Annotated in this window: 53 protein-coding genes and 1 riboswitch (1 of these 54 cut by a window edge); of the genes, 20 read left to right on the forward strand and 33 right to left on the reverse strand. The window is 61.1% G+C overall.

Going from position 1 to position 56,839, the window contains the following annotated elements:
* On the forward strand, positions 1–195 hold a 195-nt coding region (locus AU074_RS10780), incomplete at its 5' end, for an integrase core domain-containing protein (protein WP_143503574.1).
* Positions 196–265: 70 nt separating this feature from the next.
* Here the strand turns inward: AU074_RS10780 and prpD are convergent.
* The 6 genes from prpD to AU074_RS10810 form a co-directional block, all read right to left on the reverse strand.
* The gene (gene prpD, locus AU074_RS10785) at positions 266–1,750 is read right to left on the reverse strand and encodes a 2-methylcitrate dehydratase (protein ID WP_076014717.1); all 1,485 of its coding nucleotides are present in this window, start codon (positions 1,748–1,750) and stop codon (positions 266–268) included.
* A gap of 94 nt (positions 1,751–1,844) precedes the next feature.
* Positions 1,845–3,035, reverse strand: a complete 1,191-nt coding sequence (gene prpF, locus AU074_RS10790) for a 2-methylaconitate cis-trans isomerase PrpF (RefSeq protein ID WP_076014718.1) — start codon at positions 3,033–3,035, stop codon at positions 1,845–1,847.
* Between the two features lie 42 nt (positions 3,036–3,077).
* Complete coding sequence (acnD, locus tag AU074_RS10795) at positions 3,078–5,672, reverse strand: Fe/S-dependent 2-methylisocitrate dehydratase AcnD (RefSeq protein ID WP_076014719.1); 2,595 nt, start codon at positions 5,670–5,672, stop codon at positions 3,078–3,080.
* 201 nt (positions 5,673–5,873) lie between these two features.
* A complete protein-coding gene (gene prpC / locus AU074_RS10800) occupies positions 5,874–7,001 on the reverse strand; it encodes a 2-methylcitrate synthase (RefSeq protein WP_076014720.1) in 1,128 nt (375 codons plus the stop codon).
* A gap of 201 nt (positions 7,002–7,202) precedes the next feature.
* A complete protein-coding gene (gene prpB / locus AU074_RS10805; RefSeq protein WP_003214976.1) occupies positions 7,203–8,096 on the reverse strand; it encodes a methylisocitrate lyase in 894 nt (297 codons plus the stop codon).
* Positions 8,093–8,806, reverse strand: a complete 714-nt coding sequence (locus AU074_RS10810; protein WP_076014721.1) for a GntR family transcriptional regulator — start codon at positions 8,804–8,806, stop codon at positions 8,093–8,095. Before AU074_RS10810 ends, prpB begins: the two co-directional genes overlap by 4 nt.
* A gap of 270 nt (positions 8,807–9,076) precedes the next feature.
* On the opposite strand from AU074_RS10810, the gene AU074_RS10815 reads away from it, so the two are divergent.
* The 6 genes from AU074_RS10815 (at position 9,077) to AU074_RS10840 (ending at position 14,367) form a co-directional block, all read left to right on the forward strand.
* Positions 9,077–9,610, forward strand: a complete 534-nt coding sequence (locus AU074_RS10815) for an ATP-dependent zinc protease (protein WP_023659091.1) — start codon at positions 9,077–9,079, stop codon at positions 9,608–9,610.
* 5 nt (positions 9,611–9,615) lie between these two features.
* Positions 9,616–11,148 (forward strand): inactive transglutaminase family protein, encoded by a 1,533-nt coding sequence (locus AU074_RS10820; RefSeq protein WP_008432680.1) that lies wholly within the window; start codon positions 9,616–9,618, stop codon positions 11,146–11,148.
* Positions 11,148–12,134 carry an alpha-L-glutamate ligase-like protein gene (locus AU074_RS10825; RefSeq protein WP_003214969.1) on the forward strand — a complete coding sequence of 329 codons (987 nt, stop codon included), beginning with the start codon at positions 11,148–11,150 and terminating at the stop codon, positions 12,132–12,134. The genes AU074_RS10820 and AU074_RS10825 overlap by 1 nt, the downstream gene beginning before the upstream one ends.
* Positions 12,135–12,139: 5 nt before the next feature.
* The gene (gene pabB, locus AU074_RS10830) at positions 12,140–13,480 is read left to right on the forward strand and encodes an aminodeoxychorismate synthase component I (RefSeq protein ID WP_076014722.1); all 1,341 of its coding nucleotides are present in this window, start codon (positions 12,140–12,142) and stop codon (positions 13,478–13,480) included.
* A gap of 228 nt (positions 13,481–13,708) precedes the next feature.
* Entirely contained in the window at positions 13,709–14,011 is a 303-nt protein-coding gene (locus tag AU074_RS10835) for a type II toxin-antitoxin system HigB family toxin (protein ID WP_076014723.1), read from the forward strand.
* Positions 14,011–14,367, forward strand: a complete 357-nt coding sequence (locus AU074_RS10840) for a type II toxin-antitoxin system HigA family antitoxin (RefSeq protein WP_076014724.1) — start codon at positions 14,011–14,013, stop codon at positions 14,365–14,367. The genes AU074_RS10835 and AU074_RS10840 overlap by 1 nt, the downstream gene beginning before the upstream one ends.
* Before the next feature lie 116 nt (positions 14,368–14,483).
* Here the strand turns inward: AU074_RS10840 and thrH are convergent, their stop codons facing one another.
* Positions 14,484–15,101 (reverse strand): bifunctional phosphoserine phosphatase/homoserine phosphotransferase ThrH, encoded by a 618-nt coding sequence (gene thrH / locus AU074_RS10845; protein ID WP_063032398.1) that lies wholly within the window; start codon positions 15,099–15,101, stop codon positions 14,484–14,486.
* Between the two features lie 152 nt (positions 15,102–15,253).
* On the opposite strand from thrH, the gene AU074_RS10850 reads away from it, so the two are divergent.
* The 3 genes from AU074_RS10850 to AU074_RS10860 all read left to right on the forward strand — a co-directional run bounded on the left by AU074_RS10850 (position 15,254) and on the right by AU074_RS10860 (position 18,612).
* On the forward strand, positions 15,254–15,988 hold the full coding sequence (locus AU074_RS10850) for a phosphoadenylyl-sulfate reductase (RefSeq protein WP_076014725.1): 735 nt from the start codon (positions 15,254–15,256) through the stop codon (positions 15,986–15,988).
* Positions 15,989–16,340: 352 nt separating this feature from the next.
* Positions 16,341–17,870 (forward strand): NCS1 family nucleobase:cation symporter-1, encoded by a 1,530-nt coding sequence (locus AU074_RS10855; protein WP_076014726.1) that lies wholly within the window; start codon positions 16,341–16,343, stop codon positions 17,868–17,870.
* 13 nt (positions 17,871–17,883) lie between these two features.
* On the forward strand, positions 17,884–18,612 hold the full coding sequence (locus AU074_RS10860) for an aspartate/glutamate racemase family protein (RefSeq protein ID WP_076014727.1): 729 nt from the start codon (positions 17,884–17,886) through the stop codon (positions 18,610–18,612).
* Between the two features lie 118 nt (positions 18,613–18,730).
* On the opposite strand, the gene AU074_RS10865 is transcribed toward AU074_RS10860, so the two are convergent.
* Positions 18,731–19,654 (reverse strand): LysR family transcriptional regulator, encoded by a 924-nt coding sequence (locus tag AU074_RS10865; protein ID WP_076014728.1) that lies wholly within the window; start codon positions 19,652–19,654, stop codon positions 18,731–18,733.
* Positions 19,655–19,768: 114 nt separating this feature from the next.
* Here AU074_RS10865 and AU074_RS10870 point away from each other — a divergent pair, with 114 nt between their 5' ends.
* Positions 19,769–20,515 (forward strand): 3-oxoacyl-ACP reductase family protein, encoded by a 747-nt coding sequence (locus AU074_RS10870; protein WP_076014729.1) that lies wholly within the window; start codon positions 19,769–19,771, stop codon positions 20,513–20,515.
* A gap of 120 nt (positions 20,516–20,635) precedes the next feature.
* Positions 20,636–24,106 carry a PAS domain-containing hybrid sensor histidine kinase/response regulator gene (locus AU074_RS10875; RefSeq protein ID WP_076014730.1) on the forward strand — a complete coding sequence of 1,157 codons (3,471 nt, stop codon included), beginning with the start codon at positions 20,636–20,638 and terminating at the stop codon, positions 24,104–24,106.
* Positions 24,107–24,208: 102 nt separating this feature from the next.
* Here AU074_RS10875 and rmuC read toward each other — a convergent pair whose 3' ends face one another.
* Together rmuC and AU074_RS10885 are read right to left on the reverse strand one after the other, a co-directional pair.
* Positions 24,209–25,573: a DNA recombination protein RmuC gene (gene rmuC, locus AU074_RS10880; RefSeq protein WP_173860372.1), complete on the reverse strand. Its 1,365-nt coding sequence runs from the start codon at positions 25,571–25,573 to the stop codon at positions 24,209–24,211.
* 175 nt (positions 25,574–25,748) lie between these two features.
* Positions 25,749–26,072, reverse strand: a complete 324-nt coding sequence (locus AU074_RS10885; RefSeq protein WP_076014732.1) for a hypothetical protein — start codon at positions 26,070–26,072, stop codon at positions 25,749–25,751.
* Between the two features lie 845 nt (positions 26,073–26,917).
* Between AU074_RS10885 and AU074_RS10895 the strand changes: the two genes are divergently transcribed.
* From AU074_RS10895 to AU074_RS10905, 3 genes are all read left to right on the forward strand, one after another.
* The gene (locus tag AU074_RS10895) at positions 26,918–27,142 is read left to right on the forward strand and encodes a hypothetical protein (RefSeq protein WP_003214941.1); all 225 of its coding nucleotides are present in this window, start codon (positions 26,918–26,920) and stop codon (positions 27,140–27,142) included.
* A gap of 265 nt (positions 27,143–27,407) precedes the next feature.
* Positions 27,408–27,890 carry a hypothetical protein gene (locus AU074_RS10900; protein WP_076014733.1) on the forward strand — a complete coding sequence of 161 codons (483 nt, stop codon included), beginning with the start codon at positions 27,408–27,410 and terminating at the stop codon, positions 27,888–27,890.
* Between the two features lie 146 nt (positions 27,891–28,036).
* Positions 28,037–29,326 carry an OmpP1/FadL family transporter gene (locus AU074_RS10905; RefSeq protein WP_076014734.1) on the forward strand — a complete coding sequence of 430 codons (1,290 nt, stop codon included), beginning with the start codon at positions 28,037–28,039 and terminating at the stop codon, positions 29,324–29,326.
* Positions 29,327–29,391: 65 nt separating this feature from the next.
* On the opposite strand, the gene AU074_RS10910 is transcribed toward AU074_RS10905, so the two are convergent.
* The 13 genes from AU074_RS10910 to cobO all read right to left on the reverse strand — a co-directional run bounded on the left by AU074_RS10910 (position 29,392) and on the right by cobO (position 41,496).
* The gene (locus AU074_RS10910; protein ID WP_076014735.1) at positions 29,392–29,943 is read right to left on the reverse strand and encodes a glutathione peroxidase; all 552 of its coding nucleotides are present in this window, start codon (positions 29,941–29,943) and stop codon (positions 29,392–29,394) included.
* Positions 29,944–30,093: 150 nt separating this feature from the next.
* Entirely contained in the window at positions 30,094–31,293 is a 1,200-nt protein-coding gene (locus AU074_RS10915) for an MFS transporter (RefSeq protein WP_167663419.1), read from the reverse strand.
* Between the two features lie 62 nt (positions 31,294–31,355).
* Positions 31,356–31,760: a MarR family winged helix-turn-helix transcriptional regulator gene (locus AU074_RS10920; protein WP_076014737.1), complete on the reverse strand. Its 405-nt coding sequence runs from the start codon at positions 31,758–31,760 to the stop codon at positions 31,356–31,358.
* Positions 31,761–31,802: 42 nt separating this feature from the next.
* A complete protein-coding gene (locus tag AU074_RS10925; RefSeq protein WP_076014738.1) occupies positions 31,803–32,531 on the reverse strand; it encodes an adenosylcobinamide-GDP ribazoletransferase in 729 nt (242 codons plus the stop codon).
* Between the two features lie 2 nt (positions 32,532–32,533).
* Complete coding sequence (gene cobC, locus AU074_RS10930; protein ID WP_076014739.1) at positions 32,534–33,109, reverse strand: alpha-ribazole phosphatase family protein; 576 nt, start codon at positions 33,107–33,109, stop codon at positions 32,534–32,536.
* Complete coding sequence (gene cobT / locus AU074_RS10935) at positions 33,106–34,161, reverse strand: nicotinate-nucleotide--dimethylbenzimidazole phosphoribosyltransferase (protein ID WP_076014740.1); 1,056 nt, start codon at positions 34,159–34,161, stop codon at positions 33,106–33,108. Before cobT ends, cobC begins: the two co-directional genes overlap by 4 nt.
* Complete coding sequence (gene cobU, locus AU074_RS10940; protein WP_076014823.1) at positions 34,158–34,679, reverse strand: bifunctional adenosylcobinamide kinase/adenosylcobinamide-phosphate guanylyltransferase; 522 nt, start codon at positions 34,677–34,679, stop codon at positions 34,158–34,160. The genes cobT and cobU overlap by 4 nt, the downstream gene beginning before the upstream one ends.
* A gap of 835 nt (positions 34,680–35,514) precedes the next feature.
* Entirely contained in the window at positions 35,515–36,966 is a 1,452-nt protein-coding gene (locus AU074_RS10950) for a cobyric acid synthase (protein ID WP_076014741.1), read from the reverse strand.
* The gene (gene cobD / locus AU074_RS10955) at positions 36,963–37,952 is read right to left on the reverse strand and encodes a threonine-phosphate decarboxylase CobD (RefSeq protein WP_076014742.1); all 990 of its coding nucleotides are present in this window, start codon (positions 37,950–37,952) and stop codon (positions 36,963–36,965) included. Before cobD ends, AU074_RS10950 begins: the two co-directional genes overlap by 4 nt.
* A complete protein-coding gene (gene cbiB, locus AU074_RS10960; protein WP_076014743.1) occupies positions 37,945–38,853 on the reverse strand; it encodes an adenosylcobinamide-phosphate synthase CbiB in 909 nt (302 codons plus the stop codon). Before cbiB ends, cobD begins: the two co-directional genes overlap by 8 nt.
* Positions 38,850–39,500: a 5,6-dimethylbenzimidazole synthase gene (gene bluB / locus AU074_RS10965; protein WP_076014744.1), complete on the reverse strand. Its 651-nt coding sequence runs from the start codon at positions 39,498–39,500 to the stop codon at positions 38,850–38,852. Before bluB ends, cbiB begins: the two co-directional genes overlap by 4 nt.
* Entirely contained in the window at positions 39,497–40,888 is a 1,392-nt protein-coding gene (locus AU074_RS10970) for a cobyrinate a,c-diamide synthase (RefSeq protein WP_076014745.1), read from the reverse strand. The genes bluB and AU074_RS10970 overlap by 4 nt, the downstream gene beginning before the upstream one ends.
* Complete coding sequence (gene cobO, locus AU074_RS10975) at positions 40,885–41,496, reverse strand: cob(I)yrinic acid a,c-diamide adenosyltransferase (RefSeq protein ID WP_003210751.1); 612 nt, start codon at positions 41,494–41,496, stop codon at positions 40,885–40,887. The genes AU074_RS10970 and cobO overlap by 4 nt, the downstream gene beginning before the upstream one ends.
* Positions 41,497–41,575: 79 nt before the next feature.
* A riboswitch (cobalamin riboswitch) is annotated at positions 41,576–41,813 on the reverse strand.
* Between the two features lie 99 nt (positions 41,814–41,912).
* On the opposite strand from cobO, the gene AU074_RS10980 reads away from it, so the two are divergent.
* A complete protein-coding gene (locus AU074_RS10980) occupies positions 41,913–43,226 on the forward strand; it encodes a sorbosone dehydrogenase family protein (protein WP_076014746.1) in 1,314 nt (437 codons plus the stop codon).
* Positions 43,227–43,359: 133 nt separating this feature from the next.
* Here the strand turns inward: AU074_RS10980 and AU074_RS10985 are convergent, their stop codons facing one another.
* The 5 genes from AU074_RS10985 to AU074_RS11005 form a co-directional block, all read right to left on the reverse strand.
* Entirely contained in the window at positions 43,360–43,902 is a 543-nt protein-coding gene (locus tag AU074_RS10985; RefSeq protein WP_076014747.1) for a C40 family peptidase, read from the reverse strand.
* Positions 43,903–44,046: 144 nt separating this feature from the next.
* On the reverse strand, positions 44,047–44,676 hold the full coding sequence (locus AU074_RS10990; RefSeq protein WP_076014748.1) for a C40 family peptidase: 630 nt from the start codon (positions 44,674–44,676) through the stop codon (positions 44,047–44,049).
* A gap of 214 nt (positions 44,677–44,890) precedes the next feature.
* Positions 44,891–45,595 carry a DnaA regulatory inactivator Hda gene (gene hda / locus AU074_RS10995; protein WP_076014749.1) on the reverse strand — a complete coding sequence of 235 codons (705 nt, stop codon included), beginning with the start codon at positions 45,593–45,595 and terminating at the stop codon, positions 44,891–44,893.
* 217 nt (positions 45,596–45,812) lie between these two features.
* Positions 45,813–46,886 carry an AI-2E family transporter gene (locus AU074_RS11000; protein WP_076014750.1) on the reverse strand — a complete coding sequence of 358 codons (1,074 nt, stop codon included), beginning with the start codon at positions 46,884–46,886 and terminating at the stop codon, positions 45,813–45,815.
* Between the two features lie 53 nt (positions 46,887–46,939).
* On the reverse strand, positions 46,940–47,980 hold the full coding sequence (locus tag AU074_RS11005) for a DUF2066 domain-containing protein (protein ID WP_076014751.1): 1,041 nt from the start codon (positions 47,978–47,980) through the stop codon (positions 46,940–46,942).
* Between the two features lie 359 nt (positions 47,981–48,339).
* Here AU074_RS11005 and purM point away from each other — a divergent pair, with 359 nt between their 5' ends.
* The 4 genes from purM (at position 48,340) to AU074_RS11025 (ending at position 51,212) form a co-directional block, all read left to right on the forward strand.
* Entirely contained in the window at positions 48,340–49,398 is a 1,059-nt protein-coding gene (gene purM / locus AU074_RS11010; RefSeq protein ID WP_063032448.1) for a phosphoribosylformylglycinamidine cyclo-ligase, read from the forward strand.
* A complete protein-coding gene (purN, locus tag AU074_RS11015; protein WP_076014752.1) occupies positions 49,398–50,048 on the forward strand; it encodes a phosphoribosylglycinamide formyltransferase in 651 nt (216 codons plus the stop codon). The genes purM and purN overlap by 1 nt, the downstream gene beginning before the upstream one ends.
* 8 nt (positions 50,049–50,056) lie before the next feature.
* Complete coding sequence (locus tag AU074_RS11020; RefSeq protein WP_003210742.1) at positions 50,057–50,770, forward strand: DUF3108 domain-containing protein; 714 nt, start codon at positions 50,057–50,059, stop codon at positions 50,768–50,770.
* A gap of 253 nt (positions 50,771–51,023) precedes the next feature.
* Positions 51,024–51,212 carry a hypothetical protein gene (locus tag AU074_RS11025; RefSeq protein WP_076014753.1) on the forward strand — a complete coding sequence of 63 codons (189 nt, stop codon included), beginning with the start codon at positions 51,024–51,026 and terminating at the stop codon, positions 51,210–51,212.
* 234 nt (positions 51,213–51,446) lie between these two features.
* On the opposite strand, the gene AU074_RS11030 is transcribed toward AU074_RS11025, so the two are convergent.
* The 5 genes from AU074_RS11030 to cysM all read right to left on the reverse strand — a co-directional run.
* A complete protein-coding gene (locus tag AU074_RS11030; protein WP_076014754.1) occupies positions 51,447–51,992 on the reverse strand; it encodes a DUF2058 domain-containing protein in 546 nt (181 codons plus the stop codon).
* A gap of 25 nt (positions 51,993–52,017) precedes the next feature.
* Positions 52,018–52,851, reverse strand: a complete 834-nt coding sequence (gene mazG, locus AU074_RS11035) for a nucleoside triphosphate pyrophosphohydrolase (protein WP_076014755.1) — start codon at positions 52,849–52,851, stop codon at positions 52,018–52,020.
* Positions 52,852–52,990: 139 nt separating this feature from the next.
* Positions 52,991–55,234, reverse strand: a complete 2,244-nt coding sequence (relA, locus tag AU074_RS11040) for a GTP diphosphokinase (RefSeq protein WP_076014756.1) — start codon at positions 55,232–55,234, stop codon at positions 52,991–52,993.
* Between the two features lie 135 nt (positions 55,235–55,369).
* Entirely contained in the window at positions 55,370–56,722 is a 1,353-nt protein-coding gene (gene rlmD, locus AU074_RS11045; protein WP_076014757.1) for a 23S rRNA (uracil(1939)-C(5))-methyltransferase RlmD, read from the reverse strand.
* Positions 56,722–56,839, reverse strand: partial view of a cysteine synthase CysM gene (gene cysM, locus AU074_RS11050; protein ID WP_076014758.1) — the end only. 785 nt of this gene lie beyond the right edge of the window; only the last 118 of its 903 coding nucleotides appear in the window; its start codon lies off the right edge, out of view; its stop codon occupies positions 56,722–56,724. Before cysM ends, rlmD begins: the two co-directional genes overlap by 1 nt.

Here is a 56,839-nt window from a genome sequence, read left to right on the forward strand (position 1 = left end):
CAGTGCTGGGACAACGCCCCGATGGAACGTTTTTTTGGCAGCTTGAAGTCCGAATGGGTGCCTGAGGGAGGTTATAGCTCTGAGTACGAGGCCCAGGTAGATATCAACCGATATGTGGCGCGATACAACAGCGTAAGGCGCCACAGCTACAACGGTTATCACTCACCGATAGCGGCGGAAAAGCTAGCAGCGTGAGAACCGAAAAGAATGTCCGAAATTACTGGACCAGTTCAAGCCCGCTCCCACATTTGATCAGTGGTGTTTTTTAGATGACGAACAGGTCGACAAACCGGTTCACGGGCGTGGCCTCAAGCTTCGCCTGATCCTTGCACAGCGCAAAAATCTCGGCGCTGCGCTGCGCAGTAAACCGGGTCGTCAGGTTGGCCTTGAACTTGTCTTCCAGCAACGGAATGCCATCCACCCGACGACGACGGTGACCAATCGGGTACTCCACAGCCACCTGTTCGGTACTGGACCCATCCTTGAAGAACACCTGCACCGCATTGGCGATAGAGCGCTTGTCGGCCTCCAGGTACTCGCGGCTGTAGCGCGGGTCTTCGACGATGACCATCTTCTCCCGCAGCTCATCAATGATCGGATGGGCCGCGTGGAACTCACCTTCGTATTGCTCGGCCACCAGGTGGCCAAACGCCAGCGGCACGGCGGTCATGTATTGCAGGCAGTGATCACGGTCGGCCGCATTGGCCAACTGCCCGACCTTGGAAATGATGCGAATCGCCGACTCGTGGGTGGTGATGACAATCCTGTCGATCTCATGCAGGCGATTCTTCACTTGCGGGTGCAAGGTGACCGCCGCTTCACACGCGGTTTGCGCATGGAACTCGGCCGGAAAACTGATCTTGAACAGCACGTTCTCCATCACATAAGTGCCGTAGGGCTGCGACAGGCTGAAGGCGCGCTTGTCTTCGGGCTTGAGCGCCAGGTCCTTGTTGGTGTGGCTGAACAGCACGTCATAAAAGCCCCACTGCGGCGCGCTCAACACACCGGGAATCCCCATCTCGCCACGCATGGCGATGTCGGCCAGACGCACCCCGCGACTCGACGCATCCCCCGCCGCCCACGACTTGCGCGAACCGGCATTCGGCGCATGGCGATAAGTGCGCAATGCCTGGCCGTCGACAAATGCCTGGGACAGTGCCGACAGCAGTTGCTCACGGTTGGCGCCCATCAACTTGGCAGTGACGGCAGTGGAGGCGACTTTCACCAGCAGCACATGGTCCAGGCCGACGCGGTTGAAGGAGTTTTCCAGGGCGATCACGCCCTGGATTTCGTGGGCCATGATCATCGCCTCCAGCACGGCCCGTACGGTCAGCGGCGCCTCGCCGTTGGCCACGCGTTTTTGCGAGAGGTGATCGGCGACCGCGAGGATGCCACCGAGGTTATCCGACGGGTGCCCCCACTCGGCGGCGAGCCAGGTGTCGTTGTAGTCGAGCCAGCGCACGATGCAGCCGATGTCCCACGCGGCCTTGACCGGGTCCAGGCGGAACGAGGTGCCCGGCACCCGTGCGCCGAACGGCACCACCGTGCCTTCCACGATCGGCCCCAGGTGCTTGGTGCATTCCGGGAAACGCAGGGCCAGCAGGCCGCAACCGAGGGTGTCCATCAGGCAGTTGCGGGCGGTGTCCAGGGCATCGCGGGATTCGATCCTGAAGTTCAGGACGTAGTCGGCGATATCCTGCAGGACCTGGTCGTAGTCGGGGCGGTTGTTCTGGTCGACGTTGGCGCTCATGGCAGTACTCCAAAGTGGGTTAGGTGTGGTCCATCCTCAGGGTCAGGGTTGAAGTTTTATAAAAGGCAGGTCTTGGTGCCTGCCTGTTGATTGCTTAAAACGAATCGCCGGGGACGCGCACGAACCCTTCCATCAACACCCGCGCACTGCGGCTCATGATGGCTTTTTTCACGACCCATTCACCGTTGACCTGGCTGGCCTCGGCGCCTACCCGCAGCGTCCCGGACGGATGCCCGAACCGCACGGCATTGCGCTCCACGCCGCCCGCCGCCAGATTCACCAGCGTGCCGGAAATCGCCGCCGCCGTGCCAATCGCCACCGCTGCCGTGCCCATCATTGCGTGGTGCAATTTGCCCATGGACAACGCCCGCACCAACAGGTCGACATCGGCCGCCTTGATCGCCTTGCCGCTGGACGCCACGTAATCCGCAGGCCGTGCCACGAACGCAACTTTCGGTGTGTGCTGCCGCTGGGCCGCTTCGTCCAGATGCTTGATCAAGCCCATGCGCAACGCACCGTGGGCACGAATGGTTTCAAACATCGCCAGGGCCTTGGGGTCGCTATTGATCGCACCCTGCAGCTCGGTGCCGGTGTAGCCCAGGTCCTGGGCGTTGATGAAGATGGTGGGAATCCCGGCATTGATCAGGGTCGCCTTGAACGTGCCGACACCCGGCACTTCCAGGTCATCCACCAGGTTACCGGTAGGGAACATCGAGCCACCGCCGCCCTCTTCTTCCGCCGCCGGGTCCATGAATTCCAGCTGCACTTCGGCGGCCGGGAAGGTCACGCCGTCGAGTTCGAAGTCGCCGGTTTCCTGCACCGCACCGTCGGTGATCGGTACGTGGGCGATGATGGTCTTGCCGATGTTCGCCTGCCACACCCGTACCACGGCCACGCCGTTGTGCGGGACGCGCGCGGCATCCACCAGGCCAGCGCTGATGGCGAACGAACCCACCGCCGCCGACAGGTTGCCGCAGTTGCCGCTCCAGTCCACGAACGGTTTGTCGATGGAAACCTGGCCGAACAGATAGTCCACGTCGTGCTCGGCGCGGGTGCTTTTGGCCAGGATCACGGTTTTGCTGGTGCTGGACGTCGCGCCGCCCATGCCGTCGATTTGCTTGTCGTACGGGTCGGGGCTGCCGATCACCCGCAACAACAGCGCATCCCGCGCCGCGCCCGGCACCTGGGCCGATTCGGGTAAATCCTTGACGCTGAAAAACACGCCTTTACTGGTACCGCCACGCATGTAGGTGGCGGGAATCTTGATCTGCGGTACGTGTGCCATGGTGGTCCTCATGGGCCGGGGCGCGAACCCCGGCCACAGTTGTCAGGCAGTAACAGCCGATTCCAGGAAGTCCTGGGCAAAGCGTTGCAACACGCCGCCCGCCTCGTAGATCGACACTTCTTCAGCCGTGTCCAGGCGGCAGGTCACCGGCACCTCGACACGCTCGCCGTTCTTGCGGTTGATCACCAACGTCAGTTGCGCACGCGGGGTGCGCTCGCCGATCACGTCGTAGGTTTCAGTGCCGTCGATGTTCAGGGTCTTGCGGTCAGTGCCCGGCAGGAACTCCAGGGGCAACACGCCCATGCCCACCAGGTTGGTACGGTGGATACGCTCGAAACCTTCGGCGGCAATCGCTTCCACACCCGCCAGGCGTACGCCCTTGGCGGCCCAGTCCCGGGACGAGCCCTGGCCGTAGTCGGCACCGGCAATGATGATCAGCGGCTGCTTGCGCTCCATGTAGGTTTCGATGGCTTCCCACATGCGCGTGACCTTGCCTTCCGGCTCCAGGCGCGCCAGCGAACCCTGCTTGACCTTGCCGTCTTCGATGACCATTTCATTGAACAGTTTCGGGTTGGCGAAGGTGGCGCGCTGAGCGGTCAAGTGGTCGCCGCGGTGGGTCGCGTAAGAGTTGAAGTCGACTTCCGGCAGGCCCATTTTCGCCAGGTATTCGCCGGCGGCGCTGTCGAGCATGATCGCGTTGGACGGCGACAGGTGATCGGTGGTGATGTTGTCCGGCAGCACCGCCAGCGGACGCATGCCCTTGAGCGGACGCGCGCCGGCCAGGGCGCCTTCCCAGTATGGAGGGCGGCGGATATAGGTGCTCTGCGGGCGCCAGTCGTACAGCGGCGTGACTTTCGGGCCGGTGTCTTCGTGGATCGCGAACATCGGGATGTAGACCTGGCGGAACTGCTCCGGCTTGACCGACGCCTTGACCACCGCGTCGATTTCTTCGTCGCTTGGCCAGATGTCCTTCAGGCGGATTTCCTTGCCATTGGCGTCGAGGCCCAGCACGTCTTTTTCGATGTCGAAACGGATGGTGCCGGCAATCGCATAGGCCACCACCAGCGGCGGCGAAGCGAGGAACGCTTGCTTGGCGTACGGGTGGATACGTCCGTCGAAGTTGCGGTTACCCGACAGCACGGCGGTGGCGTACAGGTCGCGGTCGATGATCTCTTGCTGGATCACCGGGTCGAGTGCGCCGGACATGCCGTTGCAGGTGGTGCAGGCAAACGCCACCACGCCGAAACCCAACTGCTCCAGCTCGGTGGTCAGCCCGGCTTCGTCGAGGTACATGGCGACGGTTTTCGAACCCGGTGCCAGGGACGACTTGACCCACGGCTTGCGCACCAGCCCAAGCTTGTTGGCATTACGCGCCAGCAGGCCGGCGGCAATCACGTTGCGCGGGTTGCTGGTGTTGGTGCAACTGGTGATGGCGGCGATGATCACCGCGCCGTCGGGCATTTGCCCCGGCACGTCATCCCACTGGCCAGAGATGCCCTTGGCCGCCAGATCGCTGGTGGCGACGCGGGCGTGGGGGTTGCTCGGGCCGGCCATGTTGCGCACGACAGAGGACAAATCGAAGCTCAGGCCACGCTCGTATTGCGCGCCCTTGAGGTCGTCCGCCCACAGGCCGGTGTGGCGAGCGTATTGCTCGACCAGGGCGACTTGTTCGTCTTCACGGCCGGTGAGCTTGAGGTAGGCGATGGTCTGTTGGTCGATGTAGAACATCGCCGCGGTGGCACCGTATTCCGGGGCCATGTTGGAGATGGTGGCGCGGTCGCCCAGGGTCAGCGCAGAGGCGCCTTCGCCGAAGAACTCGAGCCACGCACCCACGACCTTTTGCTTGCGCAGGAACTCGGTCAGCGCCAGCACCATGTCGGTGGCGGTGATGCCCGGTTGCAGCTTGCCTGTCAGTTCCACACCGACGCTTTCCGGCAGGCGCATCCACGACGCGCGGCCAAGCATCACGCTTTCCGCTTCGAGGCCGCCAACGCCGATGGCGATCACGCCCAGCGCGTCTACGTGAGGGGTGTGACTGTCGGTGCCGACGCAGGTATCCGGGAAGGCCACACCGTCACGCACCTGGATCACCGGAGACATTTTCTCCAGGTTGATCTGGTGCATGATGCCGTTGCCCGGCGGGATCACGTCGACGTTCTTGAAGGCCTTTTTGGTCCACTCGATAAAGTGGAAACGGTCTTCGTTGCGGCGGTCTTCGATGGCGCGGTTTTTCTCGAACGCCTCCGGGTCAAAGCCACCGGCTTCGACGGCCAGGGAGTGGTCGACGATCAGTTGGGTCGGCACCACCGGGTTGACCTGGGCCGGGTCACCGCCTTGCAGGGCGATTGCATCGCGCAGGCCGGCAAGGTCCACCAAGGCGGTCTGGCCGAGGATGTCGTGGCACACCACACGGGCCGGGAACCACGGGAAATCGAGGTCGCGCTTGCGCTCGATCAGTTGGCTCAGGGATGCATTGAGGGTCGCCGGGTCACAGCGACGCACCAGGTTCTCGGCGAGTACGCGGGAGGTGTACGGCAGTGTGGCGTAGGCGCCGGGGGTGATTGCATCGACCGCCGCACGGGCGTCGTAGAAATCGAGGCGGCTGCCGGGTAGCGGTTTGCGGTGTTCAGTGTTCATCGTCAGGACTCGGTCACGGTAGTTGCAAAAGGAAGAACCGGTGCTGATCCAAGGTGGAATGCGATCAAAATGTGGGAGCGGGCTTGCTCGCGAAGGCGGTGTGTCATTCAACACACATGGCGACTGTCACACCGCCTTCGCGAGCAAGCCCGCTCCCACATTTTTGATCCGGTTTCACCCCGAGATCAGCGGTTTCTCCATTCAGCGACGTTCGATTGGCACGAACTTGCGCTGCTCAACGCCGATGTACTCGGCGCTCGGACGGATGATGCGGTTGTTGGCACGCTGTTCAAATACATGCGCGGCCCAGCCTGTAAGCCGCGAGCAGACGAAAATCGGCGTGAACAGTTTGGTCGGGATGCCCATGAAGTGGTACGCCGAGGCGTGGTAGAAGTCGGCGTTGGGGAACAGTTTCTTCTGCTCCCACATGGTCTTGTCGATGGCTTCGGAAACCGGGAACAACACCGTGTCGCCCACCTCCTCCGCGAGTTTTTTCGACCAACCCTTGATCACCTCGTTACGCGGGTCGCTGTCTTTATAGATCGCGTGGCCAAAGCCCATGATCTTGTCCTTGCGCGCCAGCATGCCGAGGGTGCCTTCCACCGCTTCCTGGGCGGACGAGAAACGTTCGATCATCTCCATCGCCGCTTCGTTGGCGCCGCCGTGCAGCGGGCCGCGCAGGGAGCCGATGGCGGCGGTGACGCAGGAATACAGGTCAGACAGGGTCGACGCACACACGCGGGCGGTGAACGTCGAGGCGTTGAATTCGTGCTCGGCGTAGAGGATCAGCGACACGTTCATCACCTTGACGTGCAAGTCGGTGGGTTTCTTGTCGTGCAGCAGGTGCAGGAAGTGGCCACCGATGGACGGTTCGTCGGTCACGCAATTGATGCGCTGGCCGTCGTGGCTGAAGCGGTACCAGTAGCACATGATCGCCGGGAACGCGGCGAGCAGGCGGTCGGTCACGTCGCGCTGCACGGAGAAGTCTTTCTCCGGCTCGATATTGCCCAGGAACGAGCAACCGGTGCGCATCACGTCCATCGGATGGGCGTCGGCCGGGATGCGTTCCAGCACTTCTTTCAGCGCCTGGGGCAGGTCACGCAGTTTGCCGAGTTTGGCGGTGTAGGCCGCGAGTTCGGCTTTGGTCGGCAGTTCGCCGTAGAGCAGCAGGTAGGCGACTTCTTCAAACTGCGCGTCGGCAGCGAGTTCGCGCACATCGTAGCCGCGATAGGTCAAGCCGGCACCGGCCTGGCCCACGGTGGACAGTGCGGTTTGCCCGGCGACCTGGCCACGCAGGCCGGCTCCACTGAGTACTTTTGCTTCGGCCATGGTTATCTCCAATTTTGTATTTATTAGGGAAGCGTCTCGCTGAAGCTTCACACCACCCCACGAATCGCTAAATCTTCACGCTGCCCCTGTAGGAGCGAGCTTGCTCGCGAAAAACTTCAGGGCGCCGCGTTCATTCAGGCTAAGCGCGTTATCGTTAACGATCTTCGCGAGCAAGCTCGCTCCTACAAGTATCAGGGTCCGTTATTTTTTGGCGGCGAACAGCGCGTCGAGCTTCTGCTCGAAGGTGTGGTAGTCGATGCGATCGTAAAGCTCCATGCGGGTTTGCATGGTGTCGATCACGTTCTGCTGGGTGCCGTCGCGACGGATCGCGGTGTAGACGTTCTCGGCCGCCTTGTTCATCGCGCGGAAGGCCGAGAGCGGGTACAGCACGATGGAAACATCCGCAGATTTCAGTTGATCGACGGTATAGAGAGGCGTTGCGCCGAATTCGGTGATGTTGGCCAGGATCGGCGCTTTCACGCGGGAGGCGAACAGCTTGTACATCTCCAGCTCAGTGATGGCCTCCGGGAACACCATGTCGGCGCCGGCCTCGATGCAGGCGGCGGCACGTTCCAGGGCGGACTCCAGACCTTCCACCGCCAGTGCGTCGGTGCGGGCCATGATCACGAAACTGTCGTCGGTGCGCGCATCCACGGCGGCCTTGATGCGGTCGACCATTTCCTGCTGGGACACGATTTCTTTATTAGGACGGTGACCGCAACGCTTGGCGCCCACCTGGTCTTCGATATGGATCGCCGCCGCGCCGAACTTGATCATCGACTTCACGGTGCGCGCGACGTTGAACGCCGAGGAGCCAAAACCGGTGTCCACGTCCACCAGCAGCGGCAGGTCGCATACGTCGGTGATGCGGCGCACGTCGGTCAGCACGTCATCCAGGCCGGTAATGCCCAGGTCCGGCACACCAAGGGAGCCGGCAGCCACCCCGCCACCCGACAGGTAAATCGCCTTGAACCCGGCACGCTTGGCCAGCAGCGCGTGGTTGGCGTTGATCGCGCCGACCACCTGCAATGGGTGCTCGCTGGCGACGGCGTCACGGAAACGCTGGCCTGGAGTAGTGTTGTTATTGGAACTCATGACTCACCTCGTGATTGGGGAGCGCCGTCCGGGAAGTGACGGGCAATGTTGCGTTTGGAGGCGCCGATATGACGGCGCATCAACAACTCGGCCAGTTCACCGTCGCGATCGGCAATCGCGTCAAGAATGCGGTGATGCTCGGCAAAGGCCTGGCGTGGACGATTGGGGGTGGCGGAGAACTGGATGCGGTACATGCGCACCAACTGATACAGCTCGCCGCACAGCATTTGGGTCAGGGTGCGGTTACCGGCGCCTTGAATTATCCGGTAATGAAAATCGAAGTCGCCTTCCTGCTGGTAGTAGCCGACACCGGCCTGGAAGGCCGCATCGCGCTCGTGGGTGTGCAACACCTGGCGCAATTCTTCGATCTCGGCGTCGGTCATGCGCTCGGCGGCCAGGCGACAGGCCATGCCTTCCAGGGATTCGCGGATTTCGTAGAGTTCGATCAGCTCTTCATGGCTCAAGGACACCACTCGCGCGCCCACATGGGGGATGCGCACCAGCAGGCGCTGACCTTCCAAACGGTGGATTGCCTCACGCAGCGGGCCACGGCTGATGCCATAGGTGCGCGCCAGTTCCGGCTCGGAGATCTTGCTGCCGGGGGCGATCTCGCCCTTGACGATGGCGGCCTGGATACGCCGAAAGACGTTCTCCGACATGGTCTTGGAATCGTCTGACGCTATCACTGGGGTTTCCAGTTGATCCAGCATATTGTCGACACCTTTAAAAGCAATGCCGCAAAAACTAGCCAATCAGCCCTTAATAGTCAAAGAATAAATACACATTGTCGACAATCGTCTAATAACCACCCTTGCCCCCTATCAGGGCATGGCCGGCTGCCAGCGCTGGCGCAAGAAAACCTTCATGTTAGAATGCCGGCCACTTTTGCCTGACATCCATGGATGAAAAGGCGCACCAGAGATTGCGCAGCAATGCCAGTCGCCTTGAATTGAACATCGCATGGCGCCGCGTCAGGATTTATGAGACTCAAGCCCTTCCCTCTTTTGCTTCTACTGTTCATACCGGGCCTTGGCGTTGCTGCCGAGAAGACCGTGTATGGGCTCAATGAATACGCCAAGTTGGCCGGCATTGACCTGGAAGTGGCCGCCAAACTCGACACCGGTGCCAAGACCGCTTCCTTGAGCGCCCGCGACATCAAGCGTTTCAAGCGCAACGGTGAATCCTGGGTGCGCTTCTACCTGGCCATCGACACCGCACATTCCCACCCCATCGAGCGTCCCCTGGCCCGCGTGAGCAAGATCAAGCGCCGTGCCGGTGACTACGACCCCGATGAAGACAAGAACTACACCGCCCGTCCAGTGATTGCCCTGGACATCTGCATGGGCACCGCTTTACGCAGTATCGAAGTGAACTTGACTGACCGCAGCGCCTTCCAATACCCGCTGCTGATCGGCTCCGAAGCGCTGAAACGCTTTGATGCGCTGGTCGACCCCAGTCTTAAATACGCGGCGGGCAAACCTGCCTGCGCCTCCGACGCTCATACCGCTGAGTAATTTGAATGCGCTCTCTTAATCTGCACCTGAAAATCCTGATCGCCGTTTTGGTGGTATTGGGCATTTCGGTCACCGCCTATCAGATTTTCGTGCTGGGGATTCCCGTCACCGAGGACGCCACCGACGACCTGTGGAACATCGACGCCAAGGTCGAGTTCGTCGCCAGTGCCAAGGACCCGGTGAAAATCCAGATGTTCGTGCCGCCCCTGAGCCGCGACTTCGTCAGCCTGAACGAAAGCTTTATCTCGAATAACTACGGCGTGAGCGTCAATCGCCTCGACGGCAACCGCAAGGTCACCTGGTCGGCCCGCCGGGCCAAGGGCAACCAGACCCTCTATTACCGCTTGGTGCTGACCAAGCGTTACAGCGGTGAAAAGATCAAGGTCAAGGGCCCGACCTTCCGCGACAGCATCGCCGTCGAAGGCCCGGAAAAAATCGCCGCCGAAGCCCTGCTGGCGCCGATCCGCCAGCACTCGGCCGACGTCGAGACCTTTATCAGCGAAGCCATCAAGCGCACCAACAACCTCAACGACGACAACGTGAAGCTGCTGCTGGCGGGCGACCCGTCGACGCCGCACAAGGCCAAGATCGTCGAGCTGCTGCTGTCTATCGCCCACGTGCCGGTGGAAAAGGTCCACACCATCCGCCTGGTGGCCGACCAGCCGCAAACCCCGGAACTCTGGCTGCGCAGCTTCAACGGCAATGACTGGCTGTACTTCAACCCCGACACCGGCGAGCAAGGCCTGCCGGCTGACCGCCTGCTGTGGTGGACCGGCGATGAAAACCTGATCACCGTCGATGGCGGCAAAAAGGCCATGGTGACCTTCAGCCTCAACAACAGCGAAATGAACGCGATTCGCCTGGCCAAGCTGACGGACGAAAACACCGACGCCAACTTCCTCGAATACTCGCTGTACGGCCTGCCGCTGCAAACCCAGCAGACCTTCATGATCATGGTGATGATCCCGATTGGCGTGCTGGTGATCCTGATCCTGCGCAACCTGATCGGCCTGCAGACCCTCGGCACGTTTACGCCGGTGCTGATTGCCCTGGCGTTCCGCGAGACGCAACTGGGCTTCGGGATTGTGTTGTTCACCATTATTACGGCGCTGGGGCTGTCCCTCAGGTCTTACCTGGAACACCTGAAGCTGCAGATGTTGCCGAGGCTCTCGGTGGTGCTGACCTTCGTGGTGGTGCTGATCGCGGCCATCAGCCTGTTCAGCCACAAATTGGGGCTGGAGCGCGGGCTGTCGGTGGCGCTGTTCCCGATGGTGATCCTGACCATGACCATCGAACGCCTGTCGATCACCTGGGAAGAGCGCGGTGGCGGCCATGCGATGAAAGTCGCGATCGGCACGCTGTTCGCCGCGTCCCTGGCCCACATCATCATGAGCGTGCCGGAGCTGATCTACTTCGTGTTCACCTTCCCTGCGATCCTGTTGATCCTGGTGGGCTTCATGCTGGCCATGGGTCGTTATCGCGGTTACCGCCTCACCGAACTGGTACGTTTCAAGGCCTTCCTCAAGGCTGACTCGTAATGTTCGGCTTCTGGAAAACCTGGAAGGCCCTGGAAGCGCGGGGGATCATGGGCATCAACCGGCGTAATGCCGACTACGTGCTCAAGTACAACAAGCGCAGCCTGTACCCGATCGTGGATGACAAGATCATCACCAAGGAACGGGCCATGGCCGCCGGCATCCACGTGCCGGAGATGTACGGGGTCATTTCCACCGAGAAGGAAATCGACAAGCTCGACGAGATCATCGGCGGGCGCAGCGACTTCGTGATCAAGCCGGCCCAGGGCGCCGGCGGTGACGGCATCCTGGTGATCGCCGACCGTTTCGAAGGGCGCTATCGCACGGTCTCCGGCAAGATCATCAGCCATGAAGAGATCGAGCATCAGATTTCCAGCATCCTCACCGGCCTGTATTCCCTCGGCGGCCACCGTGACCGGGCGCTGATCGAATACCGGGTGGTGCCCGACCAGATTTTCAAAAGCATCAGCTACGAAGGCGTACCGGACATCCGCATCATTGTGCTGATGGGCTACCCGGTGATGGCCATGCTGCGCTTGCCCACCCGCCAGTCCGGCGGCAAGGCCAACCTGCACCAGGGCGCGATTGGCGTCGGTGTCGACCTGGCCACCGGCCTGACCCTGCGCGGCACCTGGCTGAACAACATCATTACCAAGCACCCGGACACCACCAACGCGGTGGATGGCGTGCAGCTGCCCAACTGGGACGGTTTCATGAAGCTCGCCGCCGGCTGCTACGAGCTGTGCGGTTTGGGTTACATCGGCGTGGACATGGTGCTGGATCAGGAGAAGGGCCCGCTGATCCTGGAGCTTAACGCTCGCCCGGGGCTGAACATCCAGATCGCCAACGACTGCGGCCTGACCTTGCGCACCCATGCGGTGGAGGCTCGACTGGAAGAGCTGAAGGCGGCGGGCGTGACGGAAACGCCGGAAGAGCGGGTGAAGTTTGTGCAGGAGATGTTTGGGCATATTCCGGCGGTCGAGGGATAAACCCAGTGACCTGTTCCGTACACCCGCTGCCCTATCGGGCGAACCCTGCCGAATACTTTGCAGCGATCCGCCATGCTCCCGGCGCAGTGCTGCTGGACAGCGGCCGACCCGCTGCCGAGCGTGGTCGGTATGACCTGCTGAGCGCCTGGCCCGAGACGACACTGACGGTACTGCCGGACGAAAGCGGCGGCGATTTCCTGCAACGCTTGCGGGAAAACCTGACGTTGTTGGGTGAGGCCACAATTCCTGCGCCCTACGAACTGCCGTTTGCCGGTGGCCTGATCGGTTACCTGAGCTACGACTTCGGTCGCCATCTTGAACAACTGCCGCACCTGGCCGTAGACGACCTGCACCTGCCCGATGCGCGGTTTGGCCTTTACGCCTGGGCCTTGATCAGCGATCACCAGGCGCAGACCAGCCAACTGGTGTTCCATCCCAAACTGGCGGAAAGCGAACGGCAACGCCTGATTACCTTGTTCGGTCAGCCGGCCATCAGCGCATCGGCCACCTTCAAGCTGCAAGGCCCGATGGCCCCGGACGTGACAGCCGACACCTACAAACACGCACTCGCCCGTATCCAGGACTACATCCAGGCGGGTGACTGCTACCAGGTCAACTTTGCCCAACGCTTCCGCGCCCCATGCGTCGGCGACCCGTGGGTGGCCTATTGCGCCCTGCGCGCAGCCTGCCCAACACCGTTTTCCGGGTTCCAAAGCTTGCCGGATGATGGCGCGGTATTGAGTTTGTCTCCGGAGCGCTTCGTCAAAATCAGCCAGCGCCAGGTGGAAACCCGCCCGATCAAAGGCACCCGGCCACGAGGTGCAACGCCTGTGGAAGATGCGGCCAACGCCGCTGAATTGCTGGCCAGCCCCAAGGATCGGGCCGAGAACCTGATGATCGTCGACCTGCTGCGCAACGACCTGGGCCGCACCTGCCGTACCGGCTCAGTGAAAGTGCCGGAGCTGTTCAGCCTCGAAAGCTATCCGAATGTGCATCACCTGGTGAGCAGCGTCACCGGTGAGCTGGCGGACGACAAAGACGCCCTCGACCTGATCGCCGGCAGCTTCCCCGGCGGCTCCATCACCGGCGCCCCGAAGATCCGCGCGATGCAGATCATCGACGAGCTGGAGCCGACCCGGCGCGGGTTGTATTGCGGCTCGTTGTTGTACCTGGACGTGCGCGGCGAGATGGACAGCTCCATCGCAATCCGCAGCCTGCTGGTCAAGGATGGGCAGGTATGTTGCTGGGGTGGCGGCGGGATTGTCGCTGACTCGGAGTGGCAGGCGGAGTACCAGGAGTCGATGACCAAGGTGCGGGTGTTGTTACAAACCTTGGAAAGCCTGTAGCACGCAACCCCTCCCTGGCTCTGCGACGCGGAGCCAAGCAGCAGAAAAGACCTGAATCAGTACCGAAGTGGACGGAGCTGAAGTCGGACGATAGCGTCCGGCTTGAACCGTCCACCCGCCGTCTGTGAAGGATCACATGAAACGACTGCCTACTTGTCAGGAAAGATTTCCGAGATTGCATCTGCCCTTAACCGCACCTATTATCTCCCAAATTGGGAGGTTGCAGCGATGCGGATAATCGCGCTGTCTGCCTTGCGAATATTCTGGGAAAGCCAACCCGGTTATAGGGATGCAAAAACGCCGCTGGTCGAGCTATATCGCCATATGGAAAAAGCCGTCTACCCGACGCCACAAGCCCTCAAAGCAGAGCTGAAGACAGCGAGCATTCTCAAAGCGGGCAGGGTTGTGTTCAACATAGGCGGCAACAAGTATCGAGTGATCATGGCGATCAACTATCAGCGACAGCTTGCGTTCATACGCTTCGTGGGGACCCACGCGCAGTACGATCAGATCAACGCGGAGACCGTGTGATGAACATCAAACCTATTCATTCCCAGGAAGACCTGACCGCTGCGCTCGCGCGCGTCGAGCAGCTTTGGGAAGCGGAAATCGGCTCGCCTGAGGGTGACGAGCTGGAAATTCTCGCAATACTTATCGAAAAGTACGAAGCAGAGCATTACCCAATGCCGCCTTCGGATCCTATAGAAGCAATTAAATTTCGAATGGAGCAGCTAGGCCTGACCGCCCGTGACCTGGAGCCTTTCATAGGTCCGAGCGGGCGGGTTTCTGAAGTGCTGAACCACAAGCGCAAGCTGAGCTTGTCGATGATTAAACGCCTGCATGAAGGCTTGCGCATTCCTTATGAGAGTTTGCTGGCAGGGGTCTAGGCTGTGCAGTGGCCACTCCGGCCCCATTGCGAGCAAGCCCGGCTCCCACAGGGGAGCGCGGTCAACCTGTGGGAGCTGGCTTGCCTGCGATGAAGGCGTCAGCCACGCCAAAGAACTTACAGGCTCAACGAACGATTCGACGCCTTGATGAACTCCTTCTTCAAATCCTCGAACGTATGCACCGCCGGGAACTGCGGAAACTCGCGAATCACGTTCTCCGGCGCGTGGAACAGAATCCCGCGATCCGCCTCACCGAGCATGGTGGTGTCGTTGTAGGAATCACCGGCGGCAATCACTCGGTAGTACAAGGTCTTGAAGGCCAGCACCGACTGACGCTTGGGATCTTTCTGACGCAGTTGGTAGCTCACCACCCGGTCGTTCTCGTCGGTGATCAACCGGTGGCACAGCAAGGTCGGGAAGCCCAGTTGACGCATCAGCGGCTGGGAGAACTCATAGAATGTGTCCGACAGGATCACCACCTGGAAGCGCTCGCGCAGCCAGTTGACGAATTCGATGGCGCCGTCCAGGGGCTTGAGAGTGGCGATCACTTCCTGGATGTCCGAGAGCTTCAGCCCGTGTTCATCAAGAATGCGCAGGCGCTGTTTCATCAACACGTCGTAGTCGGGAATGTCCCGGGTGGTGGCCCGCAAGGATTCAATACCGGTTTTTTCGGCGAAGGCGATCCAGATTTCCGGGACCAGCACTCCTTCCAGGTCGAGACAGGCAATTTCCACAAGACACTCCCATTTAAAGTTATTGAGTTGAGCGAGCAAAAGGACTGCCGAACTCTAGCGATTCACGCCAGCCGCCGCAACGCAGGCGGGATTTTGTTACCATCGCCCTCCTATAGAGCGCTCAGCGCCATTGACCTGTAGGAACCGTCCTGATGAACCAAGCCTTCGACGTCGCTGAACTCGCCGCGACTTATGCCAAAAAATCCGCCCAGGACATTCTCAAGCTGGCTTTCAGCCAGTTTGGCGACGACCTGTGGATCTCTTTCAGCGGTGCCGAGGACGTGGTGCTGGTAGACATGGCCTGGAAGCTGAACAAAAACGTCAAGGTGTTCAGCCTCGACACCGGCCGCCTGCACCCGGAGACCTACCGGTTTATCGAGCAGGTGCGCGAGTTCTACAAGATCGACATCGAGCTGATCTCGCCGGACCAGAGCAAGCTGGAACCCTTCGTCAAGGAAAAGGGCCTGTTCAGCTTCTACAAGGACGGCCATGGCGAGTGCTGCGGCGTGCGCAAGATCGAACCGCTGCGCCGCAAGCTTTCCGGCGTAAGCGCCTGGGCCACCGGCCAGCGCCGCGACCAGAGCCCCGGCACCCGCAGCCAGGTGGCCGCGCTGGAAATCGATACCGCCTTCTCCACCCCGGAACGCACCCTGTACAAGTTCAACCCGCTGGCGCAGATGACCAGTGAGGAAGTCTGGGGTTACATCCGCATGCTGGAGCTGCCGTACAACAGCCTGCACGAGCGCGGTTTTATCAGCATCGGCTGTGAGCCGTGCACGCGCCCGGTACTGCCGAACCAGCACGAACGCGAAGGCCGTTGGTGGTGGGAAGAAGCAACCCGGAAAGAATGCGGGTTGCACGCCGGGAACATCATCAGCAAGGCGTAACACCTGAGCAAAAATCCTGTACACAGAAATGTCACCATCGGTGCCATTTTTGTGTGCACTTATAAAATCCTGCACCGAAAAGTTACATCCTCCCGCGTCACACCTCTTCTTAAATCCCCGCCCCTGTCTGCGCTACAAAATAAATAGCTGTTCAAATGGTCAATTTATATCGCTTTAAATTCAGCTATTTATTTCCAATCACTCTAAAAACCAAATCAACTGATAATTTTCCCGGCAAAAATCTGGCACGCATGTGGCTTAAGGCAAAACACACTTTGTATACAATCAATAAAAAAGATACATACACTTTGACATCAGCCGCTCTCCTGCTGGTGTCCAGGAGCCTGCCGGAATGCGTACAAGTCTCTCCAATAACATCGCACTGGATCTGCCCTCCTCCACCCTGAACCCCGAGGCCACGAGCCCCGGCCCGCTGGTACTCAGCCCGCGCCTGCACAACAAGGATCTTGCACCCACCAAGGCCGAAGGCCGGCGCTGGGGCCGCTACAGCATCTTTGCCCTGTGGACTAACGATGTGCACAACATCGCCAACTATTCCTTCGCCATCGGCCTATATGCGTTGGGCCTGGGCGGCTGGCAGATTCTGCTGTCCCTGGGGATCGGCGCGGCGCTGGTGTACTTCTTCATGAACCTGTCCGGCTACATGGGCCAGAAGACCGGCGTGCCGTTTCCGGTGATCAGTCGCATCAGTTTCGGCATCCATGGCGCGCAGATTCCGGCGCTGATTCGCGCGGTGATCGCGATTGCCTGGTTCGGGATTCAGACCTACCTGGCCTCGGTGGTTTTCCGCGTGCTGCTGACGGCGGTTCATCCAGGTTTTGCCGACTACGACCACGATTCTATCCTCGGCCTGTCGAGCCTCGGCTGGGCGTGTTTTGTGGCGATCTGGTTTGTGCAGCTCGCCATCCTCGCCTATGGCATGGAGATGGTGCGCCGCTATGAAGCCTTCGCCGGGCCAGTGATTTTGCTGACGGTGGCATCACTCGCCGGCTGGATGTATTTCCAGGCCGGCGGCCAGATCGCCTGGTCGATCCGCGAGCCACTCACCGGTGGCGAGATGTGGCGCAATATCTTCGCCGGCGGCGCGCTGTGGCTGGCGATATACGGCACGCTGATCCTGAATTTCTGTGACTTTGCCCGCTCTTCGCCCTGCCGCAAGACCATCAAGGTCGGCAACTTCTGGGGCTTGCCGGTGAATATCCTGGTGTTCGCCGCCATCACCGTGTTGCTGTGCGGCGGGCAGTTCCACCTCAATGGCCGGGTGATCGAGAGCCCCACCGAAATCATTGCGGCGATTCCAAATACGTTCTTCCTGGTGCTGGGCTGCCTGGCGTTCCTGATTGTGACCGTGGCGGTGAACATCATGGCCAACTTCGTCGCACCCGCCTTCGTGCTGAGCAACCTGGCGCCCAAGTACCTGAACTTCCGCCGCGCCGGGCTGATCAGCGCCACCGTGGCAGTGCTGATTCTGCCGTGGAACCTCTACAACAGCCCGCTGGTGATCGTGTATTTCCTCTCGGGGCTCGGCGCTCTCTTGGGGCCGTTGTACGGGGTGATCATGGTCGACTACTGGTTGATCCGCAAAAACCAGGTGGACGTGCCGCAGCTGTATAGCGAAGACCCGATGGGGGTTTATTACTACAGCCGTGGCGTCAATCTGCGCGCCGTTGCGGCGTTTATTCCTGCGGCAGTGATCGCCATTCTCCTCGCCCTGCTGCCCGGTTTCTCCCTTGTCTCGCCGTTCTCCTGGCTGATTGGCGCCGGTATTGCAGGGCTGCTGTACCTGCTACTCGCCAAGCGCCAGCCGTATTACGCCGATGTGAGCGGCGAAAGCATTGCAGTCGATAACGTCAGTCATTAAGTAAGGACATTCCATGCGCATCCTTGTGGTCAACGTCAACACCACCGAGTCCATCACAGAAGCCATCGCCAAGCAGGCACGGGCGGTGGCGTCCCCCGGCACCGAGATCGTCGGGCTGACCCCGTTTTTCGGTGCCGAATCGGTGGAAGGCAATTTCGAAAGCTACCTGGCGGCTATCGCGGTAATGGACCGGGTGATGGCCTACGACCAGCCGTTCGATGCGGTGATTCAGGCGGGTTACGGCGAGCACGGCCGCGAAGGTTTGCAGGAGTTGCTCAACGTACCGGTGGTGGACATCACCGAAGCGGCGGCCAGCACTGCGATGTTCCTCGGGCATGCCTACTCGGTGGTGACCACCCTGGATCGCACGGTGCCGCTGATCGAAGACCGACTGAAATTGGCGGGTTTGTATCAGCGTTGCGCGTCGGTACGAGCCAGCGGCATGGCAGTGCTGGAGCTGGAAGAAGACCCGCTGCGGGCCATGGAGGCCATCGTGCGCCAGGCTGAATTGGCGATCAGCGAAGACAAGGCCGAAGTGATCTGCCTGGGCTGCGGCGGCATGGCCGGGCTGGACGACCAGATTCGCTACCGCACGGGCGTGCCGGTGGTGGACGGCGTGACCGCAGCGGTCGCCATTGCTGAAGGGCTGGTGCGGTTGGGGCTGTCGACCTCGAAGATCCGCACGTATGCGACGCCGAGGCCGAAGAAAGTGATTGGCTGGCCCGGAAAGTTCGGACACTGAAGATCCAAAATGTGGGAGCGGGCTTGCTCGCGAAATCGGTGGATCAGTCGATGCATCTGGTGACTGTCACACCGCCTTCGCGAGCAAGCCCGCTCCCACAATTTGATCCCCACAAGGATCAAATGGCACTGAACCGACGCCCCAACTCGCGTTCGGCAAACTGCTCCAGAATGAAATCCACAAACGCCCGGGTCTTGCCGGGCAGCAGCTTGTGTTCGGCGTAGTACAGCGAGATGTTGCCGTCATCGACGTACCAGTCGGGCAGCACTCGCACCAACTGGCCACTGTCGAGGAACGGCACCGCCATCGGCATGCTGACCAGCGCGATCCCCAGGCCTTGGGCGCTGGCGCAGCAGGCGGCGCCGGAGTCGCTCATGGTCATGCGCGGCTTGAGCACCAGCGGGCGCTGTTCGCGGTTGCGATGGGTGAGTTGCCAGGAGCGCACGCGTCCGGTTTGCGGTGAGCGGATCAGGATGCCGTTACAGAGACCCAGGTCCTCGGGCGCGAGCACAGGCTTGCGCTTGGCAAGGTAGTCCGGTGAGGCCAGCAGAATCCGGTGCGCCGGTGCCAACTTGCGTGCGACCACGCCTTGGGGCAGCTCAAAACCACCGCCAATCGCGACATCAAAGCCTTGGCCGATCAGGTCCACCTGGCGATTGTCGAAATGCCAGTCGGGGCTGATATCCGGATAACGCTGCAAAAACTCACTCAACAACGGCACCACGTAGCGGGTGCCGAACACGGTGCCCATGCTCACTTTCAGCGTTCCCACCGGCCGCCCTTCGGCGCTGGCCAAGTTGGCCACGGCATTTTGAATCGTGGTGAGGCTGCCGCTGACTTCTTCCAGGAATAGCTTGCCGGCTTCAGTCAGGGTCAGGCGCCGGGTGCTGCGCTGAAACAGCCGCACACCCAGGCGTCCTTCCAGCTTGGCCACGCTTTTACCCACGGCCGCCGGTGTCAGGCTCAGGTGCCGGGCGGCTTCGGCAAAGCTGCCACCCTCGGCGCTGCGCACGAAGCATTCGATACTGCCAAAGCTTTCCATATCGCCCCACTCTAAACTTTTGGTTTACACAGACTATAGCAATCACGGTCTACCGAGGGCGCCATACGAGGTCGATACTCGACTCCAACCTCAACACACCTTTTGGAGATCGACATGACCACACAGAACCTCAGCGGCAAAGTCGCCTTGATCCAGGGCGGTTCTCGCGGTATCGGCGCCGCCATCGTCAAGCGCCTGGCCGCCCAAGGCGCAGCTGTCGCCTTCACCTATGTCAGCTCCGCTGCCAAGGCCGAAGCATTGCAGAACAGCGTGATCAGCGAAGGCGGCAAAGCCCTGGCGATCCATGCTGACAGCGCCGACGCAGCCGCCATCCGCAGCGCCGTCAACGCCACCGTCGAAACCTTCGGGCGCCTGGATATCCTGGTGAACAACGCAGGCGTGCTGGCCGTCGGCCCGTTGGAAGATTTCAGCCTGGAAGACTTCGACCGCACCCTCGCCATCAACGTGCGCAGCGTGTTTGTCGCCACCCAGGAAGCCGCGCGGCACATGGGCGAAGGTGGCCGCATCATCAACATTGGCAGCACCAACGCCGATCGCATGCCGTTTGCCGGTGGCGGCCCGTACGCCATGAGCAAATCGGCACTGGTCGGCCTGACCAAAGGCCTGGCCCGCGACCTGGGGCCACGGGGCATCACCATCAATAACGTGCAGCCAGGTCCGGTGGACACCGACATGAACCCGGCAAGCGGTGACTTCGCCGAGAGCCTGATCGGCTTCATGGCCGTGGGCCGTTATGGCCATGTGGAAGAGATCGCCAGTTTCGTCGCCTACCTGGTCGGCCCTGAAGCCGGTTATATCACCGGTGCCAGCCTGACCATCGACGGCGGCTTCGGCGCCTGAACCCACGCTGCGACATCACACCACGCTCCGACCTTGGTCGACACTGACTAACGCCAAGCATCATGCGAGACTGTTCGCCCGGGCCGGGAATGCCCGGGCGTTCTTATGTCTGGAGTTCTCATGACGCTGTCCAGCGGGCTGATCGCCGCCGTTGCCCTGGCCTATATGGCCATTATGTTTGCCATCGCCTTTTACGGTGACCGTCGCCATGCGCCATTGCCGCCGCGGATGCGTGCCTGGGTGTATAGCCTGTCGCTGGCGGTGTATTGCACCAGTTGGACATTCTTTGGTGCCGTAGGCCAGGCGGCCGAACAGTTGTGGGCGTTTTTACCGATCTACCTGGGGCCGGTACTGCTGCTGGTATTGGCGCCGTGGGTCCTGCAAAAGATGGTGCTGATCAGCAAGCAGGAAAACATCACCTCCATCGCCGACTTTATCGCCGCCCGTTATGGCAAATCCCAATCCCTTGCAGTGGTGGTGGCGCTGATCTGTCTGGTGGGCGTCCTGCCTTATATCGCCTTGCAGCTCAAAGGCATCGTGCTGGGGGTGAACCTGCTGATCGGGGCCAGCGCTGACACCACCGGCACCCGCTCCCAGGACACGGCGCTGATTGTGTCGCTGGTGCTGGCGTTGTTCACCATTGTGTTTGGTACCCGCAACCTGGACGCCACGGAACACCACCGAGGCATGGTGCTGGCGATTGCCTTTGAATCCCTGGTCAAGCTGTTCGCGTTTCTCGCCGTCGGTGCGTTTGTGACCTACGGGCTGTACGACGGGTTCGAGGATTTGTTCAGCCAGGCGATGCTTGCGCCGCGACTGGAGGAATACTGGAAAGAGACCGTCAACTGGCCCTCGATGGTGGTGCAGACCGGCGTCGCGATGATGGCAATCATCTGCCTGCCCCGGCAGTTTCACGTCACCGTGGTGGAGAATATCGACCCCCAGGACCTGCGCCTGGCCAAGTGGGTATTCCCGGCCTATCTGATCCTGGCCGCCCTGTTTGTGATCCCGATTGCCCTCGGCGGGAAAATGCTGCTGCCAGGCTCGGTATTGCCGGATTCCTACGTGATCAGCCTGCCATTGGCCGAAGCCCATCCGGCCCTGGCGGTACTGGCGTTTATCGGCGGAGCCTCGGCGGCGACGGGCATGGTGATCGTCGCGAGCATCGCGCTGTCGACCATGGTCTCCAACGACATGCTGCTGCCCTGGCTGCTGCGCCGTTCCAGCGCCGAGCGGCCGTTCGAAGTCTTCCGTCACTGGATGCTGTCGGTGCGCCGGGTGAGCATTGTCATCATCCTGCTGCTGGCTTACGTCAGTTATCGGTTGCTGGGATCCTCTGCGAGCCTTGCAACCATTGGCCAGATTGCGTTCGCCGCCGTGACCCAACTGGCACCGGCGATGCTCGGTGCGCTGTATTGGAAACAGGCCAACCGGCGCGGAGTATTTGCCGGGCTGGCGGCGGGTACGTTCCTGTGGTTCTACACCTTGGTCCTACCGGTCACGGCGAAAAGTCTCGGCTGGTCGTTCAGCCTTTTCCCAGGCATGACATGGCTGCATTCGCACCCGCTGGGCTTGTCGGTGACGTCCCTGACGCTGGGCACCGTGTTTTCCCTGGCGGGTAACTTCACACTGTTTGTGTGGGTCTCGATGCTGTCGCGTACGCGGGTGTCGGAGCATTGGCAGGCCGGGCGTTTTATCGGCCAGGAAACCAGCCAGCGGGCCAGCGCCCGCTCGATGCTTTCGGTGCAGATCAATGATTTGCTCAGCCTCGCGGCGCGGTTTGTCGGTGAAGAAAGGGCTCACCAGAGTTTTGTGCGCTTCGCCTATCGCCAGGGCAAAGGCTTTAACCCTAACCAGAACGCCGACAACGATTGGATCGCCCACACCGAGCGCCTGCTGGCCGGTGTGCTCGGCGCTTCGTCGACCCGGGCGGTGGTGAAAGCCGCCATTGAAGGCCGGGAGATGCAGCTGGAGGACGTAGTACGCATCGCCGACGAAGCGTCAGAAGTACTGCAGTTCAACCGGGCATTGCTGCAAGGCGCCATCGAGAACATCACCCAGGGCATCAGCGTGGTGGACCAGTCGTTGCGGCTGGTGGCGTGGAACCGGCGGTACCTGGAGCTGTTCAATTACCCCGAGGGGCTGATCAGCGTGGGCCGGCCGATTGCCGACATCATTCGCTACAACGCCGAGCGCGGGCTGTGCGGCCCGGGCGAGGCCGAAGTGCACGTGGCGCGCCGCCTGCACTGGATGCGCCAGGGCCGCGCGCATACCTCCGAACGGCTGTTTCCCAATGGCCGGGTGATCGAGCTGATCGGCAACCCGATGCCGGGCGGCGGGTTTGTCATGAGTTTCACCGACATCACCGCGTTCCGCGAAGCCGAGCAGGCGTTGACCGAGGCCAACGAAGGCCTCGAGCAGCGGGTGACCGAGCGTACTCACGAACTGTCGCAACTCAACGTTGCCCTGACCGATGCCAAGGGTGTCGCCGAGACGGCCAGCCAGTCGAAAACCCGGTTCCTCGCGGCGGTCAGTCACGACTTGATGCAGCCGTTGAACGCCGCAAGGCTGTTCTCTGCCGCCCTCTCCCACCAGAACGACGGCATGTCGCCGGACGCCCGGCAGCTGGTGCAGCATCTGGACAGTTCACTGCGTTCGGCGGAAGACCTGATCAGCGACTTGCTGGATATTTCACGCCTGGAAAACGGCAAGATCAATCCGCAGCGCCAGCCCTTCGTGCTCAATGAACTGTTCGATACGTTGGGCGCCGAGTTCAAGGCGCTGGCCCAGGAACAGGGTTTGCGCTTCCGCCTGCGGGGCAGCCGTTTGCGGGTCGATAGCGACATCAAGTTGTTGCGGCGAGTGTTGCAGAATTTCCTGACCAACGCGTTCCGGTATGCCGACGGGCCGGTGTTGCTGGGTGTCCGGCGCCGGCGTGGCGAACTGTGCCTTGAGGTGTGGGACCGTGGTCCCGGCATTCCCCAGGACAAGCAAAAAGTCATTTTTGAGGAATTCAAACGCCTGGACAGTCACCAGACCCGTGCCGAGAAAGGCCTCGGTCTGGGCCTGGCGATTGCCGACGGCTTGTGCCGCGTGCTGGGGCATCGCTTGAGTGTGCGCTCATGGCCGGGCAAAGGCAGCGTGTTCAGTGTGCGCGTGCCGTTGGCGCGCAGCCAGGTCAGCGCGCCTGCCAAGCCAGCGCAGGAAAGCGGCCAGCCGTTGAGTGGCGCGCAGGTGCTGTGTGTGGATAACGAAGAAAGCATCCTGATCGGCATGCGCAGTCTGCTCACGCGCTGGGGCTGCGAGGTCTGGACCGCGCGTGACCAGGCACAATGTGCCGCGCTGCTGGCCGAGGGTGTGCGCCCGCAACTGGCCCTGGTGGATTACCACCTGGACAACGGCGAAACCGGCACCGAATTGATGGGCTGGCTGCGTGCACAACTGGCGGAGCCGATTCCGGGTGTGGTGATCAGTGCCGATGGACGGCCGGAGATGGTGGCCCAGGTGCATGCGGCAGGGTTGGACTACCTGGCCAAGCCGGTGAAGCCGGCGGCATTGCGGGCCTTGTTAAGCCGGCACCTGCCGCTTTAGCCCCTGTGGAAGCTGGCTTGCCTGCGATGGCATCGCCTCGGTGTATCTGGAGGACCGAGGTGTCTGCATCGCAGGCAAGCCAGCTCCTACAGAGACCGGTGACTATTCTGGCAACTGCGCCACGCCGTCTTCATCGGTCATCGCGCGTTCCAGCAGGTCGGCCGGCAGGCTTTTGCTGGCGCGGGCGCCGAGCAGCTTCAGTTGCTCGGTACGGCTCACCAGGTTGCCGCGCCCATCGGTCAGCTTGTTGCGTGCTGCGCTGTAGGCTTTGTCCAACTGCTGCAGGCGGTTGCCTACCTCGTCCAGGTCCTGGATAAACAGCACGAACTTGTCGTACAGCCAACCGGCACGCTCGGCGATTTCCCGGGCGTTCTGGCTTTGCCGTTCCTGTTTCCACAGGCTGTCGATCACCCGCAAGGTGGCCAGCAGTGTGGTCGGACTGACGATCACGATATTGCGGTCGAAGGCTTCCTGGAACAGGTTCGGCTCGGCTTGGAGTGCAGCCGAAAATGCGGCTTCGATGGGCACGAACAGCAGCACGAAATCCAGGCTGTGCAGGCCTTCGAGACGTTTGTAGTCCTTGCCGGCCAGGCCTTTGACGTGATTGCGCAACGACAGTACGTGTTGCTTGAGGGCCACCTGGCCGATCGCCTGGTCATCCTCGGAAACGTACTGTTGATAGGCGGTCAGGCTGACCTTGGAGTCCACCACTATCTGCTTGTCACCCGGCAACATGATCAACACGTCGGGCTGGAAGCGCTCGCCGTCCGGGCCCTTGAGGTTGACCTGGGTCTGGTACTCACGGCCCTTCTCCAGGCCTGCATGTTCCAGCACTCGCTCCAGGATCAACTCACCCCAGTTGCCCTGGGTTTTCTGACCCTTAAGGGCGCGGGTCAGGTTGGTGGCTTCATCGGACAGTCGCAGGTTCAGCTGTTGCAGGCGCTCCAGTTCCTTGGCCAGGGAAAACCGCTCACGGGCTTCGCTCTGGTAGCTTTCTTCGACGCGTTTTTCGAACGACTGGATGCGCTCCTTGAGCGGGTCGAGCAATTGGCCGAGGCGCTGCTGGCTGGTTTCGGCAAAGCGCTGTTCGCGCTCGTCAAAGATCTTGCCGGCGAGTTCAGCGAACTGCGCGCGCAGCTCGTCGCGGGAGCCTTGCAGATCGCTGAGGCGTTGCTGATGGCTTTCCTGTTGCTCGCGCAGTTCGGCACGCAGGGACGCGGACAAAGCGTCCAGGCGGCGCAGTTCGGTTTCCTTGGCGGAACGGTCGAGGTTCCAGGCGTGGGCGGCGTCGCGGGCGTTGTCGCGGTCAATCTGCAGCAGTTCGACTTCGCGGCGCACCGCGGCCAGGTCGGCCTGTTTGGCGGCATTGGCCTGGCTGAGGTCGCTGATTTCGTCGCGGCTGGCGTCCAGCTGCGCGGCGAGCCCTTCCTGGGCCATTTGTGCGGTGGCCAGGCGCTCTTCGAGCAATTCCCAGCCGGCCATTCGCGCCGTCAGTTTTCGCTGAATCTGCCAGCACAGCCCCAACAGCGGCAATCCAGCACCGGCGAGACCCAGCGCAACACTGGTCCAGTCAAAAGCCATAGCGATTCCTGCCGTCACCCGAAAAGAAGAAGGTTAACCAAGCCTGCGCATTGAGGACAGCTCAGTCTTCGATCTGGCCCAGTTCACGCTGGGCGATGCGGTCGCCGGCGCGGGCGGCCTGGCGCAGCAGGTCGTGGCCGATGCGGCGGTCCCGGGCGTTGCCGCACTCGCGGCACATCAACTGGCCCAGGCGGCTTTGCGCTACCACCACGCCAGCCCGAGCCGGTTGCTTGAGCAAATGCCCGGCGAAATGCTTGACGTTGGAGCTGTGGCCCAGGCGCGGGCTGTCGAGCAGCCACAAGGCAACTTTCAGGGAAAAACGCTTGGGTGCGGTAACAACCTGAGGGCTGTCGGTAACAGAAGGTGATACTGAGCGAAACTTCATAAAGCACTGTGGGACAGAACGGAAGGCGCGCCACTCTACTCTTTTTTTCGTACAGGTAAAGCTGAAAAAACCCTGCACGCCCGTCCTAGAGCAAGCGCTTGGGACAATCCACAGAAGCTGTGGATAACTCAGTGGACAACCGTTCTGTAACTCCCGCAAAGGCCCATGGAATGGGGGCCGCAGTCAAACTGACGATTTTTTCACCAATAAAAAAAAGCTCTATTTTTCATTGACTTAAATTTTAGTTGCAGGCACCCGGGGGCGCTGATGGGTTTATGTCAGGACGGTGACACAGGGCGCAACCAATGTGCACAACTACTCATCTGGCGGTTATATCAACCGCGTTTTTTTGTCAGACGGCGGCTGATGAATGTTACCGACGCACCACAGCCAGAAAAGTTTTTTACCTAGCACACTTCCTTTCATCGTTTCAATCCGTTACTATCCGCGGCGTTAGTACCAAGCTGAAAGTCAATTCTGGTCGAACAACTCCCTCACGGCACCGCCGACAAAAAGGGATCGACCACCTCGATGGTTTCCAGGTATCACTTGCGACGACACAGCCTTTGAACAAGCAAAGGGTGTCGCGAAGTCTCAATACTCTGAAAGAACCAACCTGCAAATTGATCAGGATCTTCACCCTGGGCCCAGAACCTTTGCCCCTGTTGTGTTGCCTGCCCTCCTAAGTACCTACCTGCCAGCCCAAGCGCGCCAACTTAATAGCGCTTCAAACTGGCTGCTTTGTTCCAGTCGGGTTCTTCGTTCGATCAATAGTGATCAACGTCACTGGAACGTTTTAACGTTGCACGGTTCTTAACCGTGTCATTTGTAGGAACACCAATAATATGTCCACTCAAATCCACACTCAGGATGCCATTCGCACCCTCACCAACGCTTTTGCACCAATGAACTGCCTGATCATGGCCGCTCGCAAAGGCTGCTTCAGCTTTACCCTGGTCAACGAACACGGCATCGCTCGTCACAGCGAACGCCTGTACCCCGATCAATACTCCAGCGCAGAACCGCTGCAGGCTGTGATCGATCGTACTCGTCAGGCACTGGTTGCCTGATCGACCCGGATCGCTGAAACACAAAAACCCCGGTTAAAACCCGGGGTTTTTTATTGCCTGAAATTCAGGCGCGCTAAGTTTAAATTGATATAAACGATATAACTAAATGATAAAAATATTTTAAAAACAGTCCTTTACGTCGTAAATATGACACTACACTTCAACTCAAGCGGCATGATCCGCTTCCGGCGAGCCTGAGATCCGATTCACTGCTGCCAAGCCCCCTCTCAGGTATCGCCGACCAATTTCATGGATTGAGGCTTTTATGGGCATCGCCGCCAGCGAATTGTGTCGTTATGTGATCCGGCCCACCCTGCTTTACCTGGGTCGTGATAACCCGACTGCTGAATCCCTGCTGCTGGGCATCGCCGCCAGCCAGTCGGCACTCGGATCAGCCCTGCACGACCGCCGCGGCCATGGCCTCTACAGCATCACCGAACCGCGCCACCGTGCGTTGTGGGATAACTACCTGGCGCTGGACCCCGAGCGCGCCAGCCTGGTTCGCGGCCTCGCCAGCCAGCATGCCTTCCTCAGCGGGCCGCAGCTTGAGCTGACGGTCAACCTGCGTTACGCCACCGCCATCGCCTGGCTGCTGGTGGAACAGCACCGCCCTTCCCTGCCGCCAGCCGACGATGTATTGGCGATGGCGCGTATCTGGAAAGAAATATTTCACCCTCAGGGTCGGCTTCGGGATTTCACCCAGGCCTGGCAAACCTGTGTTTCAACCATGAATCACGTCGCCTGTTGACCGGGCGATTTGCAAGATTCGGCTAAAAACGTTGATTTTGGTCGGATTGTCCTACAAAACCGCTCTATCTCCTATGTTTCAGCCTATAGCGCAAACATAAATTTATTGTTACTTTCCGCAGCGGTGATCACCACGGAGTTCTAATAATGAAAAAAGTAATGCTCAAGACGACACTTAGCCTCGCCGTTGCAATGGCATCCTCCCACGTGTTCGCGAGCGGCTTTGCCCTCAACGAACAAGACGTTGCCGGGATGGGTACCGGTTTTGCGGGACGTTCTTCATCTGCCGAAAACGCAAGCACCGTTTATGGTAACCCTGCCGGTATGGCTCGCCTTGAAGGCCAGCAAGTGACTGGTGGTGTTGCTGCGATCGATGCCTCCACCAACATCAAAGATGTCAGTGGCCGCTCCAGCGGTAGCAACAAAGGCGACATGGTCCCGTTCACTGCCGTTCCTTTCGGTTTCTACACCAATAAACTCAATGAGCAATGGGCTGTCGGTTTCGGCGTCTATGCACCCTTTGGCCTGGTGACTGACTACGAAAGCGGCTTCCAGGGCAAAGCCTTCGGCAGTAAGAGCGAAGTGAAGGTCATCACCTTCCAGCCAACCGTCAGCTATGCCTTCAACGACCGGGTATCGATTGGTTTTGGTCCGACTATCAACCGTATCGCCGGTACGCTTGAGTCCGATATCAACCTGCCAATCGCGGGGACCGGTTCCAACAACATCAAGATCAAGGGTGATGACACCGCACTCGGCTTCAATGCCGGCCTGCTGGTACAAGCCACTGACACCACTCGAGTGGGCCTGACCTATCACTCGAAAGTGAAGTACAAGCTCGAAGGCCATACCGAAGTGACCAAGGGGGCCAACGTTCCTGCCAGTCTCTTGAACAACGGTCGTTACGACGCTTCGTTGAAGATCGACACCCCTGAATCCTGGGATCTGTCTGTTACTCAAGACCTGAGCGACGCCTGGAAACTCTACGCGGGCGCAACATGGACTCGCTGGAGCCGCCTGAAAGACATCACCGTCAATAACGAAGGCGTATCGGCCGCCGCAGGCAGTGGCGCTCTGGCTCCGCAAATTGTCGGCACCATCAAGGAAGACCAGAACTGGCACGATACCTGGGCCTACGCCTTGGGTACTTCGTACCGCGTGACCAAGCAGGTGGTACTGCGTACCGGCCTGACGTTTGACCAGTCGCCGACCAACAACACTGATCGCTCGCCTCGCATCCCTACCGGTGATCGGACGATCTTCAGTCTCGGCCTGGGCTACGACGTAATGCCGAACATGACCGTCGACCTGGCTTACTCCTACCTCAAGGAAGAACCTGTCAAAGTTGCACGCGCTAACGCACTGGGCCAGTCCTACAACGCCAAGTACGAAAACAGCGCCAACGGTTTCGGCCTGGGTGTGACGTACAAGTTCTGATGTAGCGCGACATAAAAAAGCCCCGCTCTCTTGCAAAAGAGGCGGGGCTTTTCACTGGGCGACGATCAGGGTTTTGAAGCCAGCGCCTCTTCCACTGCCTTGATCAGATCCGGGCTATCCGGCTTGGTCAGGCTGGAGAAGCTGGCGATCACCTTGCCTTGGCGATCCACTACGTACTTGTAGAAATTCCATTTCGGCGCGCTGGCCTGCTGCGCCAGGATCTTGAACAGATGGACCGCGTCCGTGCCCTTGACCTTCTGTGGCTCGGTCATGGTGAAGGTCACGCCGTAGTTCACGTAGCACACCTTGGCGGTTTCCTCCCCGGTCTTGGCTTCCTGCTTGAAGTCATCGGACGGCACGCCGATCACTTCCAGTCCCTGGCCCTTGTAGCGCTGGTACAAGGCTTCTAGCCCTTTGAACTGCGGCGCAAACCCGCAGAAGCTGGCGGTGTTGACGATCACCAGCGGCTTGCCGGCGAAGCGCTGGCACAGGTCGATGGATTCCTTGGCGCGCAGCTTGGGCAACTGGCCTTCAAGCAACGGCGGGCAATCGGCAGCCATGGCGACACCGCCAAAAGCCACCATCAGAGCGGGTACTGCAAGCCAGCGCATCTGCATGTCAGGTGTCCTTGAAAAGTCTCAGACACAGAACTTAACAGATCGCCATGCCCAACTGCATCAATGCCAGGCCACCCTGTTGCCAGCCCCACCACGCCAGGAGCAGCAAGATTGCAGCCCCTGCGGCGCCGAGCCAATGCCAGGTCGAATTCATGCCACCCCCATTTGCGCCTGTAAACGTGCCACCGGGCGCTCGCGCACCGGCCAGTTCAAGGCCGCTGCCACCAGGCTCAGGACGATTGCCACCTGCCAGATCAAATCGTAACTGCCGGTTCGATCATAGACCACCCCGCCCAACCACCCGCCGAGGAACGACCCCAGTTGGTGGAACAGGAACACGATCCCACCGAGCATGGAAAGGTTTCTGACACCGAACAACGTCGCGACCGTGCCGTTGGTCAGCGGCACCGTGGACAGCCACAAGAAGCCCATGGCCATGCCAAACAGGTAGGCGCTGGTTTGCGTCACCGGCGCCCACAGGAAGATCACTATCACCACCGCTCGCAGCAGGTACAAACCGGTCAACAAGCGTGGCTTGGACATACGCCCGCCGAGCCATCCCGCCGTATACGTGCCGAAGATATTAAACAGGCCGATCAATGCCAGTACCGTAGTGCCTACCGAAGCCGGCAAGTGCTGGTCCACCAGGTACGACGGCAAGTGCACGCCGATAAACACCACCTGGAAACCGCAGACAAAAAAACCGAACGCCAACAGCCAGAATCCTGAATGGGAGCAGGCTTCGCTCAAGGCCTCACGCAGGGTCTGTTGACCCGCTACTGTTGGCAGCGGCCGGTCCTTGAGCATGGTCACCAACGGCACGATCAGCGCCACCATCACACCCAGCACCAGCAACGCGGCGGACCAGCCGAGCCAGCCGATCAAACCGAGGGTGCCTGGCAACATGGCGAACTGGCCAAAGGAGCCGGCAGCGCTGGCGATGCCCATGGCCATGCTGCGTTTTTCCGGCGCCACGGCGCGCCCTACCACGCCAAGGATCACCGAGAACGAGGTGCCCGACAGGCCAATGCCGATCAGCAACCCGGCACTCAGGGACAGCGACCACGCTGAATCCGACAAGCCCATGAACACCAGGCCCAGGGCATACAGCACACCACCGATCATCACCACCTTGGCAGCACCGAAGCGGTCGGCCAAAGCGCCGGTAAACGGCTGTGCGAGGCCCCAGATCAGGTTTTGCAAGGCGATGGCAAAGGCAAAGGTTTCACGGCCCCAGCCGAACTCGGCACTCATGGGCGCCAGGAACAGGCCAAAGCCATGCCGCACGCCCAAGGACAACGCGAGGATCAGCGCACTCCCTACAAGAATCCAGCCGCTGGTGCGCCACATCGAGGTCATTTCTTATTCTCCGGTCGCGGGTATATACCCGCTTGTCATCGAACAAACTCGCGTCAAGCGAGTTCGTCCAGCAAGGCCAACAGGGTTTCGCGCTTTTCGGCGCCCAACTTATCAATCAATTTCTGCTGCGCCGCTTCCCAGGCCGGCAATGCCGCGGCAAGCCGTTCATTGCCCGACTCGGTCAACAACACCAGTCGGTTACGCAGGTCATCGCCCTCCACCATTTGCACCAAACCCTCGCCCTCCAGCACCCGCAGGTTACGCCCCAGCGTGCTGCGATCCAGGCCCATGGCGTCGGCCAGGCTGGAAATACTCGGTTGATCCAGGCGCTGCAAGTTACACAGCAAAGAATACTGGGCAACGTTGATCCCGAAGCCATCGAGAGCGCCGTCGTAATGCCTGCTGACGCCACGAGCGGCGCGACGCAGGTTGGTGCATAAACATTGGGAAGCAAGCATAGAGCGTGTATATACCCGGAATTAATGAAATGCAAGAAACTGTTACAGCGCCAGACCGACCAACACAGCCACTTCCAGCAACTCCAACAGCGCGCCTGCGGTGTCGCCGGTGGTGCCACCGAGGCGATTGACCATCAGTTGGCGCAAGCCGATAAAGCAAACGGCCGCCAGCAACACGGCAATCCCGCCGCTGAAACCGCCGATCAGGATACACGCCAGACCGCTGAGGATCAGCACCTGTTGGCCGACGATGCGTGGCAAATGGTCCGCCAAGGCCTGCCCTAACCCACCGGCACGCACATAGCGCGTGGTGAGAAACAGCGCCAACATCGAAGCGCGGCCTATCAACGGTGCGAGGATCAGCGCCGCGCCGTTGTGCTGCTCGATCAACGCCACCAGCGCGGTGAACTTGAGCAGCAGCACCAGGCCCAGAGTGACCACCGCAATCGGCCCGCTGCGCGGGTCTTTCATGATGGTCAGGGTGCGCTCGCGGTCGCCGAAGCCACCGAGCCAGGCGTCAGCGCTGTCGGCCAGACCGTCCAGGTGCAGGCCGCCGCTGAGCAACACCCACGCGGTCAACAACAACGCGGCGTGCAGCAGCAATGGCGCGCCCATCAATACGGCGTTCAAGCCCCAAAGCAGCAGCCCGAACAACAGCCCCACCAGCGGATAAAACAGCAATGACCGCCCCAACTCCTGCGGCTGCGGCATACCCGGCAAGCGAATCGGCAGGCTGCTGAGAAACTGCAAGGCGATCCAGAACGGCAACATGCTCAGATTCCTTCCCTTAATACGCCATCAGCCTCGATCCGCAGGCTGAACAGACCACCGTGGCCGACTTCGACATTCAGCAGTTGCTCACGAGGCAAACCACGCGCCTGGGCCAATAGCAAACGCATGACTCCACCGTGGCTGATCAGCAGCACTCGCTGGCCGTCATAAGCTTGATACAAGCGAGCGACAGCACCCAGTACGCGCGCGGAGAACTGCGAAACAGGCTCGCCCTGCGGCGGTGTAAAACTGTAGGGGTCAGCCCAGAACAGACCCAGCGCTTCGGCATCGGTTTCCATCAAGGCTGCGGCGCTCTGCCCTTCCCAGGCGCCGAAGTGCAGCTCCTGTAGATCTTTTTCCAGGGTGACCGGCAGGTTCAGGCGCGCGCCCAGCTCATCAGCAAACCGTGCGCAACGTTGCAGCGGCGAGCTGACCAGTCGATCCCACGGGCCCTGCTCCACCACCGCCGCACGCATCTGCTCCCAGCCCTTGGCGGTGAGCGCATCGTCCAAGCTGCCGCGCAAGCCGCCGCCCAGTTCGGTTTCGCCATGGCGCAGCAGGTCCAGGTGCAACGTCATGCCGGACGGTCCGCCACGGCCGCTTCGGCGAAGGTTGCCATCTGCCCGTGCAGCGCGCAGGCCAGGCGCAGCAACGGCACGGCCAGCGCGGCGCCGCTGCCTTCGCCCAGACGCAGGCCGAGTTCCAGCAGCGGCTCGGCATTAAGGCTTTGCAGCACGTGCCGATGGCCAGGCTCGGCACCGCGATGGCCGAACAGCAGCCATTCGCGGCAGCCGGGACTCAGGCGCGTGGCGACCAGCGCCGCGACCGTGCAGATAAAACCGTCCACCAGCACCACGACACCTTCTTGAGCGCAGGCCAGGTAGGCGCCGACCAGCGCGGCAATTTCAAAGCCGCCGAGGTTGAACAGGGTTTTCAGTGCGTCGTCACGGTCGCCTGCGTGCAGTGCCAGGGCGCGTTGGATGACGGCGACTTTGTGGCTGACGCCCTGGGCGTTCAGGCCGGTACCGGGGCCGGTCAGGTCGCTGACCTGGCAGTCCAACAGTGCACAGGCCAGGGCGCTGGCGGCGGTGGTGTTGCCGATGCCCATTTCGCCGCCGATAAACAGTTGCGCGCCACTCGCGGTGGCGCGATGCACGCTGTCGCGGCCGGCTTGCAGGGCCAGTCGGCCCTGGGCTTCGGTCATGGCCGGGCCGTTGACGAAGTTGGCGGTGCCGGCGCCGATGTTGAGGTGGCGTACGCCGGGCAGGCTCAAGGTTGGGGTGATGGTGCCGAGGTCGACTACCTCCAGTTTCGCGTCCAGTTGGCGCGCAAGTACGCTGATGGCGGCGCCGCCGGTGACGAAGTTGTGGAGCATCTGGCCGGTGACTTCCTGTGGGAAGGCGGAGACACCTTCGGCGACTACGCCGTGGTCGCCGGCGAAGATGGCGATCCACAGGTGGTCGACGCTGGGTTTGACCTGGCCCTGGAGGCCGGCCAGTTGGACTGCCACGGCTTCCAGTTGGCCGAGAGAGCCGGCTGGCTTGGTCAGTTGCTGCTGACGGGCCAGGGCTTGTTCGTGGGCTTGGGTGTCGATTGCTTTGCAGGGGTTGAGCCACCAGGTGTCGGTCATAACGCAGTACCTTTTAAAGTCAGGGGCAGGCCGGCGACGGTCAGGACAACGCGCTGACAACGTTCGGCCAAGGCTTGATGCAGCCATCCGGCTTCATCGACATAGCGGCGAGTCAATTCGCCCAGCGGCACGACACCCAGTCCGGTCTCGTTGCTGACAAAAATGATTTCTCCTGGGAGGGTGGCCAGGGTTTGTAGCAGGGCCTCGCGCTCGTCGTTGAGACGGTCGGGGTCTTCGAGCATCAGCAGGTTGGTGAGCCATAAGGTCAGGCAATCGACCAGCAGGCAACGGTTCGGGCTGGCGTTTTCCTTGAGGACACGGGCCAGTTCGATGGGCTCCTCGATCAGGCCCCATTCGGCCGGGCGGCGCTCGCGGTGGTGGGCGATGCGTGCGTTCATTTCGCCGTCCAGGGGTTGGCTCGTCGCTATGTAGGTGACGCTTAGGCCGCTGTCGGTGGCGAGTTTTTCAGCCAGGCGGCTTTTGCCGGAGCGGGCGCCGCCGAGGATCAACTGGAGCATGGGTTGTGCCTGTTTTTGACTGTGTGTATATCCGTTATTTAGGTAACGGCTGATATGGGTTCCGCTCTTACAGCGGGTCACTTTTGAAAAGAGCCCAAAAGTAACCAAAAGGCTCTTGCCCCACCACTCGGCACCTCGCCTGGGCTCGGTGTGCCCTCACTCCGGCTTTGGACCGTGGGCCGCCGCGATGGGCCATCCTTGGCCCAGCGCGGCTAACCCGGCGTCCTGCCGGGTTACCCACGCTCCAAAGCCTGCGTTCGGCCAGCGTGGTTTAACGGGGCGCCTAAGATCAAGATCAAAAGCCAGATCAAAAGCAAGAGCACAGCGGCCTCCCGGCCGGCTTGAGTGTGGTGAAGCAACAGCAAGATCAGAAGCGGGCACGGTCCAAATGTGGGAGCGGGCTTGCTCGCGAAGGTCGTTAACGATGACGCGGGCATCCTGATTCAACGCGGCGATCTCAGGTTTTTCGCGAGCAAGCTCGCTCCTACAGAGAAGCAAGCCGGCCTGTAGGCCGCTGTGCTCTTGCTTTTGATCTGGCTTTTGATCTTGATCTGCGGGCCCCGTCAACCACGATGGCCGCAAGTAGGCACGGTGGAGCGGGTAAATCGGCAGGGAAGCCGATTTAGCCGCGCCGGGCCATGGATGGCCCGTCGCGGCGGCCCGCGGAAGCGTGCCGGAGTGCGGGCATGCCGAGCCTAAGCGAGGCACCGAGTGGTGGGGCAAAGACCTTTTGGTTACTTTTGGGGCGTTTGCCAAAAGTGACCCGCTGTAAGAGCGGAACCCTAAGCGGCCGTTACCGCAGCAACGGATATGTACACGGTCCATTACAACCAACTCAAACCCCACACAACGAACGCAACAAACCCGTATCCAAATGCCGCTCTACCAAATCCGCCAACCGCTCAATATCCCGCTCCCGCAACCCGTGATAATCCACCGATTGCACATCCTCCAACCCAGCCCACCGCAACAACGCCCCACACGCCGCTGGGCTCTCAAACAACCCATGCAAATAGGTCCCAAGAACCTGCCCATCCTCACTCTGCGCCCCATCCCGACGCCCATCGTCCAACTGCACCGCAGCCCGCACCAAACCAGCGCCACTGGTAACGCCCGCGTGGATCTCATACCCACTCACCTCGGCATCCTCCAGCAACAACCGCCCCCGCACATTACGCAGCTGCTTCTCCTGCGCAAGCGTCGTACTGAACGCCAACAACCCCAACCCCACACTCGACCCGCAAGGCCCTTCCAACCCAAGCGGGTCATGCACCTGCTCCCCGAGCATCTGCAACCCACCACAAATCCCCAACACCTTCCCGCCATAACGCAGATGCCGCGCCACCGCCGTGTCCCACCCATTGGCCCGCAAATACGCCAAATCACTGCGCACACTCTTCGAGCCCGGCAAAATAATCAGGTCCGCCGCAGGAATCGCCTGCCCCGGCCCCACAAACTGCAAATCCACCTGCGGATGCAACCGCAACGGATCAAAATCCGTGTGATTACTGATCCGCGGCAACACCGGCACCACTACCTTGAGCACCAGCGCCGCCTTGTCGATCTGGCGCTGGTCGATGCCGTCCTCAGCCTCCAGATGCAAATCCATCACATACGGCAACACCCCCACCACCGGCTTGCCGGTACGCGCTTCCAGCCAATCCAGCCCCGGCTGCAACAGCGCAATATCCCCGCGAAACCGATTGATGATGAAGCCTTTGACCCGCGCCTGTTCGCTCGGCGACAACAATTCCAGCGTACCCACAAGGTGCGCAAACACCCCGCCACGATTGATGTCGGCAATCAACAGCACCGGGCAGTCCACCGCTTCGGCAAAGCCCATGTTGGCAATGTCGTTCGCCCGCAGATTGATCTCGGCCGGCGAACCCGCGCCCTCGACCATCACCACCGGATACGCCGCACTCAACCGCGCATGGGAGGCCAACACCGCCTGCATCGCGATGGCTTTGTAATCGTGATAAGCCACCGCATTCATGGTGGTCACGGCGCGCCCATGGATAATCACTTGGGAGCCCGTGTCGCTGTTGGGTTTGAGCAGCACCGGGTTCATGTCGGTGTGGGGCGCCAGGTTGGCGGCCTGGGCCTGCACCGCCTGGGCTCGGCCGATTTCGCCGCCTTCGGCAGTCACGGCGCTGTTGAGCGCCATGTTCTGCGGCTTGAAGGGCACCACCGGTATGCCCTGGCGCACCAGCCAGCGGCAAAGTGCGGTCACCAGCGTGCTTTTGCCCGCGTCGGATGTGGTGCCCTGCACCATCAAGGTACTCATGGGGCTTCCTTGTAAGCGCTTAGCGCCTGATCGAGCCGCAGCCAGTCGGCCTCGGTATCCGGCAGGCCGAAACGCAGACTGCTGTTGTCGACAAACAGGCGCAGCAGAATCCCGCGCTGGGCCAGGAATTCATGCAACTGCCCGGCGCGGTCGGTGATCATCCACTGGAACAACGCGCAGCCACCCTGAGGCCGCAGGCCATGGCGTTCAAGCAGGTCAAACAGACGCTGGCTGGCCGACTCGCAACGCAACCGCTGTTGCGCATGGCCGGCGGTATCACGCAGGCATGCTTGCCCAAGCACCCGCGTCGGCCCACTGACCGCCCATGGCCCCACCTGTTCGGCGAGCAGTTTGAGCAGCTTGCGCTCAGCGAGCACGAACCCAAGCCGCACCCCGGCCAGGCCGAAGAATTTGCCGAAGGAGCGCAGCACAATCAGGCCAACCTGATGGGCTTGGCTCGCCAGGCTCAGTTGCGGGGTGATGTCCATGAACGCTTCGTCCACCACCAGCCAGCCGCCACGCTGGGCCAACCGTGCATGCCAGTCCAGCAGGCGTTGCGGCGTCAGGCTCAGGCCGGTGGGGTTGTTGGGGTTGACCACCACCAAGACGTCGAGGCTGTCGAGGAAGAAGTCGACTTCCTGCTCCAGTACTTCGCGCACGATGTACCCGGCGCGACGCCAGGCTTCGGCGTGCTCGGCGTAACACGGCGACAGCACACCGACCTTGCCCGTCCGGCGCAGGCGCGGCAATAACTGGATTGCGGCCTGGGAACCGGCCACTGGTAGTACGTGGGTCGCGCCGTAATATTCGCAGGCGGCCTGTTCCAGGCCGTCATCGGTTTCAGGCAGGCGCGCCCAGGCCCGCAGCGGAATTTCCGGGATCGGGAACGGCCACGGCGCCAGGCCGCTGGACAGGTCGAGCCAATCGGCCTCAGGAATGCCGTATTGCAACGCCGCCTTACGCAAGCGGCCACCGTGCTCAAGCATAAAATTCAGCCCCCACACACAGGATCAACAACCACAGCCACACGCCGCGTTGCACCAGTTGCCAGCCGCGCTCGATGGAATCCGCATCTGCCGGCGGGCCTTCGCCCAGTTGCGGGCGCTGGTGCAACTCGCCGTGATAAATCGCCGCGCCGCCCAGCTCCACGCCGAGGGCGCCGGCACCTGCCGCCATCACCGGGCCGGCGTTGGGGCTGTCCCAGGTCGGAGCCTGAGTACGCCAGCATTTGAGGGCCAGGCGGGTTTTGCCCAGCAGCGCGTAGGTCAACGCCACCAGGCGCGCCGGAATGTAGTTGAGCACGTCGTCGATCTTTGCCGCGGCCCAGCCGAAACGCTCAAAGCGTTCATTGCGATAGCCCCACATGGCATCCAGGGTGTTGCTCAGCCGATAGAGCACTACACCGGGCACGCCAGCCACCACAAACCAGAACAGTGCAGCGAACACCGCATCGCTGCCGTTTTCCAGCACCGATTCGGTGGCCGCGCGGGCGACTTCCGTTTGGTCCAGTTCGCTGGTCTGGCGGCTTACCAGGTAGCTGACGCGTTGGCGCGCCTCGTCCAGGTCATCGCTGCGCAGCGCCTGCGCCACCGGCAGCACGTGTTCGCCGAGGCTACGCATGCCCAGGGCGCAGTACAGCGCGAGGATTTCCAATACCCAGCCGATATACGGCGCCCACGAGAGGGCCGTGGCCAACAGGGTCAACGGCACCACCGCGATCACCCACGCGGTGACCCCATGACTGCGCCAGCCACGGCCGCCGGAGTTGAAACGCTGCTCGATGCGCCCGGCAAAATTGCCGAACGCCACCAGCGGATGCCAGCGCCTGGGCTCGCCCAGCAGCGCATCCAGCGCCACCGCAGCGACACTCAGCAAGGCCACACTCATTGACTCACTCCCCAAACATTCTCATACAACATGTCACTCAGTGGCCGTGGTTCGGTCCAGCCTTCGAGCTGCAACATCGGTGCCGGGTAGAACTCGGTCACCGGGCCCAGGCACAGCACGGCCAACGGCTTGGCGCCGGGCGGCAGGCCCAGCAGGTCGGCCAGGGCCTGGGGCTCGAACAGCGAGACCCAGCCCATGCCCAGCCCTTCGACCCGGGCTGCCAGCCATAGATTCTGGATCGCGCAGGACAACGAGGCCATGTCCATTTCCGGCAAGGTGCGGCGCCCGAAAATATACCGTTCGCGATCGTCCATCAACGCTGCCACCAGTACTTCGGCGCAGTCGTTGATGCCTTCGACCTTGAGCTTCATGAACTGGTCGGAGCGCTCGCCGAGGGCTTCGGCGGTGCGTACGCGTTCTTCTTCCACCAACTGCTGGATCCGCCCGCGCAGGTTGCGGTCGCTGATGCGGATAAAACGCCAGGGCTGCATCAAGCCGACGCTCGGCGCCTGGTGAGCGGCTTGCAGCAGGCGGTGGAGCAATTCAGGCGCGACGGTGCCGCCGCTGAAGTGGCGCATGTCGCGGCGTTCGGCGATGGCGCGGTAGACGGCTTCGCGGTCGGCCTGGGGAAAGGCGTTGTCAGTCATGGCCTCTTCGCGAGCAAGCCCGCTCCCACAGTAGATTGCGTTTCAACTCGGTCAACTGTGGGAGCGGGCTTGCCTGCGATGGCGGTCTCAAGGCTTGGCGCAAACAGGGCAGCCACCGCTGTCGGGTTGGACGGGAAGTAAAAGTGCATGTAGGAAGCCGTCATCCGGCCCTGACGATAAACCGCCTCGGCGCCGCGCCCGCCATTCGGGCTCAGGCCGCGGGCAATCGGCTGCCACTCGGTGCTGGTCAACGAATGATGGTAGGTGTGGCCGCGCAACAGGCCTTCGGGCAGTTCGACGTTTTGCAGGGCCAGTGCCGCCAGACGCTTTTGCATCACGGCATCACCCTGGAGCAGCCCGACCAGTTCGGCACGGGTGCCGTCGACATCGGTGAGCGAATCCAGCAGATAGAGCATGCCGCCGCATTCGGCCAGCAGCGGTTTGCCTGCAGCGTGATGGGCGCGAATGGCGTCCAGCATCGGGGTATTTTCCGACAGCGCCTGGTGATGCAGTTCCGGGTAACCGCCCGGCAGGTAGAGGCTGTCGGCTTCGGGCAGCGCGCGGTCGCGAATCGGCGAGAAGAAGCACAGTTCGGCGCCCATCGCCCGCAGCAGGTCGAGGCTGGCGCCGTAGGTAAAGGCGAAGGCTTCGTCGCGGGCCACGGCAATGCGCACGCCGGCCAGCAACGGTTGGGTCTCGATCACCTCGGGTGCGGCGAATTCCACCGGCGGTGGCAGCGCTACCTCGCAACTGCTGCCCAAGGCCTGGGCGGCGGCGTCGAGGCGCAGATCAAGGTCGTTCAGTTCGCTGGCCTGCACCAGGCCAAGGTGGCGGCTGGGCAATTCGATGCCGGTTTCCCGGGACAGCGCGCCGTACCAGCGCAGGCCTTCGGTAAGGCTGCCTTCGAGCAATTGCGCATGGCGCAGCGTACCAACACGGTTGGCCAGCACGCCGGCAAACGGCAGGTCCGGCTGGTAGCGCGCCAGGCCCAATGCCAGGGCGCCGAAGGTCTGGGCCATGGCCGTGCCGTCGATCACCGCCAGTACCGGCACGCCAAAGTGCCGCGCCAGGTCGGCGCTGGACGGCGTGCCGTCGAACAGGCCCATCACGCCTTCGATCAGGATCAGGTCGGCTTCCCCCGCCGCTTCCCACAGCAACCGGCGACTTTCCTGCTCGCCCACCATCCACATGTCCAATTGATAGACCGGCGCACCACTGGCGCGCTCGTGGATCATCGGGTCGAGAAAGTCCGGGCCGCATTTGAATACCCGCACCTTGCGCCCCAGGTTGCGGTGCAAACGGGCCAGCGCGGCGGTGACGGTGGTTTTGCCCTGGCCGGACGCCGGTGCGGCGATCAGGACAGCAGGACAGTGACGGGGCTGATTCAAAGTTCGATGCCTTTCTGCGCCTTGATACCGGCCTGGAAGGCGTGCTTGAGCATGCCCATTTCAGTCACGGTGTCGGCCATTTCGATCAATTCGGGTTTGGCGCCACGGCCGGTCACCAGCACGTGCTGCATGGGCGGGCGGGCCTGCAGGTCGCTGAGCACCTGGTCCAGGTCGAGGTAGCCGTGCTTGAGGGCGATGTTCAGCTCGTCCAGCACCACCAGGCCAATGGCCGGGTTCTGCAGCATTTCCCGGGAGACCGCCCAGGCGGCTTCGGCGGCCACGATGTCGCGCGCACGGTCCTGGGTTTCCCAGGTAAAACCTTCGCCCATCACGTGGAAGCGCACCTGCTCGGGGAAACGCCGGAAGAACAGTTCTTCACCGGTGCTGTTGCGGCCCTTGATGAACTGCACCACACCGCACTGCATGCCGTGGCCCATGGCCCGGGCCAGCATGCCGAAAGCGGAGCTGCTCTTGCCCTTGCCATTGCCGGTGAGCACCAGCAGCAACCCGCACTCGTTCGGTGAATTGGCAATGCGCTCATCAATCACGGCTTTTTTGCGCAGCATGCGCGCCAGGTGGCGTTCGTCACGATCGGGGGATTCAGTCATGGCAGCTCTCCGTTGGGGCTGGACAAAAACGGCGGGCAGGAAAAAGACACATACAGACAGCCAAGCATCGCCCACCGTGATGCTGTTGGATGGATCAGGCCGGTCTCCGGGCTCATGAGTGGCATTGGATGCCGAGGGTGCGCCTTCCCATATCGCGGGCGATACAGTGGCTTAAGGCACCGTCTTGACTCATTTACCGTTGCGGGGGCAGCGCCGGGATCGTGGCGGCACTGTAGAAAAATGCGCTCACTCACCGGCTTCCCTGTTTCACTCAGTCGACGCGTACGCCACAGAGCACCTGAAACAAGCCGCGAAGGTTAGTGGGTTGGGGGTGGAGCGTCAATTAAAGCCGGACATGCGCGTGAACCATCGGGCCGCTGTGCGCCTCTACCACTACAGGTATTAAGGAGAAAACCATGCACAAGACCCGACTTGCCCTACTGATCATGGTCGCCGGCACCCTCGCCGCCTGTGGTGAAAGCTCTACCCTTCAGGTGTCCGACGGCACCGGGCCCTCGCCCAAACTACCCGAGCCGAATAAAACCCTGATCCCCACGGTGAATATCGCCACGGCCATCGGCTGGCCCGAAGGCGCCAAGCCGACTCCCGCGGCGGGTACTCAGGTGGCAGCGTTTGCCGAAGGCCTGGATCACCCGCGCTGGCTGTACGTGCTGCCCAATGGCGACGTGCTGGTGGCGGAAACCAACGCGCCGCCCAAGCCGGATGATGCCAAGGGCATTCGTGGCTGGGTGATGGAGAAAGTCATGGGGCGTGCCGGGGCCGGCGTGCCGAGCCCGAACCGCATCACCCTGTTGCGGGACGCCGACCACGACGGTGTGGCCGAAACCCGTACGGTGTTCCTGGAGAACCTGAACTCGCCGTTCGGCATGACGCTGGTGGGCAACGACCTGTATGTCGCCGATTCGGACAAATTGCTGCGCTTCCCTTATCAGCCAGGGGAAACCTCGATCAAGGACGCCGGCACCACCGTCACCGACTTGCCGGGCGGCAGCATTAACCATCACTGGACCAAGAACGTGATCGCCAGCAAAGACGGCAGCAAGCTGTACGTCAGCGTGGGCTCCAACAGCAACGTCGGGGAAAACGGCCTGGAAGCCGAACAAGGCCGGGCCGCGATCTGGGAAGTGGACCGCGCCACCGGCCAGCACCGCATCTTCGCCTCCGGCCTGCGCAACCCCAACGGCATGGCCTGGGAGCCGCAAAGCGGCGCGCTATGGACGGCGGTCAACGAGCGCGATGAAATCGGCAGCGACCTGGTGCCGGACTACATCACCTCGGTCAAGGATGGCGCCTTCTACGGCTGGCCATTCAGTTACTACGGGCAGCACGTGGATGTGCGGGTCACACCGCAGAACCTGGACCTGGTAGCCAAAGCGATTGCACCGGATTATGCAGTAGGCCCGCACACCGCCTCGCTCGGGCTGACCTTTGCCGACGGCGGCAAGTTACCCGCTCAATTCAGCAATGGCGCGTTTATCGGCCAACATGGTTCGTGGAACCGCAAGCCTCACAGTGGCTACAAGGTCATCTTTGTGCCGTTTGAGGCCGGCAAGCCCAAAGGCCAGCCGGTGGATGTGCTGACCGGGTTCCTCAACAGCGATGAGAAAGCCATGGGCCGTCCGGTCGGCGTGGTGATCGACAAGCAGGGGGATTTGTTGGTGGCAGACGATGTGGGGAACAAAGTGTGGCGAGTGTCGGCGGCTAAATAGCCAACTTCGCAAACACCGCAAAACAAATGTGGGAGCGGGCTTGCTCGCGAATGCAGTGTGTCAGTCACCTGGTTGTCGGCTGATCCACCGCATTCGCGAGCAAGCCCGCTCCCACATTTGGTTTCGTGTTTTCCTAGGGGTTTCGTGCCAGGCGATCGGCCGGCAACACGCGCTTGGCGCTCAGGTAGGCATTCTGCCAATAGGCCTTGGACAGCGTGTCCAGCTTCACCGTACCGCCGGTTTGCGGCGCATGCACGAAGCGCCCTTCACCCACGTAGATCCCGGCGTGGCTGACCTGCGAGCCGCCACCGGTGGCGAAGAAGATCAGGTCGCCGGTTTGCAGGTTGTTTTCGCTCACGTCCTGGGCACGCATCACGATCAACTCGCGGGTGGTACGCGGCAGGGAGATGCCGGCAGCATCACGGTAGACGAAACCGATCAAGCCACTGCAATCAAACCCCGAGTCCGGCGTGTTGCCGCCCCAACGATAAGGCGTGCCGACCAGGCCCAGCGCACGAAAGAGCACATCTTCGGCCGCAGGCGAGAAATTTTGGGTAGCGTAGGTATTGAACACCGGCTTGGGCTTGACGGCCACGGGAGCAGGCGGAGGACGACTTGCGCAGGCGCTGAGCAGCGCGGCGCAAACGAGAAGAATTAGGCGGGCCGAGGTCGACATGGGCAGAACAATCCTGATCTGGATGCGGCTTTCGCTGCCGAACGTTGAAAAACAGAACGCGCAAGCAGAGCTCGCGCGATCGATTTACAACAATGTCCAGGGATTCTAGCGCTTACACGTCAAACTTCAAGTATCACTTTAACTTTACTTGCTGGCGGTAACGGTAGTCGGGGCCATCGCCAGGGCGCGCTTGGCTTCGATGAAGGTTTTGCTCCAGTAACTGTCACCCAGGTTGTCGACTCGTACACCACCGCTGCGGCGGCTGCTGGAGTGGATAAACTGGTTGTCGCCCAGGTAGATACCGGCGTGGCTGACACGACCGCGACCAGCCGTACTAAAGAAAAGCAGATCACCGGGCTTGAGGTTGTTCCGCGCGACCAACGGTGCATCCACGTTGATCATTTCGCGGGTGGAGCGCGGCAGATTCATGCCGGCTTCCTCACGGAACAGGTAGCCGATGAAACCGCTGCAGTCGAAACCTGCTTCAGAGGTACCGCCGAAACGGTAACGGGTACCGATCAGGGACATGCCACGTTCGAGAATGCTGTCGGCCAGAACTGGAAGCTGGTAAGGCTTGCTGCCGGCGAAGTCGGCGAGTTCTTTTTCGGTTGCGATCTCTTCTTCGTAAACAGTAGAAGATTGGGATGCAACGAATTTTGCCTGGGACTGTTGTGCTGGTTTTTGCTGCTCAGCCACGTTTTGAGTGTGGGTGGCGCAACCAAACAACAGGGTAACGAGTGCGAGAGGCACGAGGGGTGCGAAGCGATTTAGCATGGGCACGACCGTGGCTGATGTGTAAAGAAGCCGAGACTATGCCCTCTATCACATCGATTTGCAAATTCAATCGTGATCTATGTGACTTCTTGTTTGGACTATGACATCTAAGCCCTTAACACCCCATTCAACCCATTTGCGTGGCCAAAACGGCCCAAACGCGGGTTTTCTGACGCCTGGAATTTGCCGAAAGCCCCCGATTTTAAAGGGCTGGCTACCAGCCCAGGGTTTCTTTAAGGAAGGGAATCGTCAGTTTGCGCTGGGCCTGCAAGGAGGCCTGATCGAGCTGTTCGAGCAAGTCGAACAGTGCACTCATGCTGCGGGTGCCGCGAGTGAGGATAAAATGCCCAACCTCGTCGGTCAGGTGCAGCCCGCGGCGGGACGCACGCAGTTGCAGGGCACGCAGCTTGTCTTCGTCGGACAACGGGCGCATCTGGAAGATCAGCGCCAGGGTCAGCCGCGACTTCAAGTCGGCAAGCTTCACCGGCAACTCACGTGGCGAGGTGGACGCGGCAATCAACAAACGCCGGCCGCTGTCACGCAAGCGGTTGAACAGATGGAACAGCGCCTCTTCCCAATCCGCCCGCCCCGCTACCGCGTGCAAGTCGTCCAGACAAACCAGTTCGTATTGCTCAAGGTTGTCGAGGATCTCGATACCACGGTCCAGTAGCTCCGCCAGCGGCAAGTAAACTGCTGGCTCCCCCATCTGCTCGAAGCGCAGGCAAGCGGCCTGTAACAAGTGGGTACGCCCCACGCCATGCTTGCCCCAGAGGTAGATCAGGCTTTCGGTCCACCCGGCGTCGGCTTCGCAGAGCCGCTCGACATAGCCGAGTGCAGCGGCATTGGCGCCTGGGTAGTAATTGATAAAGGTAGCGTCGTCACGCAGACGCACACCTAGGGGCAGCTGAATCGGTTTCATGCTGACTGAACGGCTCCAATCGAACCGTTAGTGACCTCTGTGTAAAGTTTGCAAAGTTTATACCCGTGACGCCGGGCGCACAATGCAGCAGACCACAAGCAAAATCAAAGGTTTGCGTTAACTTGTTGGATTTGGTGAAGATTGTTTGACGCAATGGCGAAACGTCAGAGCCGATAAACGACAAACCCGGCCTTGAGCCGGGTTTGTGATGCTGCGGTTATAACTCCGGATCCTCGACCCCGGCGTACATGTCCGAGTCCTTGTACAGGTCGTGCACATGGCGCACCAGCACCATGATCACCGCCGCCACCGGCAGCGCCAGGAGGATGCCGGTGAAGCCGAACAGCTCGCCGCCCGCCAGGATCGCGAAGATCACTGCCACTGGGTGCAGACCGATCCGGTCACCCACCAGCAACGGCGTCAGCACCATGCCTTCCAGGGCCTGGCCGACCATAAACACCGCGACAATCCCGAGCATCGGGTACAGGTCGCCGTGAAACTGGAACAGCCCGGCCACCAGCGCCGCGCCAATCCCGATCACAAAGCCCATGTACGGCACGATGGCCGCCAGGCCGGCGATCAGGCCGATCAACAACCCCAGTTCCAGGCCGATAGCCATCAGCCCCGCCGCATAGATGATCCCCAGAGCCAGCATCACCAGCAACTGGCCACGGACGAAGGCGCCGAGCACCTCATGGCATTCCCCGGCCAGGGAGACGATGCGCTCCTCGCGGTCGCGCGGCAGCAGGCCGCGGATTTTGGCCATCATGATGTCCCAGTCCCGCAACAGGTAGAACGCCACTACCGGGATCAACACCAGGTTGGTCAGCCAACCAATCAGCGCCAGGCTCGAAGCCGTCGCTTGGCTCAACACCACGCCGACGATATCGGTAGTCTGGCCCATATGCTCGCTGATGGCGGCCTTGACCTTGTCAAACTTCCAGAACCCGTCTGCCAGCCCCAGCTTGGCCTGCGCCCACGGCATGGCCGTGTGTTGCAGCCAGTCGAGCATCTGTGGCGCCAGCTCATAGAGCTTGAACAATTGCTTGGCCAGCATCGGCACCAGCACCAGCACCAACGCCGTGATGATCAAGGTGAACAACGCAAACACCGCCACCACGCCCCAGGTACGTGACAGGCCGATCTTTTCCAGGCGATCCACCACGGGATCGAACAGGTAAGCCAGCAGTAACGCGACCAGGAACGGCGTCAGGATCGAATGCAGCAGGAACACAAAAACGCACAGCAGGACAATCCCGCCAAGCCACACCCAACGACGCGTATCCGCCATAAACCCTTCCCTCTGTTATTTGCTTCCTGCTTCTATATAAGAAGGAAGAACGCTTACCAATGAAAACGTAACTGCGGCGTCGGCTCGACCGGCGCCGGTTGCGAGCCTTCCACCACCGGCTGCGGAGCCGGCACTTCACCCGCCGGGATTTCCTGCAACTTGGCCAGGCTCAACTGGGTGCGCAACTGCTCGGCGCTGCCATTCACACGGTAGACGATGCGACTGCCATCCACCCGCACCGGCTGGGCACCAAACGGCTCAAGCAGATGACCCAAGGCGGCGTAATGCTCCAGGTTCATGCCCTGCACTTCGAGCAACTGATCGCTGGTGGCCGCGCCGGCCTTGACCGCAAAGCGCGGTGCCAGGCGCTCGCTGACAGCCAGCAGCACGGCGTCGGCCAGCGCGGCGGTGTCAGTACCGGTAGCGGTGCCCTGCTCGCTTTTATCGCCCAACCACAGGCGCCATTTGGCCGACCATTGGCCGCCGTCTTCGCGGGCATGCACCGCCAGCAAGGCGTCGGCGCCGTAACGTTCGGACGCGGCACGCAGAGGCGTCGCGTCGGGGCTTTCAAGATTCGGGGCAGTGGCGACGATTTGCTCGTCCAGGTCACCCAGCGGCAGGCGCAAAGGCAAACCACGGTGCTGGGCCGCGCGACGCAGCGGTTGCGCGACGGCCTGGCCATCACCCACCAGGCTGCTGCCTTCGACGGAGTCGTTCAGCCACCAACCGAGGATCGACGGCCGATTGCTGCCCCACAGCGCCAAGCCCGCCCCACGCAAGGCGCGGTCGGTACTGACGGGATCGAAATCCACTTGCAGGCTTTCCGGTGGGCCGGCGTCGTAGCCGTATTGGCTGATGATCTGTTGCGGGTCCTTGCGAATCGCCGCCAGGCCCGGGCCATCGGCAGCCTTGGCATCGCCGGTCAGGCGGATCACCAGGGTTTGCAGGGCACGCTGGGTCGCCTGGTCACGCTCCTGGGGAGATTGGCTGCTGACTGGCTCCAACACTTGATAGAGGCCATTGAGGGTTTCGGCATGACTCGCCAGGCTGACCAACGACAAGCAGCCCACAAAAAAATATTTACTCAGACCCATGAAAGAAGATTCCCGAACGACAAATAAGCGGTTGGAACAGACCGCGTGAACACTGTTGAGCAAGGCTGTGACCACAGCGACCGGCAAAACATTCACAGGGCCTCGGTAAGTTTTTGTACTGTCATAACGATAGCGAGTTAAAGGCTATACCTTAATACGGCCCGTGACCGACTCGATTAGCGATTTTTTTAACAGCTATTGCCCCTGCCCGTCGGCCCGAGGATGGCCGCTGCCCCTCAAGCCTGATAAAATCGCGCGCCTTCGCAGACCGTCAATGGCAGGCCATGCTGAAACGTCAGGTTTCGGTATTCCCGCCGCATTCGGTCGTTACCCCTGAATCCCCCCTAAAGGCCTGGATCATGAGCAAGCAACCCTCCCTGAGCTACAAGGACGCCGGTGTAGACATCGACGCCGGTGAAGCATTGGTCGAACGCATCAAGAGCGTCGCCAAGCGCACTGCGCGCCCCGAAGTCATGGGCGGCCTGGGCGGTTTTGGCGCCCTCTGCGAGATCCCGGCCGGCTACAAGCAGCCTGTATTGGTCTCCGGCACCGACGGTGTGGGCACCAAGCTGCGCCTGGCACTGAACCTGAACAAGCACGACAGCATCGGCATCGACCTGGTTGCCATGTGCGTGAACGACCTGGTGGTGTGTGGCGCCGAGCCGCTGTTCTTCCTTGACTACTACGCCACCGGCAAGCTCAACGTCGAGACCGCGACCCAAGTGGTTACCGGCATTGGCGCTGGCTGCGAACTGTCCGGCTGCTCCCTGGTCGGTGGTGAAACCGCTGAAATGCCAGGCATGTACGAAGGCGAAGACTACGACCTGGCCGGTTTCTGCGTCGGCGTTGTAGAAAAATCCGAAATCATCGACGGCTCCAAAGTCGCTGCCGGTGACGCCCTGCTGGCCCTGCCATCGTCCGGCCCGCACTCCAACGGCTACTCGCTGATCCGCAAGATCATCGAAGTTTCCGGTGCCGACATCGAAACCATCCAGCTCGACGGCAAGCCTTTGACCGACCTGCTGATGGCACCGACCCGCATCTACGTGAAGCCGTTGCTCAAGCTGATCAAGGACACCGGGGCCGTCAAGGCCATGGCCCACATCACCGGTGGCGGCCTGCTGGACAACATCCCGCGCGTACTGCCTAAAGGCGCCCAGGCGATTGTCGACGTGGCCAGCTGGCAGCGCCCGGCAGTCTTCGACTGGCTGCAAGAGAAAGGCAACGTCAACGAAACCGAGATGCACCGCGTGCTGAACTGCGGCGTGGGCATGGTCATCTGCGTGGCTCAAGAGCACGTTGAAACCGCGCTGAACGTACTGCGTGAAGCCGGCGAGCAGCCCTGGGTCATCGGCCAGATCGCTACCGCGCCTGAAGGCGCGGCTCAGGTTGAACTGAAGAACCTTAAGGCGCACTGATGCCTGCAACCTGTGATGTCGTGGTGCTGCTCTCCGGCACCGGCAGTAACTTGCAGGCCCTGATCGACAGCACGCGCACCGGCGACAGCCCGGTGCGCATCGCTGCGGTGATCTCCAACCGCAGCGACGCCTACGGCCTGCAACGCGCCAGGGACGCGGGCATCGACACCCGCTCCCTGGATCACAAGACTTTCGAAGGCCGCGAGGCCTTCGACAGCGCCTTGATCGAACTGATCGACGCCTTCAACCCCAAACTCGTGGTACTGGCCGGTTTCATGCGCATTCTCAGCGCTGACTTCGTGCGCCACTACAACGGGCGCCTGCTGAATATCCACCCGTCCCTGCTGCCCAAGTACAAAGGGTTACACACCCACCAGCGTGCCCTTGAGGCCGGCGACACCGAGCACGGCTGCAGCGTGCACTTTGTTACCGAGGAACTCGATGGCGGGCCTCTGGTCGTACAGGCAGTAGTTCCGGTAGAGTCTGCGGACTCTGCGCAGACGCTTGCGCAACGGGTTCACACCCAGGAACACAGGATTTACCCGCTGGCTGTTCGCTGGTTCGCTGAGGGGCGGTTGATTCTTGGCGACCACGGTGCATTATTGGACGGTCAGTTACTTGCGGCCAGCGGCCACTTGATTCGAACCTAGGAGACTTTATGCGTCGCGCCCTGCTCTTCGCCTTTGCGCTGTTCGCCTTGCCTGCCGTGCAAGCGGCAGACCTTCACCCTTTCTCCGCCAGCTACACCGCCGACTGGAAACAGTTGCCCATGAGTGGTTCGGCAGAACGCAGCCTGACCAAGAATGACAACGGCAGCTGGACCTTGAATTTCAAGGCTTCCATGATGATCGCCAGCCTGACTGAAACCAGCGTGATTCGCTTCGACAAAGATGCCCTGCAGCCGGTGAGCTACACCTTCGAACGCGGCGGCCTGGGCAAGACGAAGAAGATCAACCTCGACTTCGATCAGACGGCCAAGAAAGTCACCGGCTTTGAAAACAAGGACCCGGTCAACGTGGCCCTTCAAAGCGGCATGCTCGACAAGTCGACTTACCAGTTGGCACTGCAGCGCGATGTGGCAGCCGGCAAGAAAAGCATGAGCTACAACGTCGTCGAAGGTACTGATGTCGATACCTACGACTTCCGCGTGATTGGCCCGGAAAAGGTCCAGACCAAAGCCGGCTCCATCGATGCGATCAAGGTCGAGCGCGTGCGTGACCCGACTCAAAGCAAGCGCATTACCCAAATGTGGTTTGCCAAGGACTGGGGCGGCATCCTGGTTGCCCTGCGTCAGGTTGAGACCGACGGCAAGGAATACAACATCATGCTGCAAGACGGCACCGTTGACGGCAAGGCTGTCAAAGGCAGCTGATCCTCTGCGCAATAAAAGAGCCTCGCGCATGCGGGGCTTTTTTTCGCCTGTCTCCTGACGCCAACATGAAACTTTTGTCATATAACTCAGCGCCCTGCGACGCAATGTCGCGGTTTGCGTGGGCTCGGGCGATTACTTCAATTTCTGTAAAGGTGTGTTGCAATTCCTGGTTATTTACTTAGCAAGCTAACAAATCATATAACAAAGGCCTGCGACGCCTTGCCGCAGATCAACCAGAGATTGGAGCAAGCAGATGACTGTAAAAGTAACTGAACGCGACGATGAACATATGTCCCACGAAGCAGTAGCCCACGGGATTCACATCTGGGATGTACACCAGCAAGACCTGCTGGTCGGCATGTTTCACGACGAGAGCGAAGCTCATAATTATAAAAACGAGCTCGAGACCCTTGAGATGAAACGGCAGGCGCAAAGCTCCTGAAACTCTGAAATCCTGTAGATAGCCAGCCCCACGCAGCTGGAGTATCTAAAACACAAACCCCGCCTTTTGAGCGGGGTTTGTGTTTTTGGGGGTTGGGAACTTGGGGGCGCTTCGCGCCCCAGCGGGAGCAAGCTCCCTCGCCACAGCAAGCTCCCCCGCCACAGCAAGCTCACTCACCACAGCAAGCTCCCTTGCCACAACAAGCCCCCTCGCCACAATGTCGTTTCTATAGCCTTACCACATCAGGTCATCAGGGATCTGGTAGGCGGCGTACGGATCATCCTCATCCGGCACCTGGCTTTCGGTCAGGACGTTCATCTGGACGATACGCTCCGGTGCCCGCTCCTGGATCTTCAGCGCCGCCTCGCGCGGGATCACCTCGTAACCGCCACCGTGATGCACGATCGCCAGGGAGCCGTTGCTCAGCTTGTTGCGCATCAGCGTGTTGACCGACAGGCGCTTGACCTTCTTGTCGTCCACGAAGTTGTAGTAGTCCTCGGTGGTCAGCTTGGGCAGGCGCGAGGTTTCGATCAGTTGCTTGACCTGTGCAACACGGGCCTTGGCCTCGGCTTTTTCCTGGTGCTGACGGTTCAGCTCCTGGTCGCGCTTGACCTTCTCGGCATGCGCCTCAATGGCCAGGCGCGCCTGGCTATCGTCCGCCGTGACCTGGCCTTTATGCACCAGGCGCTGCTGTTTCTGTTTCTCTTTGCCGACCTGCTTGGCCTGCTTTTGGTTGACCAGGCCTGCTTTGAGCAACTGGTCGCGAAGGGAAATGCTCATGGTGCTTACTCACTTGGGCAACGGCTCAGCCGCAGCTGGACAGATTCTTTTCCTGGCGTTTGGCTTCGCCCCACAGGGCGTCCAACTCTTCGAGGGTGCAATCTTCTATGGATTGGCGTGTGTCGCGCAATGCCTGTTCGATAAATCGGAAACGTCGTTCGAATTTGGCGTTGGCTAAACGCAAGGCCGCTTCCGGGTCGACCTGGAGGTGACGAGCCAGGTTGACCGCTGCAAACAGCAGGTCACCCACCTCATCCGCGATGGCAACCGGGTCGTTATCGGCCATGGCTTCGAGCACTTCATCCAGCTCTTCGCGCACGTTATCCACTACTGGCAACGCGGCTGGCCAGTCAAAACCCACCTGCCCGGCGCGCTTTTGCAATTTGGCGGCGCGGGACAGCGCCGGCAAGGCCGTGGGTACGTCATCCAGCAGGGATAATTGCTGTGGTGCGTCGGACTTTTCCGCACGCTCCTCAGCCTTGATCTCTTCCCAGCGCTGCTTGACCTGTTCCTCGCTCATCTGCGGGATGTCCAGCGGCGCATACAGGTCGCCGGTGGGGAATACATGCGGATGGCGACGAATCAACTTGCGGGTAATGCTGTCGATCACCCCGGCAAATTCGAAGCGCCCTTCTTCCCGCGCCAGCTGGCTGTAATACACCACCTGGAACAACAGGTCGCCCAGCTCTCCTTGCAGGTGATCAAAATCCCCGCGCTCGATGGCGTCGGCGACTTCGTAGGCTTCTTCCAGGGTATGGGGCACGATGGTGGCGTAGGTTTGCTTGATGTCCCACGGGCAACCGTATTGCGGGTCGCGCAGGCGGTTCATCAGGTGCAGCAGGTCTTCAAGTGAATACATCAGTCAGTCTCTTTATCACCCCCTGTAGGAGCGAGCTTGCTCGCGAAAAACTCAGCAACGACGCGTTTATCCAGAAAGCACGCGTTATCGTTGACCTCCTTCGCGAGCAAGCTCGCTCCTACAGTAAAGCGCTCCCGATTTAGGGCGTACGGTTGCGCCGGGTCTCAATGATGTTCGGCAACTGGGAAATACGCCCCAGCAACCGACCCAACGCGTCCAGCCCCGGAATCTCGATAGTCAGGGACATCAACGCAGTGTTGTCCTCTTTGTTCGAGCGGGTGTTGACCGCCAGCACGTTGATCCGCTCGTTGAGCAGCACCTGCGACACGTCGCGCAGCAGGCCGGAACGGTCGTAGGCGCGAATGACGATGTCCACCGGATAGGTCAACACCGGCACCGGGCCCCAACTGACCTGGATGATCCGCTCCGGCTCGCGCCCGCCCAGTTGCAACACCGAGGCACAGTCCTGGCGGTGAATACTCACCCCACGGCCTTGAGTGATGTAACCGACGATAGCGTCGCCCGGCAACGGCTGGCAGCAGCCTGCCATTTGCGTCATCAGGTTGCCGACACCCTGGATCTGGATATCGCCACGCTTGCCTGGCTTGTAGCCGGTGGCTTTACGCGGAATAAGCTCAAGCTGCTCGCTGCCACGCTCCGGCTCAACCAGTTGCTGGGCCAGATTCACCAACTGCGCCAAGCGCAAATCGCCGGCACCCAAGGCAGCGAACATGTCTTCGGCGATCTTCATGTTGGCCTTGTCGGCCAGCTTGTCGAAGTCCACCTGCGGCAGGCCCAGGCGTGCCAATTCGCGCTCAAGCAAGGTTTTGCCGGCGGCGACGTTCTGGTCGCGCGCCTGCAATTTGAACCAGTGGACGATCTTCGCCCGCGCCCGGGAGGTGGTGATGTAGCCCAGGTTCGGGTTCAGCCAGTCGCGGCTCGGCGTACCGTGCTTGCTGGTGATGATCTCGACCTGCTCACCGGTCTGCAGGCTGTAGTTGAGCGGCACGATGCGCCCGTTGATCTTGGCGCCACGGCAGTTGTGGCCGATCTCGGTGTGCACACGGTAGGCAAAATCCAGCGGCGTGGAGCCCTTGGGCAGGTCGATCGCATGGCCGTCGGGGGTGAAGATGTAGACCCGGTCGGGTTCGATGTCCACCCGCAACTGGTCGGCCAAACCGCCGATGTCGCCCAGCTCTTCGTGCCATTCCAGCACCTGGCGTAACCAGGAGATTTTCTCTTCGTACTGGTTGGACCCGGCCTTGACGTCGGTGCCCTTGTAGCGCCAGTGAGCGCATACACCCAGCTCCGCTTCCTCGTGCATCGCGTGGGTGCGGATTTGCACTTCCAGCACCTTGCCCTCGGGGCCGATCACTGCCGTATGCAACGAGCGGTAACCGTTTTCCTTGGGGTTGGCGATGTAGTCGTCGAATTCCTTGGGGATGTGCCGCCACAGCGTGTGCACGATACCCAGCGCGGTGTAGCAGTCGCGCATTTCCGGCACCAGCACGCGCACGGCACGCACGTCGTAGATCTGGCTGAAGGCCAGGCCCTTGCGCTGCATTTTGCGCCAGATGGAATAGATGTGTTTGGCGCGGCCGCTGATGTCGGCTTCAACGCCGGTGGCCTGCAATTCCGTGCGCAGTTGGCTCATCACGTCGGCGATGAAGCGCTCACGGTCCAGCCGCCGCTCATGGAGCAGCGTGGCAATCTGTTTGTATTGATCGGGTTCGAGATAACGGAAGGACAAGTCCTCCAGTTCCCACTTGATATGGCCGATGCCCAGGCGGTGGGCCAGGGGCGCGTAGATGTCGAACACCTCGCGGGCGACGCGGTTGCGCTTTTCGTCGTCGGCGGTTTTCACCGCCCGAATCGCGCAGGTGCGTTCGGCCAGCTTGATCAGGGCGACGCGCACGTCGTCGACCATCGCCACCAGCATCTTGCGCAGGTTTTCCACCTGGCCCTGGGTGCCCAGCACCATAGACTGGCGCGGGCTGAGGCTGGCACTGATCGCCGCCATGCGCAGCACGCCGTCGATCAGCTTGGCCACCACCGTGCCGAAGCGCTGGCTGACGGTGGGCAGTTGAATATGCCCTTCGCGCACGCCGCGATACAGCACCGCCGCGATCAGCGAATCCTGATCGAGCTTGAGATCGGCGAGGATCTCAGCGATTTCCAACCCTGTGCGAAAGCTTGAAGTGCCTTCGGCCCACAGGTTCTTGGCCGCATTGTCTTGCTGCTCAGACTCACGAGCGAACTCGCAGGCTGCTTTCAAGGCTTCACGGTCCAGTGCCGGGTCGACACTGATGGCATGATCCAGCCATGCCTCGAGATTGATACTGCCGTCGGTGTTGATCGGCTGGTGTGCTCTCACCTGTACCATCTTGCTTACCTTCCCTACGACGCACCTTTTAGTGCGTCAAAATCATCGCTGACCTGCTTTACAAAAAAGCTTGTGCACGCTCCCTGGCAGGTCACAGGCCCAGGAGATGCAGGCCAGTCGGATTAAACGGGCATCCTAGCCCGCTTCAAATAACGCCATGGCCTCGACATGGGCCGTCTGGGGAAACATGTCGAGGATCCCGGCACGTTTTAGCCGGTAGCCTTGCTTGACCAACTCGACCGTGTCCCGCGCCAGCGTTGCCGGATTGCAGGACACATACACCAGGCGATCAGCCCCCAGAGTGGCGAGCTTGCGCACAGCCTCCAGGGCACCATCGCGGGGTGGGTCCAAGAGTACCGCAGAAAAGCCCTGTTTGGCCCATTCCGCGTCGGTCAAAGGCTGGGACAAATCGGCCTGAAAAAACTGCACATTATGCAAATTATTACTGGCGGCATTTTGTGCCGCCCGGTCCACCATGGCCTGCACGCCTTCCACCGCCACCACTTCCCGCACTTGGCGGGCCAGCGGCAAGGCGAAGTTGCCCAAGCCACAAAACAAATCCAGTACCCGCTCGTCGGGCTTCGGCGCCAGCCATTCCAGGGCCTGGGCGACCATCGCCTCGTTGACCCCGGCGTTGACCTGCACAAAGTCTCCCGGGCGGTACGCCAACTGCAAATCCCACTGCTCCAACCGGTAGCCCAACGCCTGGTCTGGCTCGAAAGGCTGCGGCTGGCCCTCGCCATGCAGCCACAGCTGGGCTTCATGGAAGTTACAAAATTCCTGCAGGATCGTCAGGTCCGCTTCGGACAAGGGCGCCATGTGTCGCAACAACACGGCGATCGACGACCCGCTGAACAACTCCACGTGCCCCAACGCCTGAGGTTTGCTCAAGCGTCGCAGCATGTTTGGCAAACGCTGCATGATCGGCTGCAAGGCCTGTACCAGCACCGGGCAATCGTCGATGGCGACGATGTCCTGGCTGGCCACGGCACGGAAACCCACCTCGAGTTTCTTCGCCTTGGCATCCCAGCGCACGGCCACACGGGCGCGGCGGCGATAGCCGAATTCCGGCCCGCTCAAAGGCGCGGCCCACTCCTGGGGTTCGACACCGGCCACACGGGATAATTGCTCGGCGAGCATGCGCTGTTTCAGGGCAAGTTGTTCGTCATGGGGCAAGTGTTGCAGGCTGCAACCGCCACAGCGGCCGGCGTGGACACAGGGTGCCGGACGGCGCAGTTCGCTGGCGGTAAATACGCGCTCGGTGCGGGCCTCGACCACTTTGCCGTGGGCGCCCAACACCCGCGCCTCAACCTCTTCGCCAGCCAGGGCACCCACCACAAACCAGGTGCGGCCTTCAAAGAACACGATGCCACGGCCGTCATTGGCCAGGCGCTCGATGGTCAGGCGCTGCTTCTTGCCTACGGGAATCTGCGGGGCGCGGCTGCCGCCCGTCGGTTGGAAGCGCAGGCCTCTCTCGTGCTTGGCCATCAGTTGGGCGCGTCGAAAATGCCGGTCGACAGGTAACGGTCGCCACGGTCACAGATGATCGCGACGATCACCGCATTTTCCAACTCCTGGGACAAGCGCAACATCCCGGCCACGGCG

The sequence above is a fragment of the Pseudomonas sp. ATCC PTA-122608 genome (assembly GCF_001952855.1).
GTDB lineage: Bacteria > Pseudomonadota > Gammaproteobacteria > Pseudomonadales > Pseudomonadaceae > Aquipseudomonas.

Excerpts from the sequence above, each read along its gene's own strand:
- AU074_RS10840 (WP_076014724.1), top strand. The coding sequence starts at position 14,011 with ATGAACATCAAACCTATTCATTCCCAGGAAGACCTGACCGCTGCGCTC.
- AU074_RS10865 (WP_076014728.1), bottom strand. The coding sequence starts at position 19,654 with ATGGAAAGCTTTGGCAGTATCGAATGCTTCGTGCGCAGCGCCGAGGGT.
- AU074_RS10850 (WP_076014725.1), top strand. The coding sequence starts at position 15,254 with ATGAACCAAGCCTTCGACGTCGCTGAACTCGCCGCGACTTATGCCAAA.
- AU074_RS10875 (WP_076014730.1), top strand. The coding sequence starts at position 20,636 with ATGACGCTGTCCAGCGGGCTGATCGCCGCCGTTGCCCTGGCCTATATG.
- AU074_RS10835 (WP_076014723.1), top strand. The coding sequence starts at position 13,709 with ATGCGGATAATCGCGCTGTCTGCCTTGCGAATATTCTGGGAAAGCCAA.
- AU074_RS10815 (WP_023659091.1), top strand. The coding sequence starts at position 9,077 with ATGAGACTCAAGCCCTTCCCTCTTTTGCTTCTACTGTTCATACCGGGC.
- cobU (WP_076014823.1), bottom strand. The coding sequence starts at position 34,679 with ATGCTCCAGTTGATCCTCGGCGGCGCCCGCTCCGGCAAAAGCCGCCTG.
- AU074_RS11005 (WP_076014751.1), bottom strand. The coding sequence starts at position 47,980 with ATGGGTCTGAGTAAATATTTTTTTGTGGGCTGCTTGTCGTTGGTCAGC.
- AU074_RS10900 (WP_076014733.1), top strand. The coding sequence starts at position 27,408 with ATGGGCATCGCCGCCAGCGAATTGTGTCGTTATGTGATCCGGCCCACC.
- AU074_RS10925 (WP_076014738.1), bottom strand. The coding sequence starts at position 32,531 with ATGTTGCCGTTCTGGATCGCCTTGCAGTTTCTCAGCAGCCTGCCGATT.
- cobO (WP_003210751.1), bottom strand. The coding sequence starts at position 41,496 with ATGACTGAATCCCCCGATCGTGACGAACGCCACCTGGCGCGCATGCTG.
- cobC (WP_076014739.1), bottom strand. The coding sequence starts at position 33,109 with ATGACGTTGCACCTGGACCTGCTGCGCCATGGCGAAACCGAACTGGGC.
- bluB (WP_076014744.1), bottom strand. The coding sequence starts at position 39,500 with ATGACTGACAACGCCTTTCCCCAGGCCGACCGCGAAGCCGTCTACCGC.
- AU074_RS10980 (WP_076014746.1), top strand. The coding sequence starts at position 41,913 with ATGCACAAGACCCGACTTGCCCTACTGATCATGGTCGCCGGCACCCTC.
- AU074_RS10820 (WP_008432680.1), top strand. The coding sequence starts at position 9,616 with ATGCGCTCTCTTAATCTGCACCTGAAAATCCTGATCGCCGTTTTGGTG.
- purN (WP_076014752.1), top strand. The coding sequence starts at position 49,398 with ATGCCTGCAACCTGTGATGTCGTGGTGCTGCTCTCCGGCACCGGCAGT.
- acnD (WP_076014719.1), bottom strand. The coding sequence starts at position 5,672 with ATGAACACTGAACACCGCAAACCGCTACCCGGCAGCCGCCTCGATTTC.
- AU074_RS11000 (WP_076014750.1), bottom strand. The coding sequence starts at position 46,886 with ATGGCGGATACGCGTCGTTGGGTGTGGCTTGGCGGGATTGTCCTGCTG.
- AU074_RS10860 (WP_076014727.1), top strand. The coding sequence starts at position 17,884 with ATGCGCATCCTTGTGGTCAACGTCAACACCACCGAGTCCATCACAGAA.
- rlmD (WP_076014757.1), bottom strand. The coding sequence starts at position 56,722 with ATGGCCAAGCACGAGAGAGGCCTGCGCTTCCAACCGACGGGCGGCAGC.
- AU074_RS11020 (WP_003210742.1), top strand. The coding sequence starts at position 50,057 with ATGCGTCGCGCCCTGCTCTTCGCCTTTGCGCTGTTCGCCTTGCCTGCC.
- purM (WP_063032448.1), top strand. The coding sequence starts at position 48,340 with ATGAGCAAGCAACCCTCCCTGAGCTACAAGGACGCCGGTGTAGACATC.
- cbiB (WP_076014743.1), bottom strand. The coding sequence starts at position 38,853 with ATGAGTGTGGCCTTGCTGAGTGTCGCTGCGGTGGCGCTGGATGCGCTG.
- relA (WP_076014756.1), bottom strand. The coding sequence starts at position 55,234 with ATGGTACAGGTGAGAGCACACCAGCCGATCAACACCGACGGCAGTATC.
- AU074_RS11025 (WP_076014753.1), top strand. The coding sequence starts at position 51,024 with ATGACTGTAAAAGTAACTGAACGCGACGATGAACATATGTCCCACGAA.
- AU074_RS10950 (WP_076014741.1), bottom strand. The coding sequence starts at position 36,966 with ATGAGTACCTTGATGGTGCAGGGCACCACATCCGACGCGGGCAAAAGC.
- cobT (WP_076014740.1), bottom strand. The coding sequence starts at position 34,161 with ATGACCGACACCTGGTGGCTCAACCCCTGCAAAGCAATCGACACCCAA.
- prpD (WP_076014717.1), bottom strand. The coding sequence starts at position 1,750 with ATGAGCGCCAACGTCGACCAGAACAACCGCCCCGACTACGACCAGGTC.
- AU074_RS10910 (WP_076014735.1), bottom strand. The coding sequence starts at position 29,943 with ATGCAGATGCGCTGGCTTGCAGTACCCGCTCTGATGGTGGCTTTTGGC.
- cobD (WP_076014742.1), bottom strand. The coding sequence starts at position 37,952 with ATGCTTGAGCACGGTGGCCGCTTGCGTAAGGCGGCGTTGCAATACGGC.
- AU074_RS10920 (WP_076014737.1), bottom strand. The coding sequence starts at position 31,760 with ATGCTTGCTTCCCAATGTTTATGCACCAACCTGCGTCGCGCCGCTCGT.
- AU074_RS10810 (WP_076014721.1), bottom strand. The coding sequence starts at position 8,806 with ATGCTGGATCAACTGGAAACCCCAGTGATAGCGTCAGACGATTCCAAG.
- AU074_RS10870 (WP_076014729.1), top strand. The coding sequence starts at position 19,769 with ATGACCACACAGAACCTCAGCGGCAAAGTCGCCTTGATCCAGGGCGGT.
- AU074_RS10990 (WP_076014748.1), bottom strand. The coding sequence starts at position 44,676 with ATGCTAAATCGCTTCGCACCCCTCGTGCCTCTCGCACTCGTTACCCTG.
- prpF (WP_076014718.1), bottom strand. The coding sequence starts at position 3,035 with ATGGCACACGTACCGCAGATCAAGATTCCCGCCACCTACATGCGTGGC.
- AU074_RS10895 (WP_003214941.1), top strand. The coding sequence starts at position 26,918 with ATGTCCACTCAAATCCACACTCAGGATGCCATTCGCACCCTCACCAAC.
- AU074_RS10885 (WP_076014732.1), bottom strand. The coding sequence starts at position 26,072 with ATGAAGTTTCGCTCAGTATCACCTTCTGTTACCGACAGCCCTCAGGTT.
- AU074_RS10915 (WP_167663419.1), bottom strand. The coding sequence starts at position 31,293 with ATGTGGCGCACCAGCGGCTGGATTCTTGTAGGGAGTGCGCTGATCCTC.
- AU074_RS10825 (WP_003214969.1), top strand. The coding sequence starts at position 11,148 with ATGTTCGGCTTCTGGAAAACCTGGAAGGCCCTGGAAGCGCGGGGGATC.
- AU074_RS10855 (WP_076014726.1), top strand. The coding sequence starts at position 16,341 with ATGCGTACAAGTCTCTCCAATAACATCGCACTGGATCTGCCCTCCTCC.
- AU074_RS10985 (WP_076014747.1), bottom strand. The coding sequence starts at position 43,902 with ATGTCGACCTCGGCCCGCCTAATTCTTCTCGTTTGCGCCGCGCTGCTC.
- prpB (WP_003214976.1), bottom strand. The coding sequence starts at position 8,096 with ATGAGTTCCAATAACAACACTACTCCAGGCCAGCGTTTCCGTGACGCC.
- AU074_RS11030 (WP_076014754.1), bottom strand. The coding sequence starts at position 51,992 with ATGAGCATTTCCCTTCGCGACCAGTTGCTCAAAGCAGGCCTGGTCAAC.
- prpC (WP_076014720.1), bottom strand. The coding sequence starts at position 7,001 with ATGGCCGAAGCAAAAGTACTCAGTGGAGCCGGCCTGCGTGGCCAGGTC.
- mazG (WP_076014755.1), bottom strand. The coding sequence starts at position 52,851 with ATGTATTCACTTGAAGACCTGCTGCACCTGATGAACCGCCTGCGCGAC.
- hda (WP_076014749.1), bottom strand. The coding sequence starts at position 45,595 with ATGAAACCGATTCAGCTGCCCCTAGGTGTGCGTCTGCGTGACGACGCT.
- AU074_RS10905 (WP_076014734.1), top strand. The coding sequence starts at position 28,037 with ATGAAAAAAGTAATGCTCAAGACGACACTTAGCCTCGCCGTTGCAATG.